This window comes from Streptomyces sp. NPDC103540, assembly GCF_055584445.1.
The window spans coordinates 1-43,968 of the sequence record NZ_JBVJMA010000030.1 but is presented as its reverse complement, the minus strand read 5'-3'; the positions used below and the strand labels follow the sequence as shown (position 1 = coordinate 43,968).

Here is a 43,968-nt window from a genome sequence, read left to right as displayed (position 1 = left end):
GCTAACCACGTCCTGATTGATCCCCGAAGCCGGTCCTCTTCGCCTCCGGCGACGCGGAGGCGGTCGACGTGCCGCAGGACATGCACCTGATCGCCGACCCGGACGCCGAGGGCCACCGCGCCGAACCCCTGGCCGCCGACTTCAACGAGGTGGCTCAGGTTGCCCGGCCGCAGCCGTAGCTCAATTGGGAGCTTATGGATCAGGAAGCTCCCGAGGGCGACCACGAACCGCGTTCTGTCAAGCGCTGTTTTCCTGCAAAAAGCCCGTGGGTAGGGAAAACAGCGTACGCGCAACGTACTTTCCCTCTCCATAGGGCTTTCGCGGCTCGTTCTCGGTGTCCACTGGTTCAGCTGACACGACTTTGGAATGGTCTCGCTCAGCTTTCAGGTCGAACGAGGGGGTGGCTCCCCCGAGGGAAACCTGCTGCTCACGGAGCATGCAAGAGGGCGGCTGCACCCTTCGGGGCGCGGCCGCCCCCTTCTTTTTTACTTCGAGTTGGGACCCATAGCATCAACAGCGGCCATTACCGGCTTGGTTGAAATCTGAACTTTTGGCCATGGGTGCGGCTTGTGGATGAATTCCCTCCGCACGGACGGGATTTGAAGTCAACTCACCCGTGTGGCGCATTCTTACGTGCTACCGGTTCGACCCCCTAGCCCGGGGTCGCGCTTTTCCGGTGTGAGTACCACGCAAGAGGCCACTCCAAAGCCCGCGGTCGAGCTGTGCCCTTCCCGGAGGACGCGCGGCTCGGCCGCCATGCCCACAGAGGTATCCCGTGTCCGAAGGCATCTTCGCGGCTGTCCTGATTGTCGCGATCGTGGTGGGAGCGGCGTGCTACGCCATCCGCCATCTCAACAAGACGGCCGGCCGCATCGCGGTCGTGATCGGGGCGCTTACCGCCCTGGTTGTGGCCCTTCACCCCGTCGTCAAGACCCTTGTCGAACCCGCTCAGGCGCCACCCTACCAGGTAGTGGCTCCGGCCCCCGGCCCGGTCAGCAACCAGGTTCTCCCCCCGGGCGGGACCGCTGGCGGCGGTGGTGTCCGGTAACGGAGATCATCAACCTTCCGGAGGCGGCGGACTCTCCCTACGTCTCATGGGCGTCCGAAGCGACCACCCACTTCATGCGATCGCTGGGACTTCCGGTGTACGCCGTCGACTCGCTCATGCGGGCGGGTCGTCTTGAGGCCCATCGAAACGGTGAAGTCCTCGCGTACGGACCCGAGTGGATCCACATCATCATCCGCAGGGTGATCAAGGAGGATACCCCGCACGGCACGACCCGTCTCTGGCGTCAGGGCACCATGCTCGGCGACATCAGCAGGGTGATGCTCAGGAAGGGGACGACAGACTCCTCCGGGGTCAGGAGTGTCGGACCCCGGATCACCTTTCTGACCACGGGCATCAGCTTGAGCGTCACCACGCGAACCCTCGCTACGATGATCGAGCGGGAGCCCGTCCTGACGCTTCTCCTCGCCCAGCTCACCAACGAGAAGGCTCAGACGATCGAGTCGGTCTACTCCGTCTCGAAGGCGGACCCGGGAGTCCGGGTGGCTCGACTCCTGGACTACCTGGCACCCCTCCCGCGGATTGACTCGCCACGCCGGCCGGGCGACAGATTCCGGTGGACCCGTACCGGCGTCCATGTCGTGCCGAACGAAGCCGTCACGCTCACCGGCCCCAGCCAGAGCGACATCGCTGATGCCCTCGGTCTCGGCCGCACCACCGTGGAGAAGGTCGTCGCGTCTCTCCGGGCCGACGGCATCCTCAACGTACTGACGCCGGGAACCCGCTCCAACCGGTACTACGAGATCGGCGATCGCCACCGCCTGCGGGCCATGGCCACGGCGAGGACGGAGAACTGACACAGTTGTGCCCCCGGCAGCACCGGGGGCACAACTGTGTCCACGGCTGGTTCGACCTCCCCACATCCCCACGCTCGGCTCGTCCGTGAGGACATGGGGAGGGTCATCATCAACGACATGCCGATCTTCGTTGAACCGGTCGGCCAGGCGGCCGTGCGGACGCGGTGGTGCGCTACCTCGGCAAGGTTCGGGCCGGCAGGGTGCGCCCGACCGAACGGGGGCGTGCCGCCCTACGGGCGGGCCGGGGGTTCGGTTTCGGCAGGGCGTTGGCCCTCGGGCGGTGTTGTGCGTCGGGATCCCTGATCTGCCGCGCGGCCCAGCCACCGACGGTGACGGCGAGGGCGGCGCTGAGGCTGCCGAGGAACTCCGGGAGGGTCGCGCGCAGGAGGGCGATGAACTCGGCGTACATGGGCGGTCCGGCGCGCACGGAGCCGGACCCGCGCCGTACTCCTCGTACGCGTGTCCTATCCGGAAATTCGGCACCACCGCCCCCGGCTCGCCGGGCGGTTGCGTCTCCTCTGGCGAAGGGTGGGTGTTTCGTTCGCGGTGCCTGGTGTCCGCAGGTTGCCCTCCACGGATGATGTTCAGTCTTCCGTGCGTGGAGGGTCCGGGTGGGTCGATTCCTGATTCCTCCCGATAGATCCCGGATCTGCCGAAAGGGCCCTCGGCCAGGTCATCACGTCGAATAACCTCTCCTTATCCGACGTCAGAATCCAGGTAGGAGGAGATCGTTCTATGGGCGAGCTGCGCACCGACGTCCTGTACGCCACCGACTTGTTCAGGGAAGGCGAACTGCGCCCTGTGCGCGTCCTCGATTCGCGCCGCTGGACCTCCACCGCATCAACGGATCAGTCGGGTTTCCTCTGGAAGCTCAACAAGGTCAACGACGAAGTTCCGTTGGAGGCCGACTTCGGAATCGCCTGCCTCTACTGGTCTGACACCGACCCCGATCCCGACGGGCAGGCTCTTCTTGACTACCCGTGGGAGCCGCTGCCTGAGGACCCCGAGGAGGCAGCGGCCGAGCTCACCCAGCGAGCAAAAACCTTCGGTCCCGGGCACTCCTCCGTGTGGCTGTGCTTGCGCCCAATCGCCCGGCGACGGGTCTCCGCGCAGTGGGTGAGGCCCGGCCAGCAGGAGGCATGGGCGGAGGTCAGCAGCCGCCTTACCGCCTTGGGGTTGGGCTCAGTCGAGTACACCGGCGCCGGTGACCATGCACTCATCACCCTGGATCAACTCAACGCCCTTCTGGAGCGAGCCGAACGGACGGACGCCCGGTGAGCAGCGCCGTTGCGCAGAAGGCGGCGGAACCGCAGGCCGACCGCATCCCGGTGCACCCGAGCCGCGACTCCCTGGTCGAGCGGTGGGCGGCTCGGCACGGGATCGACGCCGCGCTCCGTCTCGCCGCGGCGGAGGACCTGGCGGACGCCGTCGCCCAAGAGATCATCCCGGCCAACACCGTGGACACCTACGAGAAGTCGTGGCGGGTCTGGACCCGGTTCTGTGCGCACACCCGCCTTCCTGAGCTTGAGGGCAGCCGCGGCGCGCTCGTCGCGTTCGTTGCGTGGATGCTCCGTCAGGGCCAGGTGAACGGGAAGGGCTACGCCCCGTCGTCCGCCGGAACGCACCTTGCGGCCGTCGTGGTCGGCCTGCGCGACCGGGACGTGCCGGTGAGCGGCGACGACCAGGCGGAGGCACGGAAGTCTCTGACCGGGTTGGAGGTGAAGCTCCTCCAGGCCGGGGAGCGTCGCGGCCGGGGAAAGGCGGCGGCCGCCGACATCGACGGGTTGCGCGCCGTCGTCCGGGCCTGCCCCGACACCCTCGCGGGGGACCGGGACAAGGCGCTGATCCTCACCGGGTTCCACTACGCCTCGCGGTCGCAGGACCCGGCCGGCCTCCTCGGCGGAGATGTGGCGCTGAGCCCGCGCGGCCTGGTGGTGTCGGTCCTCACCGGCAAGACGAAGCACTCCGTCCGGGACGCGAAGATCCCGTATCAGGCCGACTCGGAGATCTGCCCGGTGCGCGCCTGGATCGCCTACCGGGCCCGCCTTGCCGCCGAGGCCGCCCCCCACTGGTCGGAACCGACCGCGCCCGCGTTCGTCGGCATCGACCGGCACGGCAACGTCACCGGCGGCATGGTCCCCGACTCCGTCACCCGCGCCGTGAAGCGGATCAGCCGCCGTGCCGGGGTACCGATCGACTGGACCGGCCACAGCCTCCGGATCGGCCTTGCCTCCACCGCCCGCCGTAAGGGCGTGGACGGGGTCGCCATCGCGGATCAGGGCGGTTGGGCCCGCCACTCCCGCTCGATGCTCGACTACATGCAGGTGGAAGACGGCTGGGAGGACAACGCGTCCGCTGGCCTGACCTGACTGTGCGGCTCGTGACCGACCGGGGCCCTCACCACGCAGGATGTGGCGAGGGCCCTCGCCAGGTCCAGGCGTTGCCGTGCCGGACCCGTGTCTCCTCGGACGCGCGCACGCGTAAGGGGGGTGCCAAAACTCCGGCCTTGGAGGATCGTCTGAGGAAGGGGTGTCACAGAGTCACCCGGTGACACTGACGACCGAATGGGGTGACACCCACGACAGAGTGGGGTGTCACGGTGTCACCCAACCCTCCCCTTAGAGGCCCTAACAGAAGCTGTTGATCATGTGACTTTCGGTTCGGATGGTCGTTGGCTTGGCTGTGGGGAAACGTCAGTCTCGGCCGTGGATCGTGTCGGATGAACTGTGGGCGCTGATCGAGCCGTTGTTGCCCGAGCCGGCGCCGAAGCAGGTGGAGGGGCGCCCTCGGGTGCCGGACCGGCAGGCACTCTGCGGGATCCTGTTCGTGTTGCATACCGGGATCCAGTGGGAGTACCTGCCGCAGGAGCTGGGCTTCGGATCAGGCATGACCTGCTGGCGGCGTCTGGCCGCGTGGAACGATGCCGGCGTGTGGGACCAGCTCCACTTGGTGCTGCTGAAGAAGCTGCGGGTCGCGAAGAAGCTGGACTGGTCGCGGGCGGTGATCGACTCCTCCCATGTCAGGGCAGCTCGGCGGGGCCCAAAAGCGGTCCCAGCCCGGTCGATCGCGCACGTCCGGGCAGTAAGTACCACCTGATCGTCGACGGCCAGGGCATCCCACTGGCTGTCTCGCTGACCGGCGGGAACCGCAACGACGTCACCCAGTTGATGCCGTTGTTGCGGAAGATCCCGCCAGTCCCCGGCCTGGTCGGCCGGCCGCGCAGGCGACCCGACAAACTTCTGGGCGACTGCGGCTACGACCACGACAAGTACCGCCGTCTGGTCTGGGCGACCGGGGTGAAGCCCGTGATCGCCCGCCGCGGAGTGCCGCACGGTTCCGGCCTGGGCATCCACCGGTGGGTCGTCGAGCGGACCATCGCCTGGCTCCACGGCTTCCGCCGACTCCGCGTCCGGTGGGAACGACGCGACGACATCCACGAAGCCTTCCTCAGCCTCGCCACCTGTCTCATCACCCACCGCCACGTCCAACGCCTTTGTTAGGACCTCTAAGGCCCATTCAGGCGGCGAGACCCCCGTACTGCCCGTGAGGGCCCGTACGGGGTTCTTCGTGCGTCTCAGCCCGTTCACGGCAGTGCCCTCTTGCTCTTGGACGGCGGTGGAGGGGGCTCTCGTCCGCAGGGTTCGGCCGCCGGGCACACTGGGCGGGTCGTGGCGCGGCAGGACCAGCGATTGACGTATAGGGGAGTTGACGGAGTGACGATGCAGGACAGTCCGCTGCCGAACACGTTGAAGGGGATCCGCGAGGCTCTGGTAGCCGGGGAGGGATACCCGGAGGACCTCGCCACGTTTGAGGGCGACATCGACCGGATCGTCGCCGCATACCGCAAGCGCATCGCGGCGAAGCGGACGGAGAACAAGGTGAAGGACGGGTTCGCCGAGCTGAGCGAGGGCTCGGACCCCAGCGACCCGGAAACGCAGCCGCATCTCACCACCCGCCAACTGTTCGGCGGGGTCGGCAGGGTCGTCGGTGCCGCGTGGAAGAACATGCGTTCCGAGCAGGCGGTACGGGACTTGCGCTCGCAGAAGGAGAAGGCCCACGCGGAGTGGGAGGACCTGTGCGCCCTGGTGGAGAAGCTGCCGGCTCGTTACGAGGATCTGGGTTGGCGTCGAGTGAAGCAGCGGTTGCGGGATACGCGTCCCAAGGTCGGTGAACTGCTCGACTGACCCGTCAGGCGCCAACATCGACGGGCCCGTCGGCGTACCCGGCCCGGACCGCCACAAGCCCGCCTAGTGCTGTGACCGGGAAGGTTCGCCGGGTTGCTCGTTGTGCTGGTTGGTAATGCTTCCCCGGACCAGTGGGGAGGCGGGATGGCGCAACCGGTCCGGGTCCGCGGGCTGACCGAGCATGAAGGCCAGAAACTCCAGCACATCGTTCGGCGGGGCAGCACCAGCTCAGTGAGGTTCCGGCGGGCGATGATGCGGCTGGCCTCGGCCAGCGGCAGCACGGTCCCGGTCATAGCCCGCCTGGTCCAGGCCGACGAAGACACCGTCCGCGACGTGATCCACAAGTTCAACGAGATCGGGCTCGGATGCCTGGACCCTCGGTGGGCGGGAGGCCGTCCCCGCCTTCTCGATCGTGACGACGAGGACTTCGTCGTCCAGACGGCCACCACCCGCCCGACCGTGCTGGGCAAGCCCTTCACCCGCTGGTCCATCCGCAAGCTCGCCGATCACCTCAGCGGGAACATCACCCGGCCCGTCCAGATCGGCAGGGAGACCTTGCGGTGCCTGCTCGCCCGCCGCGGGATCTCCTTCCAGCGCACGAAGACCTGGAAGGAGTCCCCGGATCCGGATTTCGACGCCAAGCTCGCCCGGATCGAGTACGCGATCAACCAGAGGCCCAACCGCACCTTCGCCTTCGACGAGTTCGGCCCGCTCGGTATCCGACCGACCGCCGGCTCCTGCTGGGCCATGGAGAACCGCCCCGACCGACTGCCGGCGACCTACCGTCGCACCCACGGAATCACCTACTTCCACGGCTGCTACTCCGTCGGAGACGACCAGCTCTGGGGCATCAACCGCAAGCGCAAGGGCATCGACCACACCTGGGCCGCCCTGCGGACGATCCGTGCTGCCCGCCCGGACGGCGCCCCGATCTACGTGATCCTCGACAACCTCTCAGCCCACCTGAACTGGAGAATCCGCAGGTGGGCCGCTCGCAACAGGGTCGAGCTGTGTTTCACCCCGACCTACGCCTCCTGGGCCAACCCGATCGAAGCCCACTTCGGACCGCTTCGGCAGTTCACCCTCGCCAACTCGAACCACTCCAATCACACCGCCCAGACGCGGGCCCTGCACGCCTACCTGCGCTGGCGCAACCAGAACGCCCGCCATCCCGACGTCCTGGCCGCCCAACGAAGAGAACGCGCCCGCATCCGCAGCGAGAAAGGCGTCCGCTGGGGCGGACGTCCGATGAAAGTCGCGTGATCCCACCGGCGGCACCGGCAACACTGGCGCCATGACCGTTGATCGTGAAGCTCTTCAGGCCAGCTGGAAGCAGACCCGTGGCCACCTCGACTCCGCCCGGGCCCACCTCACGGGCCTGCCGGACATCGACCTCTCAGCAACGTTGGAGTTCTTGGAGCACAACGAGCTGGGACTCGCCTTCGACTGCCTGGTCGATCTCGGTGACGACCTCGACCTACCCCTCGGCTTCTGGCAGCACCTGGACCGAGCGGCCCGTGAGATGCGGCTCTACAGCAACGCGCTCCACACGCCCCACCTCACAACCGCCGACCTCTGCCGCCGTCACCTCGCCACTGCCACCGAGCAGAAGTGACCCACCAACCCGGCGAACCTTTCCGGTCACAGCACTAGACGAACCTTGAGGGGTCTCCGCGACGACCCGAAGGAGTAGGCCGGCAGCCCAACCCGTCACGGGATACCCGCCCTCGCAGGCTTCTTCACCCCGCCGACGGGACCGCCGAGGGCGACCTTGCCGCGCGCGAGGATCCACCGCCGCCCGGTCGAAGACCGGCGACGTCCGTCCCGGCCCGGTCTGCGGGCCGACGGAAGGGGCGGCACGAGGCCCGGACGCCACGCAGCTGCCCGCGCTCGCCAAACTCGGGGTCGACTGGGCCCGGTCGGCTGTGTGAGATCCCGAGAACGGCTGCGCCGCAGCCGAGGTCGGCCGCCGGCAGTCGGCGGCCAGCCGCGGATGATCCGCAGCAGCCGCCGCCCCTCGTCATCATCAATCTCTCGAACCCGCACTCGTTCCGCCACGCGGACAGGATGATGGTCACGCGCCACCCGGCACAGCTCCCGGACGGCGCGTCACACCGTGACTGAGTGTCCCCGCCAGCCAGCATCTCCGCGTCTCAACGCCGAGATGGCCCGCCGGTAGAGTCAGTTCGAGGAGAGTGCTGACCTGGAGGGACTCATGACTGCAGCGGGTGCACCGCCCATTGTCTTCGTACACGGGACGCGGTTCAGCGCGGGACAGTGGAGCCCACAACTCGCTGCACTCAACGCGGACTTCCGGGTAGCCGCCGTTGACCTCCCAGGCCACGGTGCCCGCTCTGCTCAACCCTGGAGCCTGAACGCGGCGACGGAGATCATCGCTTCCGCGGTGGACTCGCTCGACCGCGGACCGGCGCTGGTGGTTGGGCACTCGCTCGGCGGATACGCATCGCTGGAGTTCGCGCGGCGCTGCCCCGAGCAGCTGCGGGGGCTGATCCTTGCGGGGGCCAGCGCCTCAACTCGTGGCCCGTGGGCAACCCCGTACCGGTGGGCCGCCGGACTCATCCCTCGTATACCAGCGGACCGGTTGGCCCGGTGGAACGACCGGTTGTTGCGCCGGTTCTATCCTCCCGAGGTAGTGGAGGCGACCATCCTCTCTGGCTACGCCTTCCACACCCTGCCAGCCGCCTGGGGCGAGGTGCTGGGCCGCTTTGACGCGGGTGCGATGCGTCATGTGGCGGCTCCTGTGCTCATCTTGAACGGCGAGAAGGACACCGTCTTCCGGTCCGGCGAGATGGACTTCGCCCGCTCGCATCCGCATGCCCGCGTCGAATTGATCCCACGGGCAGGACATCTCGCGAACTTCGACGATCCAGACGCCTTCACCGATGCTGTCCGCCGATTCGCCCGGCAGCTGACTGTTCTCGACTGAGCGCGCCGGAATCGGGCCCATCAGGGCTGCCCGAGCACAGTGAGACCGCGAACGCTCAGCCTGACCAATAGAGGTCGCAGGACCATGCGCCCGGAAGCCGGGAAACCACGCACACCCGCCACCGGACCACCACCCCGCCAGCACACCCACACCACCCCAAACACCACAAAGAAGCGACGACCGCCCCTGGTCGAACCTGCGCCACAACGGCACTCCGCGGTCGCACCCCACGTCACGTCCACCACAACGGCGAGACGATGCGGGAGAGCACGGGAGGGCGGCAGCCCTCTCGCCAGACGGGCCCCGCGTGCTTCCGCAAAGTGGCGGCACGGACCCATTTGCTTGACGCCTCCGATGCCGACATGAGCTGTGCAGTGCCCGCTGTCAGCGGGCGGTGAGACGCTTGAACATCGGCATCAGGGAGGGGTGCACATGGCGATCGAGTGGGACCACGTCACCCAGCCGCGGTTCGACCGGATCGTGGAGGCCCTCGTGCACCGGCTGTACGCCGAGGACGCCGAGGTGGAGGTGATGAATGGGCGCGGCGGTGATGGCGGGATCGACATCAAGGTGACCGCTGGCGGGTGGGTGTGGATCTATCAGCTCAAGTACTGTCCCGAGGGCTTTCCCGGTTCGTACCAGGGGCGCAGGCCGGGAATCAAACGGTCGTTCAAGAGGGCCCTGGAGCATGATCCTGATGACTGGGTGCTGGTCGTACCCTGCGCCCTGACGCCGTCGGAGCGCGCCTTCGTCAAGGGCCTCGGCGAGGGTACTGAGCGGCCCAGGATCCGTGTCCTGGACCGTGCCTGGCTGGACGACAAGCTGGCCTTGCACGCGGACCTGGAGGCCTCTTTCGTTCGGGATGATCTGCGGGAGGCCGCGAGCGACTACAGGGCCGAGCTGGCGTTTCTGGCAGGCGGTACCGACGACGTCACCGAAAGGGTTAGTGCGCTGGGCCGGCGGATCGATCGCCTCGATCTGCACTGGTCCATCGACGTCGCTTACCGCAACGGTGCGGTGGTGCAGACCCTGCGGCCGAAGCACCCCCGCGCGCATGAAGTGAGCCCGATCTACTTCACCGTCCGCAGCAATCTGCGGGGTGCCGAGCCCGGCTTGGCGGCGGCGGTGCGGCGCGTCGTGGGATTCGGCACTACGGAGGAACTCGCCCTGCCCGCATCGGCCGTTGAGGAGCTCAGCCTGCACGGACCGGAGTGGCTTCGGATCAGCGGTGGGAGCGGCGAGGTACGGATGACGCCGCTGTCGCCCGCGCCGGGCGAGGGTCGCAGGGTCGAGCTGGTCTTCCTCGACGGTTCGGGCGATGTCGGATCGGTCTATGAGGGGACCGTGCTGGCCTTGGGGAAGAGGCGGCTGGGCCGGAGCCTGGACCTGCAGTTCACCGGGTGCCGCATGACGATCTGCCACGCCGATGACGCCAGTGTGCAGACAACACGGTCAACTGCGCTATCGACTTGACCGGCCTGTCCTGCGGCGATGCTCTCCAGGCCCTCGACCTCTACGGACACGTGATGGAGGGGAGCGCCTTCCGCCTGCGTCTCAACGGCAAGGAGATGGCGTCAGGCCGATTCCCCGGAGCAGACTATTCCCGCGAGGACTACGAGCGGCACGCCAGGCTCCGGCTGACCGTGGAAGACCTCCACATTGTGCAGCAGCACACACGGCACCGCTTCACCGTACCCAGCGAGCTGCGGCCCGCCGACCGGATGCTGCTGCGCATCGCCCGGCTCCTCATCGACGGGCACTGCGTCGCCAACCCGTTCCTCACCAGCCTGACCATGGAACTCAACGGCGAGGACTCCCCCGTTCTGCGTGCGATCCTGCTCGGCAGCGGCGCCGCCAACAGGGCGCTGCTGACGAACTTCACGCTCCCGTTCGGCGACCGTGAGTTGCCGCTGGGGGCCGTTCACGTCTACCACCCCCACGTCCGGGCTGCAGATGGCGAGCAGGCCCTGGAAGCCCTGACTGCAGGCCGCGCGGCGGGCCACAAGGTGACGCTCCGTCCCGCCGACGGAGAACCGTACCGGCTCTACCTCGACCGGCCCGGCGACACCACCGACCTCAGCACCCTCACCCCACTGGCCCCCTCCAGCCCCGCTCCCCTGGCCTACGGCGCCATGGACGCGGCGTCCGGGACATAGAGGCGGCGTCGATCTCTGGTTATTGGAGGCGGGCCGTGGGCCAGAGTCATGCTCCACGCGCGAAGCGACGGAAGGGAGGTGGTCGGCATGGCGAGAGCCCGATCACGCCCCGCAGCAGGGGCGGCCGACGCGGGATGTCCGGTCCAAGGCCGCGCTGCGGCAATTCGGGTTGCGGCAAAGGTGCCGCAGGTGGCAGTTGGTGACGCCGCCGGTGCGGTAGCGGTTTCTAAAGGTTGTTGCAGAAGGCTCACTTCCGGGCATTTTCCCTGTATGGGTGGGGTGTTGAGGGTTGAGCCGGTGTGGGTGGAGACGTTCACGGGCTTGCGGATGGACCGGTTCGCGAAGCTGGTGAAAGTGGTGAAAGAGCGGGGCGGGAACGGTCCCGGTGGTGGCAGGCCGTGGTGTCTGCCGCTGGCCGACCGGGTCCTGCTGGTGGCCGTCTACTACCGCACGAACCTCACCATGCGGCAGCTCGCCCCACTGTTCGGGATCTCCCCGGCCACCGTCTGCCGGGTCATCCACCGCCTGCGTCCGTTACTGGCCCTGGAGCCCGCCCCGCGGCCGGTCGCCGACGTCGATCGGCTGTGGATCGTGGACGGCACCCTCGTCCCGGTCCGCGACCGGAAGGTCGGAGCCTCGTCGAGGAACTACCGGTTCTCGGCGAACGTGCAGGTCATCATCGACGCCGACAGCCGCCTGGTCGTCGCCTCCGCCCGGCCGGCGCCGGGCAACAAGGCCGACGCCCACGTCTGGCGGGAGTCGGACCTGCCGGCCGCCGCGGCCGGGACGACGGTCATCGCGGACGGCGCCTACCTCGGCACCGGCCTGATCGTCCCGCACCGCAGACGAGCCGGACGCCCCCTCCTGCGCGGCCAGGAGGAAGACAACGCCGAACACCGCCGGGTCCGCGCCCGCGTCGAGCACACCTTCGCCCGCATGAAGAACTGGAAGATCCTCCGCGACTGCCGCCAGAAGAGCGACGGCCTCCACCACGCCGTCCAGGCCGTCGCCACCATGCACAACCTCGCCATGGCCCGGTGAAACAACAGGTCAGACGCCACTTCGACCTGCCGAAGCCCGGCCTTCTGCAACACCCTTTAGAAGTGGTCTCGCTTCAGTGATTTCAGCAGCTTGGTGTGGGTGGGGCCCAGGCCGCGTGCTGTCGCCGACCACCGTCAGCGCGAACAGCTGGCTCTCGCCGACCAGGTGCCGCGGCATCGGCAGGATGGTCGGGTGAGGGCCCCGGCCTCGGCCGGGGCCCTCACCCGCTCGGGGACTCCGGGTTCGCTGCCGCTTCACCGGAAGGTGTTGCCTCCGTCCCTCTGCGCCGGGACGGGTCACCCCTTAGGCGTCCGGGTTTTTCCCTGAGGCGGCGATTACGATGCGTTCTGCTTGTAGCTTCGCAAAGAATTGTAGGTTCTTATCGTGGGGGAGGTCCACGCTGAATATGGACGCGACTACAGTACCGATGCGTAGACGGACGTGACCGTTCCTGCCGTTCGGATCCGACGCCGGAATGCTGGTTTCCAATGCGTCCACCTCGTCGGCGTCGATTTTGAGGTTCAGAGGCTTCGGATTTCGCTCCCTCTGCCACTCCAGCTCCTTTTCCGTCAACAACTTCATGGCTACCTTGGCATTGTCTATCGAGTCGTAGGCGAGCAGGGTAAAATTCACGCTACTGCGGCCTGATTCGCCTGTTTCCATGGATGAAGACGAGACTGCGGTAAGTCCGGTACAGCTCCAATCGCGCAGGCGTCGATCCTGGCACTCGGTCCGGGCGAAGCTGTCACTCAGGTTCGTCGGATCGCCGCTCGACCACCCCTCCGGCGTGGAGAACCGGCTCGGGATGGCTTGAGAAACCTGGGAAGGACTGAATGGCTTATCGGCCGCGCGGATCCCCCCACTCGTCCCGCTCTTACCTGAACAACCCACGACCGCCAGGGCTAACGCAAGTCCTGCGGCTCCCCTCCGCTTGCCATGCTTCACCAAACGCCCCCATCTGTCGATGCGAATCAACTCGGCCTGGATACCACGACTTTGACCTCCAGTGAAGGTCGCGGCCACGAGCGTGGAGTCTCATGCCCACCCCACACCACCGCAATGGGTACGACTCAGCCGAGTCCCTTTCGCCCCGCCCGAAGACTGGCCGCCAACGCTCCGCAGGCGGGTCCTCGGCTTCGGCGGGGGTGGGAAGGCGGAGTCTGCACGTGGGCAACAAACCCCGCCCTCACCGAGATCACCATCGCCGCACATCAACTCCACGATCACCGACCACAGAGCGCGGACGCTCAGTGCGACAGCGAGTCACTTCACGATCCCCGCAGGTAGCCGGCCGCGACAGGACGACTTCCGGTCGCCACCCACGTCTTCTCCTCCCCCGGTACAGGGCCCTCTACCTCAATGTCGCCCGTTGGGCAGCGGAGGAGCCGGCCCGCTGGGGACCCTGGGCGGCCCCATGCCCGGTCAAGGAAGCGGAGACCCTGAACGGCAAGCGCACCAAACGGACGCTCTCCTCACGGAGTTCGGCGGCGATCCGCGGGGCCCCGTAGGTGCCGTCCGATTCCTGGTGCACGGCCCGTATCCGGGTGGCGAGGCGGGCATCGGCCGCGTGCCGGCGGGCCCGGTACGCAGCCGTCCGGCGCCAGCAGTGGAAGCTGGAGCGGGCGATGCCCAAGATGTCGCACAGCCGCTTCACGCCGTGACGGCGCTGATGGTCAGCGACGATTTGGAAGCGGTTCACCAGCACGTCTCCCCGGAGAAATACTTCGCCGCCTTCCGAAGGATCTCGCGCTCTTCTTCCAGCTCCCGGATCTTCTCCGCAGTTCGGCGTTCTCCACCTCCAGCGGCGCGGGTGCCTCGGCTGGCTCCTCGGCACGGCGGCCCCGCGGCCGACTCGCCCCTGCCGCCCGAACCCAGTTCCGCAAGGTCTCGGGATTGACCCCCAGGTCGGCGGCGACCGACTCCGCTTTGAACTCCGGCGGACACTCATGCCCTCGATCTCGCCGAGCCGGCCCTCTCGCTCCGCTTCCGCGATCCGGTCCAGGACGTCGGCGAGCTCGAGGCTCACGAGGAGGACGCGCTCGGAGTCGTTTTGGGAGCGGGCGGGTGGGTGGTCTCCAGCATCTCCTCGACACGGGCGCCGGCGTGGCACAGGAACTCGACAGTTGCCCAGGCCCAGAAGGGGCGAGGCTCGGCGCGCCGGCAGTCGGGGAGGATCTTCCGGTTCTTCATGCGGGCGAAGGTGTACTCGACGCGGGCCCGTACCCGTCGGTGTTCGGCGTTGTCTTCCTCCTGTCCGCGCAGGAGCGGGCGTCCGGCCCACCTGCGGTGGGGGCGATCAGTCCGGTGCCCAGGCAGGCGCCGTCCGCGATCACCATCGTCCCGGCGGCCGCGGCCGGAAGGTCCGATTCGCCCCAGACGTGGGCATCGGCCCCCGGCACCGGCCGAGCCGAAGCGACGACCAGCCGGGTGTCGGCGTCGATGATGACCTGCACGTTCGCCGGGAACCGGTAGGCCCTGTCGAGCAGGCGTGCACGTGGTCCGCCGGCTCGGGAGCGTCATCGGGCGGGAGCGGTGGGGCCGAGTAGGTCGCGGATCAGCGGGGCGATGGCAGCGAGGTGGGTCTCCAGGGCGAAATGGCCCGCACCCTCGAAGACGTGGACCTCGGCGTGGGGCGCGTCGCGGAGGTAGGCCTTGGCGCCCGCCGGGGTGAAGAAGGGGTCGCCGGCGCCCCAGACGACGAGGACCGGTACGGCGGCCTCGCGGAGCCAGGCCTGCCAGGCGGGGTAGTGGGCGAGGTTCGAGGCGTAGTCGAAGGCGAGGTCGGCCTGGGCGTCGGTGCGGCCGGGCAGGCCGAGGTAGTGGACGTCGAGCGTCCAGTTGTCGGGGGAGATCAGGGCGGGGTCCGCGACGCCGGTCTCGTACTGGAAGCGGGTGCCCTCCTCGGTGAACAGGGCGCGGACGCGCTCCTCGTTGCCGGGCACCTCGCGGCGCAGTCCGGTGAACTCGCGGGCGGCGTCGGAGAGGCCCTCGTCGTAGGCGTTCCCGTTCTGGACGATCAGGTGCGTGACGCGGTCGGGGCGGCGGGTGGCGAGCCGCAGGCCGACGGGGGCGCCGAAGTCGAAGACGTAGAGGGCGTAGCGGTCGAGGCGGAGGGCGTCGGTGAAGCCCTCCACGACGTCGGCGAGCCGGTCGAAGGTGTACGTGAACCCGTGCGGGGCGGTGGTGCGGCCGAAGCCGGGGTAGTCGGGGGCGATCAGCCGGTAGGGGGTGTCGGCGAGCGCGTCCATCAGGCGGGTGAACTGGTGCGATGCGGTCGGGAAACCGTGCAGGAGCAGCAGGACCGGGCCGTCGGCCGGACCGCTCTCGCGGTAGGCGACGGTCACGCCGTCGACGTCGATGGTGCGGTGAGCGATCATCACATGCCTCCCGGGGCTTCGTTGGCATTAGTCTGCGGGAGTTGCGGCTAATGGGTCAAGGGGGATTGCTAGCATTAGCGGCGTGAACTTCTTTCCGCTGCTGGGTGAGCCCCTCGCGCTCGATCTGCTGAACACCCGGCCCGCCGGCGCCGGCGACCTCATCGCCGACCGGGCGGGACTCGCCGCCTGGCTGGCCGAGGAGCCCGGGAGGCTGAGCCGTGTCGCCGAGGTCGGGGAGACCGAGGTCGCCGCCGCGCTCGCCGTGCGGGAGGCGGCCGGGCCGCTGCTCGCCGCCGCCCGGCGGGGTGAGCGACCCCCGGCCGACGAGCTGGCCGCGCTCAACAAGATCCTCGCCGCCGCCCCGGCCCGCACCGAGCTTTCCTGGACGGCGTCGACCGGCCTGACGGCCGCCTCCTACCGGGAGGCCGCCCCCGCGCAGCGGCTCGCCGCGGAGCTCGCGGAGGCCGTGGTGGCGCTGCTGACGGACCCCCGGGTGGCGACGGTGCGCGAGTGCGAGGCACCGGACTGCGTACTGCTGTTCCTGCCCGCGCACCCGCGCCGCCGCTGGTGCGTGGCTTCGGCCTGCGGTAACCGGGCCCGGGTTGCCCGCTACTACGCCCGGCACAAGGGGGAGGGCGCGTGAACGCCGAAGGGCAGTCACCGACCGGCAGTCAGCGGGCCTTCATGATCAACGCCTTCGAGATCGACAACCTGCCCGGCGCCTGAGACGACCTGGCCGAGGAAGACAAGGAACCGCCGGCAGCCGCCAGCGCGTTCGCGGACGACGCCAAGGGCCTCGGCTACAGCTTCCAGAAGGACGGCGAGAGCAAGACCGGGCAGGCGAGCGACCTGACCGAGGACACGTGCCATGCGCCGGCCGTGGCCGACGCCCCGATCGACGAAGCGGTCAACGAGACCGACAAGGGGGCCCTGTTCTTCGACAAAAGGAACGGCGAGGGCGAACCGGTCGCGGCCGCGGGCTCGGGTGAGAAGGCGCGCGACTTCGAGGCCTCCGCGGTCGCCTTCGAGTCGACCCCGGAGGGCCAGAAGGCCGAGGAGGGCGGCAAGGACAAGCGCGAGGAGGCTGCCCAGACCCCCCGCCCAGCAGCCGGCCGACAGCGACAGCAGCGACGCCGACGAGGACTCCGACCACTCGACTCCCCGTTCCGTGCCATCGGCTGATCCCCCTGGCGGACGAGGAGCCCGCTACCCGAGGGCGCCGGGCCCCCGTCACGCCCGCAGGGCAGGGGCAGAGGCAGGGGCCTGCGCCGGATCCGGGTTCGGGTCCGCCGGGGCGCCCGCGTAGCGGCACGGATCGCCGCGCAGCCCGCGCGAGACGACCGCCACCGCGAACGGGGCTTCGCCGTCTCCGGCCGCCGGGCCGTCAGGGCGCCGGTCGCCGGATCCGGGGTGGCACCCGCGAGCTCGCCGTCACCGCCCGCCTCCACGCCCTACGTCTTCGCGCCTGCGCCGACTTGAGCCACAGCCAGGGGGACGAACTCGAAGCCGCGCTCCGCGCCGTCCCCGCTGCACAGGGCATGACGGTCTTCGACACCCGCCGCCCGCACAGCCCTGCACACCATCGCCTCCGCGGCAAGCCCGGCCGCGTACCGCATCACGAGCGAGTTGCCCCGGGACGTCGTCGGTACACGTGTCGGCTTCGCCGCCCGCCAGGTGTTGCACGACTCGCTGTTCACCGGGCTCGCCGCCCCGAGGCAGTTCCGGGACTGCAACGGCCTCGTCGCAGCCTGCGCCCTGGGCTCCGGCGCCGTGACCGCGCGACTGCGGAGTGCGTCGGAGCGACCGGGTGATCAGGGACAGCCTGTCGGCCGCGTGAGTCGCCCAGGTGCCCGAGCCTGTCCGGCGGAACGCACGCGGTCGGCAATACTCCGCCCGGGTGACCCGCCCTGTTCGAGCGAGTTTCAACGCCACGGACCCAGACGCGCCAAGCCCACTCACCCAGACGAGAACATTCGTTCCCGTTTTGCCTCCGATCCGGCCGTGACGGACCTGAATCGGAGCCGTTCTTAGAGCACCAGTACCAGTCGTGCGCCCATCCGGAGGACCCCGTGAAGCTCCTGCCGAAGCACCTCGACACCCTCCCATCAATCGAACATCACGCGCCTGCCCCGTTCCGACCCTCTGCGGGTGGGGGTCGTGTTGACACCCTCGTCGTCCTGCTGCCGCGGCTCACAGCCGGTTTTCGGAAGGTCCGCGTGAGCAAGGACTCGGCAAGTGGATCCGGCGCCGCGGGGGTGTCGGAGTCCGAGCGGCTCCTCTTCGGCGGCGAGCCGGCCGACGACATCGGGTGGGACCGGCACGAGGGCGCCTGGCTCCGCCTCGGACTCCGGACGATGGCACGTCAGCTCCCCCGGCTGACGGAGGCCGTCCCGTGGTGACGCTGCCCCGCCCCCGGCCTTCCGTCCGCAAGAGGTCACCAGGACTCGGAACGGGGTTCCGCTCGTACCTCGGCGGGGAGTCCGCCGGCTTGGTCGGGACGTCGGTGCACCTGGTGGCCCTGCCCACCCTGGCCGTCCTCGAACTGGGCGCGACGGCGGGGCAGGCCGCTCTGCTCGCCTCCCTGGCCCACCTGCCCACCTTCCTCCTGGCCCTCCCCGCCGGCGGCATCGTCGACCGGTACGCCAAGCGGGCCCTGCTGGTGGGCACCGACCTCGCCGGTGCTGCCGTCGTCACGGTGGTTCCCGTGGCGGCGTCGGCCGGGGTGCTGTCGATGTCCGTGCTATACGCGGTCGCGCCGGCCCTGGGTGCGGTGACCGTGCTGCACCAGGCGGCGGCCATCGCGATCGTCCCGCAGCTGGTCGAACCGGCCCTGCTGCACCGGGCCAACGCCCGGGTGGGTGCCGCGTTCGGGGCCGCGGACACGGCCGGAACCTACCTCGGCACCGCGGTCGTCGCGGCCGTGGGCGCGGCCAAGGCCTTCTGGCTGGACGCCCTGTCGTACCTGGTGTCCGCCTGCTGCGCGGCCCGGATTCCGGACCCCGGCCGGCTGGCGGCGGGCGAGGGGCGGCCCAGGCGCAGGTTGGCCGGGGAGATCTGGGAGGGTCTGGCCTATACCGCGCGGACTCCGCTGGTCCGGGACCTCGTGCTCGCCCTGACCATGACCGGTGTGGGCGTCGGCGTGACCGGCGCGCTGTTCGCGTACTACCTGCTGACCACGCTGGAGGCGGGACCCACCGGGCTGGGGATCGTCATGGGCGCCTCCGGCGCGGGCGTGCTCGCCGGCGCCCTGGCAGCGCCGCGGATCGTGACCCGGTTCGGCCCCGGCCCCACCCTGCTCGCCGGGTTCGCGACCTGCCCTGTGGCGGGCGTGCCCCTGCTGTTGGCACGGCCAGGGCCCGTCTGGCTTGCCGTCCTCACCGCGGCGGGCGGGCTCCAGCTCGCCGCCGCCGCGGTGGCGGGTACGACCCAGAGGTCGGTGCGCCAGCAGATCTGCCCACCTCACCTACAGGCGCGGGCGCAGCAGACGTCGACCTGGCTAGTCTCCGGGAGCAAGCCGTTCGCGGCGCTGGCCGGCGGCGCCGTAGCCACTGCCTACGGGTCACGTACCGCTCTGACCATCGGGACGCTGGTGCTGGTGCTGCCGGTGATCGTGCTCTGGCGCTCTCCGGTCAGCCGCCTGACCGCAATGCCCGTCCCCGCGCCTCCGCCCGGCGACTCCGCCCTCGCCCGAGGTTCGCGTCCGCCCGCTGATACCGCCGGAGCGGACCCTCACCCGTGAGCGCCGCCGACACCTGCATCCCGCCGTACCACCGACCTGTGAGGCCCTCTTGCCACCCTCCCGGACGCACATCCGCGATCTCGTCACCGCCTACCTGGAACGGCATCCGACCGAAGTACCGCTGCTGGCGACTCTGTTGCGGTTGCTGGACGAAGGCGCCGAGCCCACGAGCCGCTCAACCTTGCCGGGGCACGTCACGTGCAGCGCGGTCGTCGTCGACCACGACCGCCGGGTGCTGCTCGTCCACCACAACACGTTCGGGCTCCTGCTGGCACCCGGCGGGCACGTCGAGGCAGGTGATCGCTCGCTGCTCGAGACGGCGTTGCGCGAGGTCCACGAGGAGGCCGGCATCCCGCCCGGGGCCCTGTGTGCCACCGCCGCCTACGGGGATCTGCCCATCGACATCGATGTCTTCGACATCGACGCCAACCCGTGCAAGGGCGAAGGCGAACACCAACATTGGGACTTCCGCTTCGTCTTCCAGCTGGTGGACAGGGACGTCAAGGTCACGGTGCAGCCGGAGGAGGTCTCGGCCCCGCAGTGGGTCGACTTCGACGAGGTCACGGCACCGCAGCTGCGGGCGAAGCTCATCGCGTCCGGGCTCGACGGCCGCATCGAGCCGGTCAACGCCTCGGCACTGATCCACGACGGGCACGGCCGCTACCTGCTGCACCTGCGCGACGACATCCCGGGCATCTGGGCACCCGGGGCCTGGGCGCTGCTCGGCGGAGGCCGCGAGCCGGGCGACACCTCGCTCGAGGACACCGTCCGCCGTGAACTGGGTGAGGAGGCCGGGCTCGAGCCGGGGATCGTGGAGCCGTTCGCTGTCGAGCTCGCCACCGGCACGGACGGCCGGGCCGTGCCGGTGGAGGTGTTCACCGCGCAGTGGAACGGCGATCCCGCCCGCCTGCCGCTCACCGAGGGTGTGATGCTGGCCTGGTTCCGCCCCGAGGCGATGGACCGCCTGAGACTGAGTCCCTCCACCCTGGAGCTCGTACGCCGGCACGCCCAGAGCGCCGCCCGCGGCACGACGACGCCCCAGGGCGGAGCCGGGGGCCCGGACAGGCCGAAGGCGGGCAGCGCCGGCGTTCCGCACATCGTCGGCGTACACCTCTATCTGGAACGCGACGGACAGGTACTGCTCGGTCTGCGGCACCCCGGCTCGGCGTACGCCGGCGGCACCCACCACTTCCTCGCCGGGCACTGCGAGCAGGAGTCCGCGGTGACCTGCCTGGTCCGCGAGGCTCAGGAGGAGGCCGGGCTGCTCATCGACCCGGCCGACGTCGAGCTCGCGCACGTGGTGCACATGGTCGACAAGCCCGGAGACCAACCCAGAATCGGGTTCGTCTTCCGCGCCCGGCAGTGGACCGGGACACTCCGGGTCAGGGAGCCGGACCGTTGCGTGTCCTGGGGCTGGTGGCCCGCCGACGCCCTCCCCGAGCCGATCGTCCCGTACACCCGCGCGGCGATCGAAGGCATCCGCGCCGGACGCCCGTACACCGAGCTCGGGTGGAGCTGACCGCCCCCGCGCATCCCGCCCCCGTCGCCGTCCCCCCTGCCCAAGGAGTCGAACGTGCTCAATCCTCTCGTACCCCCCGCCCATGCCGGAGTCGCCCTTGAGGAGCGGACAGTCGCCGCGCGGGCGGAGCCCCCATGGGGCGCGGGCACCGCCACCGTGCACGCCCGCGTCGCGATCATGGGGGACGGCAGCCTGTGGACCCACCAGGCCGAGTGGACCGTCGTGCTCCAGGGCCCGATCCAGTCCCGCCTCGGAGCAGATCGCCGCCCCAGGACAGCCCGGTGAGCGGCGGGGCCCGGCACACGGTGCCGGTCGACGTGCACCTCATCCTGCGCCGCGACGGTGAGGGCGGACCGGAGGTGCTGTTGTCCCGCCGGGCCGGACCGGTGTACGCGTCGGGGCTGTGGCATCTGCCGTCCGGGCACCTCGACCCCGACGAGGACATGGTCGAGGCCGTCATCCGGGAAGCCCTGGAGGAAACGGGCGTACGCATCCAGGCGGAGGACGTGACCGCGGCGGTCACCGTCCACCACAGCCCGCCGGTGGGCTCCCGGTCCCGTATGGGCGTCTTCTTCGAGGTCCGCCGCTGGTCGGGCCGGCCTCGGATCATGGAGCCGGACCGGTGCGACGGCATGGACTGGTACCCGCTGGACGCCCTCCCCGCGCCAATGGTGGCGTACTGCCGGGCCGGTCTGGACGCCTACCGCGCGGGGCTGCCCGCCGCCGTGCACTTCCAACAGCCGGGCGACGCCGTCGAGCACCGGCCGGACGGCCCCGACCGCACCCGCCTGCTGACCGGGCCGCCCGTCGGCGGAGTGGAAGTGCCGTACGGGCTGAGGGTGTTCGCCGAGCAGGCCGTCGGCAGGATCGTGGAGGCGACGGAGGTGTCCTGGGTGCGCACCGGCAGCCGGGTATGGCGGCTGACCGGGCCCGGCGGCGGCACCTGGTACCTCAAGCGGCACCACGGGGCGAAGTTCCATGACCGGGAGGTCGCCGCGTACCGGTCCTGGGCGCCGGCCCTCGGGGCGCGCGCTCCCCGTCTCGTCGCCGCCGACACCGGAGCGCGGGCCGTCGTCGTCACCGCGCTGCCCGGGCAGCCGCTGCACGGCATGGCCCTCGGCGCCGGCGACGAGGCGCACGTCCAGCAGGCCCTGGGCCGTCTCGTGGGCGTCCTTCACCGCAGCGCACCCGAGCGGCCCGCCGCAGCCGCCACGGGCGCGGACAAGGTCGAACGTCATCTGGACGGAGCCCGCCCGTACCTGGACGCCGGGGACGAGGAACTGGTCCTCGCCCTCGTCGGCGCTTACAGGGACCTCCCGAAGCCCATGCTCGTACCCACGCACGGGGACCTGCAGTACCGCAACGTCCTGCTGGACGGCGACGGTGAACCGCTGCTGTTCGACTTCGAGCGGTCCGAGTACAACACCGCGACCCGGGACATGGTGCGGCTGAGCGACACCTGGACCGGCCGCCCGGACCTGCGCGCCGCGTTCCTCGACGGCTACGGCAGATCACTCACCCCGACCGAGGAGCTGCGCCTGGACTGCGAGGCCGCCTTCGACGCCGTGTCCGGCATCGCCTACGGCACCAGCCACGACGACCCCGAGGTCACCGAGCGCGGCCACCGCACCCTGCGCCGGCTTCGTGCCCGACTTCCCTAGTCCGTCTGCGACTTCTACTCGTTCGAGGAAGGACCCCCGTGCCCGAACCCCGCCTCGCCACCCCTGCCGATGCCGCCGAGATCGCCCGCCTGCGGTCGGAGAACATCCTGAGCGAACCCCTCGACGCCGCCTGGCTCACCACGTGCGCCGACCAGCTCGCCTTACGCCTCCAGGACGGCGGTGACGCCCGCGCGTACGTGATCGACTCCCCCGACGGCGGGCTCGCCACCTGCGCCCTCGGACTGGTCCACGCCGTCCTGCCCGCCCCCAAGTACCCCAAGGGGCTGGCCGTGCGGATCCACGCGGTCGCCACCGACCCCGGACACCGGCGCCGCGGCTACGCCAAGGCCGCACTCGCGGCCCTCCTCGACCACCTGGAGCACGACGGGGTCACCCTGTACGAGCTGTACGCCGCCGACGGTTCCGCCCCGCTGTACGAGTCGCTCGGCTTCGCGGCCGACCCGGCACTCATGCGGATGACGCGCTTCCCCGCCGCCGGAGGGGACGCGTCGTGAGCGAGAGGCCGTGCCGGCCGCCCGCAAGGCCGGGATACCGGCGTACTTCGACACCTGGGACTGGGAGGTCCAGATGAGCATCGTCCCGATGTACGACCCGCCGGTCGCCGCGATCCCGGTCGCGGAGAACAGCGAGCCCCTGGCCTCCCAGCACCCCTCCGACCTCTCCTGAACCACCCGACGAACAGGGAGCCCACACCACATGAGCACCTCGCACACCGCACAGGACTGGCACCTCCACTACGCGGCCGGCCGCGACTTCCGCCCCCTGAGCGACACCGAGAAGTCCGTCCTCACCGAGCACCTGGTCCTGCCGGAGGACGGGCGGGAGGCCCGGGCCCTGGACGTGGCCTGCGGGACCGGTGAGCTCGCCCGGTTCCTCGCCGCAGCCGGGTACCAGGTCGACGCCGTGGACTGGGCCCAGTCCGCCATCGACAAGACCTGCGCGGCCTCGGCCGGGGTCAGCTGCCACCACCTCGACCTGACCGGCGGGGACCTCTCCTCCCTCGCCCCGGCCGACACCGGCGGCTATCGGCTGATCACCATGCGCCGGGCCTTGGCCCACCTGCCGGACCGCACCCGCACGGTCGCCGAACTCGCCGCCCTCCTCGACGAGGACGGCATCCTGTGCGTGATCACCCCGCACGCCGACCGCCACCCCGAGGAACTGCGCGGGATCTGCCTGGACGACTCCGAGATCGACCTCCTCGCCGACGGCTGGCAGCACACCGAGCGCTTCGAGGCCGGCGACCTCACCGTCCTGCTGCTGCGCGGGCCCAAGACCGACCCCGTCGCCTACGGCGAGAAGCGGACACCGAAACCGTCCGCGACGGTCGGCGTCGCCGTCGTGGTCACCAACGACCGCGGGCAGGTCCTCCTCGGCTGGAACCCCTCCCGCGCCGTGTGGGAACTCCCGGCCGGCAAGGTGGAGCCGGGCGAGGCCTTCGAGGCCACGGCAGTACGCGAACTCGCCGAGGAGGCGGGATTGCGGGCCCGGCCGGAGTCAGTGCTCCTGCTGGGCACGTTGTGTGACTCCCCGCACGGATTCACCCGGGTCACCGAGATCGCCCGCCTCACCGACCACACCGGCGAGCCGACCGTGCGGGAACCGGAGTTGATCACCCGGTGGGAGTGGCACTCCCCCTTCGCCGTGCGGAACCTGCCCCAGCCACTGTTCACGGCGTCCGCCCAGGCCTTGAACGTGGTGTGGCCGGGTCTGCTGCCCGACGTCCCGCCCGCGCACCACACGCCCAGGCCCACCGGAGGCGTGCAGCCGACGTTCGGCGAACCGGTCGCAGCGCTCCGGCTCCGCGAGCAGCTCGTCCGAGACCTCACCGAAGCCGGCTGGACCGACACCCCGGAGCTGCGGCGGGCGTTCGCGACGGTGCCCCGGCACGCGTTCCTCCCCGAGCAGCCGCTCGCGCGGGCGTACGCCAACGAGGCGGTGGCCACCGTGTTCGACGAGGACAGCGGGCGGTCGATGAGCTCGGTGTCCCAGCCCGAGATGCAGGCGGTCATGCTGCGCCGCGCCTCCCTCCGGACGGGAGCGAACGTGCTCGAGATCGGGGGCGGCGGGTACAACGCCTGCCTGATCGCCGAACTGGTGGGCCCTCAGGGGTCGGTGGTGTGCATGGAGATCGACTCGTACGTGCATGAGCGTACGGAACGGTTCCTGGCCGAGACCGGGTACGCGGGCCGGGTCCGGGCCGTCCTGGGCGACGGCACCGGCGGAGCGCCCGGAGACCTGCTTCCGGCGGGCGGCTTCGACGCCGTCATCGTGACGGTCGCCTCGAACGACGTTGCGCGGCACTGGACGAACCAGCTCGCGCAGGGCGGGCACCTGGTCATGCCCCTGCGGATCGGCGGGTTCACCCGGGCCGTCGGCCTGCGCCACGAGGACCCGGCGCTGGTGTCCACGGAGATCAGCCCGTGCGGGTTCGTCCCCATGCGGGGTGCCGGCCGGTGGGACGAGACCCCTGACCCGATCGGGGACACGGGCTACGGCATCCGCTGGGAGGACACCCCGCCCGCCACGCTCGACGGCCTGGACCGCGCCCTGGCCGGGGGCGGCGTGGAGCTGTGGACCGGGGTGACGGTGCGCGGCGGGGAGACGCTGGAGGACCTGCAGCTGTGGCTGGCCACCTCCCTGGCCGGGTTCTGCCGGATGGAGGGGGCTCCGGAGCGGCCGGGGCCGGTGCGGCTGCCGAAGCGGTCGGGGGCCGAAGCGGTCGTCCTCGGTAGCTCGCTGGCCTGTCTGATGACGGAGCGGCGTAAGCACGACGAGGCCGGCGACACCTCCACGTGGGAGTTCGGAGTCCAGGGCTTCGGGCCGGACGGCAAGGCCGCCGCGGACACCCTGGCCGCCGCCGTCCACACCTGGGACCGCGACCTGCGGGGCCGGGCCAGGCCCATGCTGACGGTGCTGCCCGCGGGGACCCCCGACTCCATGCTCCCGGCCGGGGACGTCGTGGAGAAGAACGACTGTCGCATCGTGGTCTCCTGGCCCGGCCGTGACGAGGCTCCCGGCTCCGCCGTTGGACGGAGCACAGCCACAGAGAGGTCCGACGAGCAGTGATCACCTGGATCAACGGGGCCTTCGGCAGTGGCAAGAGCACCCTGGCGGCCGGCCTGCGTCAGGCACTGCCCGGTTCGGTGGTGGCCGACCCGGAGGAGGTCGGCGACCTGCTGCGCCGCACGCTGACCGGGCACCCCGGAAAGCTCCGCGACTACCAGGATTACCCGGCCTGGCGGCGCCTGACCACGGCCTACATCAGCGAGATCGCCGCGCACACCAGCGGTCACGTCCTCGTGCCCATGTCCGTGCTCGATCCCGCCTACGCCGCGGAAGTGTTCACGCCCTTGCGCCGCGCGCCCGGGCTCGTCCATCTCGTCCTTCACGTCGAACCGGACGAGCTGAGAGCCCGGATCGACACGAGCGAGGAATTCCCGGGAGACGAGACCCGAAGCGAGGCCGTACGTGCGTACCGGCGGCGGAGCGCGGTGGACTACGCCGCTGCCGCCACTGCGTGGATGCACGCCGACGGCCACGTCATCGACACCAGCGCCCTGCCGGCGCACGCGGTCCTCCAGGCCGCCCTCAGCCGTATCCCGCCCGCCCACCCCGTAACCGCCGATGGAGGCGGAACCTGATGACGAGCAGCACCACCCGCACCACCGTCCGGCGGGGACCCGGCCCAGCCCCATGGCCCTGGAACAGACCGGCTGCTTTGCCGACGCCTTCCGCGCCCGCTGCGCGGAGGCGGTCTCGACATCGTCGAGATCGTCTCCAAGGGCGACCGGCACCGCGGCCCGCTCTCGGCGATCGGCGCTCGGCGCTCGGCGGGAAAGGGGCCTTCACCATCCTCGACCCCACCGTGTGGCAGCCCGCGGCCGGCGCCGGGACCGTGATCGTCGAGCACCGTGCCGACGCCCCTGCCACCGGGGAGTTACTCACGCCCCTCCGGGCCTTTCGCGCGAGCGGCCGGTCGATCAGCGGGGCAGGATGCGGGCTACTGCCTCGCGTTCGCCGCTGAGCAGGAGACCTTGCTGTTCTGCGGCGCTCAGGTCGAGGTCGCCGAGCAGGGTGGCGGCCAGCAGGTGCGGCGGTCCGGTCAGGGTCGCGGTGGGGTCGTCGACCCGGCCTGCGTGTGTGTGCACCGAGCCGTCCTTGACTTCGATGACCAGGTCCTCGTTGCCGTCGGCGTGCAGTTGCAGGGCGATGGCCGGCTGGTCGGGGCGGTGGTCGGTCAGTGCCCGGGCGGGCATGTCCAGCCAGTGGGTGCGGAAGGTGTCGCCGCCGCCCGGCTCACGCAACAGCGGCAGGCCCCACCGGCTCAGCTCCCGCAGCACCGGCTCCAGCTCGCGGCCACGCTCGGTGAGGGAGAACAGGGTGGTGGCCACCGGTGGCGGGGCGGCCTCGCGGTGGATCAGGCCGGCTTCCTCGAGGTCGCGGAGGCGGTCGACCAGCAGGTTGCTGGCGATCCCGGGCAGCCCGTTGCGCAGGTCGGTGTGCCGGCACGGCCCCAGGGCGAACAGTTCACGGATGATCAGCAGGGTCCATCGGTCGCCGATGGTGTCCAGTGCCTTCGCGATGCCGCAGTACTGCCCGTAGGTGCGCATGCCACCACCTTACACCGGGGTGTTGAGATCCAAAACTTGCTTGTTGACTTTCTCAACAAGGTCGGTCTAGCGTCGCTGCCCATGACCTCCGCCCTTTCCGTGCGTCGGTTGGCCTGGGCCGGCGTCGAGATCCGTCTCGGCGACACCCGCCTGCTGATCGATCCGCTCGAAAACGTTGCTCCGCTGGCGCCGGTGATGGGGCCGCCACACCGGCCGGTCGACCCGGTCGACACCCCGCCCGGCACTCACGCCCTCATCACCCACCTGCACCCCGACCACTACGACCACGACCTGATAGCCCGGATCGCGGCCACCGGCACCATCGGCTGCCACACCCCGAGCGCGGCGGCCCTGCGCGAGGGGGGCATCACCCCCGTTGCCCAGGACCTGGGCCGGTCACGCCGCGTCGGAGAACTGACCGTCACCCCGGTGACCTCGCTGGACTGGCGCGGCAACGACTGTGACCAGGTCGCCTGGGTCGTCGAAGGCGCCGGCCGGCGGATCATCCACTGCGGCGACACCCAGTGGCACGGCAGCTGGTGGCAGATCGCCCGCGACCACGGCCCGTTCGATGTCGCCTTCGTCCCGGTCAACGGCGTCATCGCCCACTTCGAGGGCTACGCGGCCAACGTCCCGGCGACCATGACCCCCGAGCAGGGCGTCGAGGCCGCCGTCGCACTCGGCGCCGGCACCGTCTGCGCCATGCACTACGGCCTGTTCCACAACCCGCCGTTCTACACCGAACAACCCGACATCGAGCAGCGCTTCCAGCACGCCGCCGACGAGCGCGGCATCACCGCGGCCATCGTCGCCGACGGTCAGCCCGTCCTTTGACCATCACAAGCAAGGAGCAACACATGAAGATCGTCCTGTTCGGTGCCGGCGGCAATATCGGCCGGCCCGCCACCGAGGAACTACTGCGTCGCGGCCATACCGTCACCGCGGTCACCCGAGCCGGCCAGGTCGGCGGACTCACGCACAAGGCCCTGACCGTGACCCCCGGTGACGTCACGGACGCCGCGGCGGTCGCCGGCCTCGCCGCCTCCCACGACGCCGTGCTGTCGGCCGTCGGCCCCCGGATCGGCCAGGAGGACGACCGCGCCACGATCGTCGGTGCCGCCCGTGCGCTGATCGACGGACTCCGCCGAGCCGGCGTCACGCGCCTGGTCACCATCGGGGGTGCCGGCAGCCTGCGCACGCCGAACGGCGCCCGGGTCATGGACGACCCGGACTTCCCCGCGCTGTGGAAGGCCAACGCCGAGGCCCAGTCCGAGGCGCTCGACCTCTACCGCGGCGTGCACGACCTCGACTGGACGTACGTGTCGCCCGCAGCGATCATCGCAGCGGGTGAGCGGACCGGGGCCTACCGCAGCGCCGGGGACACCCTGCTCACCGACGACGACGGCAACAGCCGCATCTCGTACGCCGACTACGCAATCGCCCTGGCCGACACAATCGAGAGCGGCACCGCGATCCGCCGCCGCATCACCGTGGCGTACTGAGCCATGAGCAACGACGCCGCCGGCCGGCACCCCCGATTCATCGTCCTGCTCGCAGCGCTCGTGGCCCTGGGACCATTGTCCATCGACGGCTACCTGCCCGGACTGCCCGACCTCGCCGGCGACCTGCGCGCCGGCGCCGCGGCCACCCAGCTCACCATCACCGCCTGCCTGGCCGGGCTGGCCATCGGGCAGCTGATCGCCGGGCCGCTGAGCGACACCTACGGCCGGCGGCGTCCGTTGCTGGCGGGCCTCGCCCTCTACACGATCGCCGGCGCGCTCTGCGCGGTGGCGCCCGACGTCCGGACCCTCGTCGGGCTACGCCTGGTCCAGGGCATCGGCGGGGCGTTCGGCATCGTCATCGCGAACGCCATGGTCCGCGATCGCACCTCCGGAATCCTCACCGCACGCCTCTTCTCCGCGCTGACCTTGATCACCGGCCTGGCGCCGGTGTTCGCGCCGGTCCTCGGCGGCCAGCTACTGCGCGTCACGTCCTGGCGGGGCATCTTCGTCGGCCTGGCCGCACTCGGCGCCGTGATGCTGGCGGCCTGCGCCGCGGGACTGCCGGAGACCCGGTCCTCCGCGTCGTCACGTCGGCCGCTGCCGGCTGTCTTCGGGCAGCTGCTCAGCGACCGGGTCTTCACCGGGTATGTCCTGGCCAACGGCCTGGCATTCGCGGCGATGTTCGCCTACATCTCCGGCTCGCCGTTCGTCCTGCAGGAAATCCACGGCCTGTCACCGCAGCAGTACGGCGCCGTGTTCGCCGTCAACGCCGCCGGACTCATCGCGGCCGCCCGGATCAGCGGCCGGCTGGTGGCCAGGGCCGGCGCCCGCGTCCTGCTGCTCGCCGGTCTGCTGGGCGCGACAGCCGGTGGCGCCACGGTCCTGAGCGCGGTGCTGACACGGGCACCCCTGCCCGTGCTGCTGATCGGCCTGTTCGTCCTGGTCACCAGCGTGGGCTTGGTCATGCCGAACGCCGCGGCCCAGGCCCTGGCCGACCACGGCGCACACGCCGGGTCGGCAGCCGCTCTGCTCGGTTTCAGCCAGTTCGTGTTCGGCGCGGCACTCGCTCCGCTGGCCGGCGCGGGCGGCGCCACCGACGCCCTGCCGATGGGAATCATCGTCGCCGTGCTGCCGGCGCTCGCTCTGCTCGCACTCGGCGTCCTCACCCGGCCGATGCCTGGTGAGCGCACTCGCGGGCAGGCTCGCCGAGGACCTGCCGGGGACCGGCTACCTCCCCGGCACATCGATCGCGCACGAGCCGACATCCGGTGAATCAGGCCGGCGTCAGGCGAACAGGGTGATTCCGCGATCAGCGTGACAGACGTAAGACGACGGTCGGGTGCGGCGACCCGTGGAATGCGTCCCCGCCCGTCTCGTCTGGGGCACCGGCTCGCATCCCCGCAGCCGCCCGCCTGCGTGGAGAGCCGTCAGGAAGCACCTGGACCGGATTCACCGACATCCGGCCCAAGGCCGGCAACGTCAGCGGTATCCGCACCTCGGCAGCGACACCCTCGTCCTGGCCGTGTTCCCGCTTTCTGGCCGGAACACGACCTGCTGGTGTGTCAGCCTGTCGTGCGGCGTACGACAGGAGAGGCCGCGGGAGCGTCCGGGTCGGTGAACACGCCGATGTAACCGTTGACGAGGCGGGGTGCGGATTCCAGGGATTCGGGCCTGTCGGCACCGGTCCGGGCATCAAGGAGCACCGTCTTGTCGTCGACCTTCGCGTAGACGACTCCGTGCCACACGGCCGAGACGTCGATGCTTCGGCGGGTTTGCGTGGGAAGGGACCAGAGTTGCCGACCGCTCTTGGCGTCCAGGCCGACGGTGACCGCGTGGCCGTCGCACACGACGGAGGTGGTGACCGGGTCGTCCAGGCAGCGGTCCGGTACGCGCTGCATGCCGTGCTCGGTCACTCGACTGCCGGTCGCCAGGTTCAACAAGGGAAAGTCCTCCCTACCCGAACCGATTGCCTTGGTCTGGACGGCGACGAAGTGCCGGCCGGCCGGGCCCGCGTACAACATGCCCTCGGTGTGCACTCCGCTCCACGCGGGCTGCCCGTCTGCCGCCCGGACCCCGTAGAGCCTGGAGTCGGGCGTCACTCCCTCGCTGAGGGCGACGTTGCCGTCCCCGACCGCGACGGCTGCGACGCGGGCCTTGGACCACGACAGGGATTTGGTGACGAGGTCGACGGCGGCGACGAAGCTGTTGTCCCCCGGTCCGGGTCCGTAGCTGATCACGGCCGTGGTGCCGGAAACGCCGACGATGGCGAGGGTCGGGGCCACGCCGTCCCTGGTCCCGAACGTCACGGCCTCATGCGTGACCCTGAAGCTCCATGCCGCCTCCAGGGTGTTCGCATCGACGGCCAGGACCTCCAGTTCGTGGTGACCGCGTTCCGTGCCTTTGCCATCGACGGCGACGGGGAACACGGTGAGGACGACGGTGCGGTCGGCGACCTTCGTCACCGTGGGCGGTGACGGGACCGTTTTCACTGCCCACGCACCGCTTGGACCGATGCGAGCCGTACGCCGGTTCGCGGCGTCGAATCCCACGAGCCCCTCGCCGGAGCTCATCCACGTCGTCGTCCCTTCCAGAGTGAAGGGAAGTGGATCCTTTCGGTACCTCGTCCCCGACCACGGCAGGTCATGCCCCTCCGCAGCGAACTTCAGCGGCGGATCGAATCCTTGCGGCACGGAAGACTCAGCAGACACGGAAGGCACAGCAGACGCGGGCCTGCTCGCCTCGCCGCCACCGGGAGGACCGTCCTCCTGAACATTGCACCCTGACGCCGACGCCAAGGCCAACACCAGACCGCAGGCGCTGAGAGTCCATCCGACCTTGCGCGTACTCGAACGCATGACGCCCCCCGGAACCGGCCCGACAGAATGGGCAGCACCACGCAGCCCACCCACCTACCACGACATTGTCATGCCCAGGCAGTCCGTGTGTACCTCGTCGACGCAATCACACGCGATTCCCCCGGCCTCGATGACGATCGTGAAGTCGAACCAGGGAGCGCTACGACCACCACCACATGACCCACAAGGCCGCGCGCGACGATCTCGGCGCGCCGGACGATCGGGTGGCGGGGTGACGGGGTGGCGACCGACCATCAGGCGAAATCCGGCCGACCGGTTCTGAGAGGCCGTTGTCCTCCCGGTCACGGAGGACAACGGTGCGAGAATCGGTTGGCCGGACGGCTGCGCGGATCACCGGGGCCGTCGGAGGGTGTCGCGGCTCAGCCTGGAGGTCGGGGCCGTCGCGTCGGCGGGGCCTACGGCGCGGGGATGCGGAGCGCGAAGAGGACGGTGTCGTCCTGGGCCTCACGCGCGCCGACCGCATCGAGCAGGGAGCGCAGCAACGCGTCCAGCCTGACGCCCGGCGGGGTCGTGGCGAGGAGGCGGGCGAGCCGGTCGATGTCGTCCTCGATGTCCTCGCCGCGTTCCTCGACCAACCCATCGGTGTACAGCAGCAGCATGCTGCCGGGTGCCAGGGAACGGTCGGCGAAGGTACGGGGCACCGGTGGGAGGCCAGGATGCAGCAGAATATCGTGCTGCGTCAGGCTCTCCACGAAGCCGTCCGCCGTGACGAGCAGCGGTGGGGGATGTCCGGCGTTGCTCCACTTCAAATGCCAGTGGCCGTCGCCCGTGGGATGTACATGGGCGTGGACCACGGTCCCGCTGGCCGGAAGCTCGAGTCGGCGGCATGCCCCTTCGAGCGCGGTGAGGGCTTGCTCGGGGCCTTGACCGGGGTGGTCGTGGTCCGCCTGGCGGAGCATGCTGCGGACCTGACCCATGAGGGCGGCGGCCCGCATGTCGTGCCCGGTGATGTCGCCGACGGTCAGGGCCAGACCTTCGGTCGCCTCGCCGTTCCCGGCCACGGGCAGGGGGTAGGCGTCGTACCAGTCACCGCCCACCATGTCGTCCTCAGCGGCGGGCCGATACAACGCGGCCATTTCCAGGCCGGGAATCTCCGGAAGCTCCGTGAGCATGGCCCGTTGGAGCCGGCGGGCCGCGGTGACCCGCTCGTCGAGGTGCAGGGCGCGCTCGACCGCCTGGGCGGTGTAGCCGGCGAGCGTGGTCAGCACCGCCCGCTCCTCCACGCCGACGTCGTATGGGGTGTCCCAGCCCAGCACCAGGGCACCCACGACGTCGTGCGTTCCACGCAGAGGCAGGCAGACGGCGGTCGCGAGATCCAGGGCGGCGAAGGCCGGGGTGGCCAACGGCTCGCGCGAGGCATCAACCGCCGGCGGGGCGTCGACGACGACCATGCGGTTCTCCCGTACCGCCTTCGCGGCCGGCCATCGCGAGCCACGCTCGAACGACTCGGGAACATCGGGCCATTCACCGTCGAGGGGCCCGCGGACGTGGTGGAGGCCGTCCCGCCGCAGGAGGACCAGGTCGATGCAGGCGGGCTTGAGGTCCCCGCTGACCAGGTCCCCGACACGCTGTCGCACGTCGTCCAGACCGCTGGTGTCGGCGAGATCCTCGGCCGCCCGCAGGAGCAGCTCGGAACGGTTCAGCAGCTTCTGCGCACGATGCGCTTCCCCCTCGGCCGCGGACGCGGCCTCCTCGGCGGCTTCGCGGGCCAGACGACCTACGTGTGAGCGCGACCGCATCCGCATCTGCGCGCTGCAGGCCGCGGCCAGATCCGACAGATCCCGCACGTCCTCCTCGCTCCACACCCGCGGCGAGGGGTCCATGACGGCAAGGACCCCCAAGGGCTCCCCCGCACTCCCGATGAGGGGCACGCCGGCGAACGCGAACACCACCGCACCTTCCTCGGCGCCCTCGAGGAACTGCGGGCGCCCGCTCTCGGCAACCCCGCGGCAGCACTCCAGCACCTCCGCGGCCGGTGCCGCTTCAGGCGGCCAGCACTCGGGCAACGCCCCCGCGCTCTCACCCGCAGGCGCCAGCCACACGAGACCGAGCGGGGCCCCCAGAACACGGGTGGCGAGCCGGGCGAACCGATTCAAGCGTGCCCTCCAAAGAGCCTGCAGCGGAGCAGGGCGAAAGAACCGTGCCTCGACCTGCCTCGGGTACCCCGAATTTTATGCGGGAGAACGCCGTACAGCACTGACGACCTCGCAGGTGTCCCGGCGGCAGCAGAACATCAAGGCGGCTGAAGGCGCAGTCTTGCGTGGATCCCTGCACGGGGCCGGTGTCCGACGCGGCCACCCTTCATCTCCGGCCGATGCCCGCACCACCCTCGCGCCCATGAACGGCCTTCTGTACGAGGTGATCGCGAACGGTTGGACCGCCCCGTCCTCCATCGAGGCGCACGTCGCAGGCTTCGACCGGCTCGAACAGCAGGTTGCTCTCTTCCCTGCCGAAGCCGCCGCCGCGGCCACCGGCGTGCCCGCCGAGCAGATCCGTGCCGCGGCATGCTCAGGCGGCCGGGGTACGGCGTCCTGCAGATGAACGGCCGGCCCACCGCGCAGAACACCCGCGAGTGTGGCGCCGACGGCGACCTGCCGGGCTTCCGGAACCGGGCCAACCCCCGCCACGTCGAGGAGCTCGCCAATGTCTGGAACTTCCCCACGGACCGCGTCCCGCGCGACGGTCCGCCCACCCACCTCATGCGGATGATCCACCTTGCCGAAGAAGGCTCCCTGCGCATGCTCTGGGTCTCCGGCACCAACCCCCGCCGTCTTCCTCCCGGAACTGCGGCGCATCCGCGCCGGGCTCGGCCAGGAACGGCTGTTCCTCGTCGTACAGGACCTCTTCCCGACCGAGACGACGGAGTTCGCCGACGTGGTGCTCCCCGCCGCGGGCTGGGCGAGAAATCCGGCACCTTCACCAACGCCGACCGCACCGTGCACCTCCCCGGACATGTGGATCGAGCTGTCCGAACCCGACGCGGCGGCCGCCCGCGTCGGCGAAGGCGATTTGGCCGAGGTGACCACCCGGCGCGGCACGGTCCGGGCCCGGGTGCGCGCCACCGGCATCCGCGAGGGCGTCGTCCTCCTGCCGTTCCACTACGGCCATGGGGACGCCCCCGACGGGATCGGCCGTCACCGGGCCGGCGCCTCCTTGCCCATCGGACTCCTGGGCCCGGCACCGGCCCTGCCGGGCGCGGCGTGGCTCGTGCGGGGATCCTGCTGTCGGGCCGCCCTGTCCCCGAGGCCCGGCATACGCTCGGGCCGGGTCCCTGCCCGGCAGGACGCGGCCGGGGCAGCGGGGAGCCTGGAGTCCGGCATGTCCGGCAGCCGCTTCGACCGCACCGCCGCCGACCGGGCGTGCGCCGCCACACGCGGGGTAGGCGCCCGGCATGGAACAGACCGAGAGATGGAGACCCGGCGAGATCGTGCCGGACAGCGGCATCTACGCCTGCGACTGCGGCCGGCAGCATCTGTGGAGCAAGAGCACGGACGTCCGCGGGCACCGTTTCCCTCCCCTGCCCTACGACTGCCCGGGCGAGGCATGGACCCTGCGCACGCAGGCCCACCCCGACACGGACCGACCGGCGCCGTGAGGCTGCGGACCAGCGATCCCCATGCGCCGGGATGGAGCCGCGTGCGCCACGGCCGCGGCTTCCGCTACCTGGACACCCACGGCCGCACCCTCTCGGCAGCGGACCGGGAGCGAACGCGTGCCCTGGTGATCCCGCCCGCCTGGCAGGACGTATGGGTCTGCCCGTGGCCCAACGGTCACATCCAGGCCGTGGGGACGGACGCCGCCGGGCGGCGCCAGTACCTCTACCACCCTCACTTCCGCGAGCGGCAGGATGCCGCCAAGCACGAGCACGTCCAGCGGGTGGCTCGCTCACTTCCCCGCCTGCGGGCGCGCGTGGAGCGAGATCTCGCCGGCCGCGGGTTGACCCGCGTACGCGTGCTGGCCTGCCTGACCCGCCTCCTCGACCTCGGCTTCCTGCGCGTCGGCGGTGAGCGCTACGCCCGGGACAACGGAAGCTTCGGTCTCACGACGTTGTTGCGGGAGCACGTCTCCTGCGGCGGCGGTGAAATCCGGCTGCACTTCCCCGCGAAGTCCGGCAAGGAGGTCGAGCGCTCGCTCGTCGACGAGCAGGCCCACGCCGTGATCCGGGCACTGCTCAGGCGCCGGGACGACGGAGAGAGGCTGTTCGCCTACTGGGAGCACAGGGCGTGGCACGAGGTCCGCGCCGAGGACCTCAACTCCTACCTGCGGGAGGGGTCGGGACAGGAGGTGACGGCCAAGGACTTCAGGACCTGGTACGCCACCGTGCTGGCAGCAGTCGCCCTCGCCGTGTCCGAGAGCACCGCGGACGCGTCCCAGGCGCGCCGCCGCAGGGTGGTGGCGCGCGCCGTGCACGAGGTCAGCGCATACCTGGGGAACACGCCCGCGGTGTGCCGGGCCTCCTACATCCATCCCCGCGTCATCGAGCTCTACGAGGAAGGCGAGACCATCGCCGCCGCCCTCGGCAAGCTGGGCGAGGACGCAACCTTCGGCGAACCGGCAACCCACGGCCGCGTCGAGCGCGCTGTCCTGCAGCTTCTGCGCTCGGGCACCGCATGACCGCACGGGCCGTCCGTTCAGGTCCGCCGCGGTCGCGCTCGCACTCACCCGGCCGACATCGCCGGCGGCGCTCTCACGTCGATGAGACGCCCGCGAGGGTGATCTCGTAGCTCGCGCGAGACCTCGGCCGACACGTCGCGTTCCATCATGCGCAGATCCGCCTCGGCGAGACCGGCGTCGCAGGCGCCCAAGCCGGCTCCGGCCGTGCCCGCCCCGGCTGCGGAGGAAGGTGCGGGCGAGCAGAGCGGCGACAGTGCCTGCCGCACCGGAAGCCGTGTTGCCAGGGCACTGCCCACCCTTCGCGGAACCGGCCCGGCTCGACGACGGGGTCCCCGACCGAGTACCGGCCCCCCGCTCTGCCACTGGCCTACCACCCCGCGTGGCGGGATCGACCTGCGCTGCCGGCGACCGTTCGGCCCTGGGGACCTCGCAAGGGGCAGACCGGTATGGCCGCCGCCGCTGGGGGAAGGCGCCCGAGGAAGGCGGCTTCGAGGAAGGACGGGTGTCATGAGAGTCGTGGTGACGGGAGCGACCGGAAACGCGGGCACCAGCGTGATCGGTGCTCTGGCGCTCGATCCGGCCATCTCCCGGATAACGGGTGCGGCCCGCCGCCTTCCCGGTCCGGGCGTGGGCTGCGGTGAGGACGTGCAATGGGCAGCGGCTGATGTCGATCCCGGTGGCAGTGATCTCGACGCCCTCCTGCGGGGCGCCGACGCCGTGGTGCACCTGGCGTGGAAGTTCCAGCCCACGCACGATCCGGTGGAGACCTGGCGGACGAACGTCCTGGGCTCGATCCGGGTCTTCGAGGCGTGCGCACGCAACGACGTGCGGGTGCTGGTGCACGCTTCGTCCGTCGGCGCCTACTCCCCCGGTCCCGAAGACGGCCGGCCCGTGGACGAGTCCTGGCCCACCCACGGCTGGCCCGGCGCTGCCTACACCCGCGAGAAGGCGTATCTGGAGCGCTACCTGGACATGTTCGAGCAGGCGAACCCGTCGATGAGGGTGGTGCGGATGCGGCCGGGGTTCCTGTTCAAGCGGGCGGCCGCCTCCGAGCAGCGGCGGATCTTCGCCGGCCAGCTGCTGCCGTGGTGGCTGGTACGGCCCGGGCTGCTGCCGGCGGTGCCCGGCATCCGCGGGCTGCGCTTTCAGGTTCTGCACACCGATGACGCCGCCGACGCCTACCGGGCCGCCGTGGTGCGACCCGTGCGGGGTCCGTTCAATCTGGTCGCCGATCCCATCCTCGACAGTGCGGCCATCGGCCGGCTTCTGCACGCCCGCACGGTGCCGCTGCCCGCCGTGGCGGCCCGGTCCGCGCTGTCCGCCGCCTGGCGGCTGCGGCTCGTACCGGCCGCCCCCGGATTGCTGGACGCGGTGCTGCGACTGCCGATGCTGGACGCCGGCCGGGCTCGCGAGGAACTGGGCTGGATTGCGCAGCGCACCGCCCTGGAGGCCTTCGAGGAGTTCCTGACGGGGCTGCGGCAGGGTGCCGGTGCGAACACCGCGCCGCTCGCCGGTGCGGGCATACGGCCCGCAGGTTCGAGGGACACATCAGGGTAGGGGCCGGCCACGTGGGGGTGGGCTGAGGAGGCGGGATGAAGGGGCCTCCCAGGGTCTGCCCGTCACGAGGCCCGGGGGCCCGGACGACCGGTTCGACGTCCTGCCCAGCATCTGGTAGGCCTTCGCCTACGCCGACGCCCCGCCCGGCGGCAGCGTAGCCGCGCTGTGCGTCGGGCGATCGGCGAGGACTGCCCTGGTGAATTGGATCGCCGACAACGGGTAGCCGCGGAACATGGAAGCCACCGCAAACACTCCGCTGCGTGCCGTCGCCCTCGTCTGCACCCTGTCGCCGTCGCCTGCCGCCTCCAGCTCCGAGCTCCTGGCACGTCAGGCACTGGACGCGCTGGCCGAGCACGGTGTGACCGGCAAGACCATCCGGATCGCCGACCACGACGTCAAGACCGGTGTGGCCGTCGACCTGGGCGACGGCGACGCCTGGCCCGACATCCGCGAGACGATCCTCGGCACCGACATCCTCCTCCTCGCCACCCCGATCTGGCTGGGGCATCCCTCCAGCGTTTGCCAGCGGGTTCTGGAGCGTCTCAACGCGGAGATCGGCGAGAGCGACGAGGAAGGCCGCATGCTCACTTACGGCAAGGTCGCCGCCGTTTGCGTCGTCGGGAACGAAGACGGCGCCCACCACGTCAGCGCCGAACTGTTCCAGGGGCTCAACGACTGCGGCTTCACCCTGCCCGCGAACGCCGTCACCTACTGGGTCGGCGAGGCCATGCAGAGCACCGACTACCAGGACCTCGACAAGACCCCCGAGAAGACCGCCGCCACCACCAAGACCCTCGCCGCCAACACCGCACACCTCGCTCGGCGCCTCAAGCGCAGCGTCTACCCGCCGTCCTGAGTGCGACGAAGCACCGGCCCGTGACGGGCGGACGGGCCCGGCCCCGCTCGCCTCCCAGGTTGCCGGAGCCGGCCCAGACCGGCACAGGGACCATGCGCTCGACCGCTGCCGCACCCTCCGACAATCAGAGCAGGAGCACACCATGGTCAAGAAACACGAGAACGGGACCTCGCGCACCACCCCGTCCCAGGCACCGGGCGAAAGCGGCGACGAAGAAGCACGCGAGCAGGCCGAAGCCGCGATCTTGCCCGGCACAGGGGACGCGGAAGCCGACGACGCGCTCACACCCAGCCCGAAGGCCCAGCCCCTGGCTCACAAGGAAAGCCGGAAGCCGGACGAATCCTGAGTCCGCGCGTGCCGTGGTGGCCGCGGGCCAGGCGACGTCGCCCGCGGTCACCGCGGCGCCCGGCGGGCAGCCGCGTGGCAGCCCGCCGGGCGGTAGCCGCTCGGCAGGGCGACCGGACCGCCCGGCAGCTCTCGCTACGTCAGGGCCGTACTCGTCATCGCGTACCTCGCTCTCCCGGGCGCCGGGCGCCGCTCCTCCCGAGCGCGAACGGGCTGTCGTCCAGGTGCGCCAGGAGATCCGCCGGGTCTCGGTACACGCTGTGGGCGCCGGCAGCCAAGAGATCGGCCCGGGGGATCCCTCCGCACAGGAGGCCTACGCAAGTCACACCGGCGCGGGTACCGGCCTCCATGTCCCAGACGGTATCGCCGACGAACACGGCGCCTTGTGCCGGGGCTACGACGAGGTCGAGAGCGTGGCACACCGGGTCCGGTGCGGGTTTGCCGTCCTCCACGTCGTCGGCGCTGGCGGTCGCGGTGATGGCGTCGTCGGCGTCCACGGCCTTGCGCAGGGCATCGAGTTCGGCTTGTCGTGCGGAGGTGACCAGCACCACGCGCCGGCCCGTCCGATCCACCGCGCGCAGCAGGGCGGCGGCGGAGTCCAGGGCGGGCAGGCGGTCGAAGTAGGTGCCGTAGAGGGTGTCGTGCGCGGCGGTCAGCGCGTCGTCCTCGTCGGCGTCGTGGTCGTCGCCCAGCAGGTGGGCGAGGAGGTCCGCGCCGGGCAGGCCGATGGCCCGGTGGATGGCGTGCATGGGGATGGCGTGGCCCGCCTGCCGCAAAGCCTCCCACCAGCACGTGACGTGGAGGTGGTTGGTGTCGGCGAGGGTGCCGTCCACGTCGAAGAGCGCTGCCCGGTTCATGTGCGCGCCTTTCCGCGGGCCGGATTCAGTGGCCGAGCTTGCGCTTGAGTTCGGCCTTGTCCATGGAGGAGCGGCCGTGCAGGTCACGGCGCTTGGCCTCGGCGTACAGCTGGTCGTAGGTGGGGCCCTGGCTGCCGCTGTGGGAGCGCTGTCCGCCGCGCTTGCCGGAGGACATGTCCTGGGTCGAGCTCTTGCTCGCCGTCTTGGACTCGCCCGCGCGGGCCCGCTCCTTGTTCACGGTCCGCGCCGCGATCTCCTTGGCCCGCTTCGTGCTCTCTCCGCGCTGCTCCGCGCTCTCCTTGATGTGCTCGTACTGGCGTTCTCGCTTGGGGCTGGATCCTCGGGGCATGACGGACTCCTCAACGGGTGGCGGTGTCGCGGGGCCGTTGGTCACAGCGCCGCGAGCGCGGGCAGCAGTTCGGTCTCGGACCAGGCGAGGAAGGGTTCCTGCTGGTCACCGCCGATCTGGATCAGGGCGATCTCGTCGAATCCGGCGTCGGTGTAGGCGCGAACGGCGTCGACGAAGGCATCGACGTCGTCGCCGCAGGGAATGGCGCGGGCGACGTCCTCAGGCCTGGTGTGTCGGGAAGCCTCGGCGAAGCCGGCGGGGCCGGGGAGTTCCGCGTTGACCCTCCAGCCGCCGAGCGCCCAGCGGAACTGGTGGTGGGCCCGGGCCAGCGCGGCGTCGTGGTCGGGGTCGTAGGCGACGGGGAGCTGACCAACGCGGGGTTTGCCGGAGCCGCCGTGGGCGTCGAACGCGGTCAGCAGATCCGCCTTCGGCTCGGTCGCGATCAGCAGGTCGCCGTGGGTGCCGGCGAGTTCGCAGGACCGCTCTCCGGAGGCGGCTATTCCGATCGGGGGCGGGGTGTCGGGGAGGTCCCACAGTCTGGCGTTCTCGACATCGAAGTGGGCTCCGTGGTGGCTGAGGTAGCCTCCCGCGAACAGCGCGCGGATGATCTCCACGGCTTCTTCGAGCAGATCCAGTCGGACGTGGGCGGCGGGCCAGCCCGCGCCGACGACGTGCTCGTTGAGGTTCTCCCCCGAGCCCAGCCCCAGTCGGAATCGTCCCTCGGACAGGAGCTGTACCGTTGCCGCCTTCTGGGCGACCACCGCGGGGTGGTAGCGGAAGGTCGGGCAGGTCACGAACGTCATGAGCGGGATCCGTGAGGTGGCCTGCGCGGCGGCGCCCAGCACGCTCCACGCGTAGGGGGCGTGGCCCTGGGATTCCAGCCAGGGGAAGGAGTGGTCCGAGATGACGGAGAAGTCGAATCCGGCCCGCTCCGCCCCCATCACGTGGGAGACCAGCTCGCGCGGCCCGGCCTGCTCGGTCATCATCGTGTACCCGATCCGTACCATGCGGTGCGCCTTACCGCTCTCGGCGCCTTGAAACGCCTCGGGCGATGCCGGCGTCGAGGTCGGGATCGAGGAGGGCCTACTCCACGCCGTCGGTCAGCGCGGGCGCGGCCACTCGGTGGGCGCCGAGGCGAGCTCGCTCACCGGGTGGGTGAGAACCGGTCCCAGGCCCGGTGCCGGGTGAGTGGTCGTTGAGTCCGACTTCGCTTCGTTCGTGATCGCTCGATCGTGGTACGTCCAGCCGTCCCCCGCCTGCCGGCGCCTCAACTGTCACGGGCCGGCGGCTCCGCAGCGGAACCGATGGCCTGTGGTGCCTGTGGAGGCGGATGCACGACGTGTCTGCCGCCCACGTCTGCGGACCGGTGGCAGGGTCGCACAGCACACGAGCTGGCTGAACCAGACGCAGCACGCCGGGTTGAAAAGCAGATCGGAAAGGGGACGGGGCCGCCCGCGAATTCGAGCCGGCCGGTCAGCTGCTGCCACACCCACCCTTGGCGGCTGTAGCACCCGCCCAAGAGGTGGGCGTGGCAGGGGCGGTGGCCTGCGCCCCCGACATGGCCCTGATGGTGGCGGGCCGGCTGCCGACGATGGCGCTGCAGCCGTCCGGCGGGGTGGAGCGCGACCCTTGCCCGGCGGGGACGGGGCGTGGTGGGCCGCCGTCTCCGCCGATCTCGACAGACGGTCCGATCCGGGTCAGCTGAACACGACCGACCGGAACTTCAGACGGTCCGAGCCGCGCCCCGTCAGCGGCCGCAGCGTGAAGTAGTCGCCCGTGCAGTCCGGTTCGGTGAACACCGTCGCCGACGAGGCGGTCCGGTTGCGCGGGGTGTCCGCCGACTCGCTGGCGCTCGGGTCGGCCGCCTCCGGGATAGTGATGCATTCCCGGCTGTCCGGGTCCAGGAGCTCGCCGAACCGGTGCTGGCCGTCCACGGCGACGTACCGGTAGGTGAATACGCCGATGGCGGCCGATGAGGACGTAGGGGTGGTCAGGACCAGGGTCAGGGCGCCGAGAGCGGCGACGGATGCATGACGCAGACGCATGGGGGGGGTTCCCTTCAGGCAGCAGTGTTCGGGAGCCACCTTCGCGACCGGCTGGGCCAGGGTCACGGTCCGCCGCTCGCTGAATCGTTCCCTCGTCGCCTGGGCGGCCTACATACCTGATCCATACAGGACAAAGGCGGGGCGAAGTGGGTGGTGACGTGTTGGCCTCGTCGCTCGTCCGGTGAGGCGACCTCCGTACACCACATCGGTCCCGGCGCTGGGCCGGCGCGGCATGCCGGCCCCCGTGGACGAACGGCACCTCGCCATCACCGCCGAACCGCACCAACAGCCGACCGCGATCAATCCCCCACCATCCGCGCCATCACCCCGGGCCGGCGCTCCGGACCACGCCGACCACCGCCGCCGACCAATGCCCCTCCGGGCCGTCCGCCGGCGGGACCACGCCCGTCGCCACCACCCACCGCCACGCCGCCACCGACACCCGCAACCGACCCGCCACCGCCACCTCGTCGTAGAGCTCAGGATGCCCTATCCGAAACGCACTCCAAACGCACATAGGCGCGGCCCGATCCTCGGACCGCGCCGGAACCATGACGGAATAAACCAGTGAGAGTTAATCATGGTGGTTCGTATGGGAGTTGAGCGAGCGCCGTATACGTCGCGGGCGCGTGGGCAGGGCCTGGCGTTCACTCGGGTGGGTGTACCGCGGCGATGTCTACCGGGCGGCGCAGAGGCTTGCGGCGGTGTCGGTGTCCGGGGCGGTGGTGAACAGGGGCAGGGTGCCGGTCGCCTCCAACAGGCGGGACAGCCGGCGGGGCAGGGGGCCGGTCAGGACCAGGCGCTCCCGGGCGCCGAGGAGGGAGTTGAGGAAGGAGGAGTCGGCGAAGACAACCCCGGTACAGTCCAGGAGTACCCATGCGTCGGTGACGGCGTCGAGGACCTCGTTGAAGACGTGGACGCTGTCCATGTCGAACTCACCGGACACACGGACCAGGACACTGCCGGCCGGCCCGGGCCGGCACTCGGCCTCCGCCTGCGGACAGGCCAGACGGAACGGGCGCAGCGGGGTGGGGGTACGGGTGTAGTACAGGGTGTGGTGCAGCATGCTCGTCGCCGCCCCATGTTCGAAGAGAGCCCTCCCCTTCCGGCGACAGCGGGAAGGGAGTACGCGGCCCCTACGGCGGTCACGTGATCGAGGAGGTCCGAACCGGGAGCGCCCCACCACGATCAGGGAGGACGCGACAGCGCGGGTCACACCAACGGCTACCTCCAACCTACCCCCGAAACGAAGACCCATCCGGAAAACAAGGCGGCTTTCGCCGGCCCGACAAGCGGCCCGGTCACCGGCACCTCGCCGTGGGGGAACGAAGACGCGACAGCGCGGATCACACCGACAGCCCTCTTCAACCCACCCCTGAAACGAACACCCGCATCCGACACCCCACGGCGCGAGAACACGGATCGACACCGAACCACACTCACCTCCACACGGGTGTGGGAGGGGTCTGGCAGGGCAGAAGCCCGGCAGACCCTCCCGAAGGGCCACACCGGACGTTCCCCTTCTCCTGTCGTCCTCTGTGACCGCGATGGGGCCGCTCTCGGCGGACAGCGGCCCCATCCCCACCCGATCCCGCACCCCCGAGGGCCGTGGCGTGGGGACGCCAGGGGCGCGCCTCGCACCACGCGTCCCCCGCCCCCCGGGGTGGGACCGCCTCCGGGCCAGGCGATCCCACCCCACCCGACGGGGGCGGCCCCCCCGCGGGGGGCGCGCCCCGCGGGGGGCCCCCCCCCCCCCCCGGGGGCGGGGGGGGGGGGGGGCCGGGGGGGGGGGGGGCGGGGGTGGTTGGCGCGGCGGTAGGCGGCGGGGCAGTGGGCGGGGGTTGGC

Annotated in this window: 46 protein-coding genes and 2 pseudogenes; 33 read left to right on the top strand and 15 right to left on the bottom strand. The window is 70.8% G+C overall.

What is annotated here, in order from left to right:
- The first annotated feature begins 775 nt into the window (after positions 1 to 775).
- Complete coding sequence (locus ACZ6ZI_RS39180) at positions 776 to 1,048, top strand: hypothetical protein (RefSeq protein WP_469529644.1); 273 nt, start codon at positions 776 to 778, stop codon at positions 1,046 to 1,048.
- Between the two features lie 95 nt (positions 1,049 to 1,143).
- A complete protein-coding gene (locus tag ACZ6ZI_RS39175; protein WP_469529641.1) occupies positions 1,144 to 1,863 on the top strand; it encodes a helix-turn-helix domain-containing protein in 720 nt (239 codons plus the stop codon).
- A 172-nt stretch (positions 1,864 to 2,035) separates the two neighbouring features.
- Here the strand turns inward: ACZ6ZI_RS39175 and ACZ6ZI_RS39170 are convergent, their stop codons facing one another.
- A complete protein-coding gene (locus tag ACZ6ZI_RS39170; protein WP_469529640.1) occupies positions 2,036 to 2,272 on the bottom strand; it encodes a hypothetical protein in 237 nt (78 codons plus the stop codon).
- A gap of 326 nt (positions 2,273 to 2,598) precedes the next feature.
- On the opposite strand from ACZ6ZI_RS39170, the gene ACZ6ZI_RS39165 reads away from it, so the two are divergent.
- The 10 genes from ACZ6ZI_RS39165 (at position 2,599) to ACZ6ZI_RS39120 (ending at position 12,191) form a co-directional block, all read left to right on the top strand.
- On the top strand, positions 2,599 to 3,141 hold the full coding sequence (locus ACZ6ZI_RS39165) for a hypothetical protein (protein ID WP_469529637.1): 543 nt from the start codon (positions 2,599 to 2,601) through the stop codon (positions 3,139 to 3,141).
- A complete protein-coding gene (locus ACZ6ZI_RS39160; RefSeq protein ID WP_469529635.1) occupies positions 3,138 to 4,232 on the top strand; it encodes a site-specific integrase in 1,095 nt (364 codons plus the stop codon). Before ACZ6ZI_RS39165 ends, ACZ6ZI_RS39160 begins: the two co-directional genes overlap by 4 nt.
- A gap of 295 nt (positions 4,233 to 4,527) precedes the next feature.
- A protein-coding gene (locus ACZ6ZI_RS39155) for an IS5 family transposase (protein ID WP_469529633.1) occupies positions 4,528 to 5,363 on the top strand; the annotation gives its coding sequence in 2 pieces (ribosomal slippage) (positions 4,528 to 4,897 and positions 4,897 to 5,363; 837 coding nt in all).
- A gap of 213 nt (positions 5,364 to 5,576) precedes the next feature.
- On the top strand, positions 5,577 to 6,047 hold the full coding sequence (locus ACZ6ZI_RS39150; protein WP_469529631.1) for a hypothetical protein: 471 nt from the start codon (positions 5,577 to 5,579) through the stop codon (positions 6,045 to 6,047).
- Positions 6,048 to 6,191: 144 nt separating this feature from the next.
- Positions 6,192 to 7,310, top strand: coding sequence for an IS630 family transposase (locus ACZ6ZI_RS39145; RefSeq protein WP_469529629.1), 1,119 nt, complete (start codon positions 6,192 to 6,194; stop codon positions 7,308 to 7,310).
- Positions 7,311 to 7,341: 31 nt separating this feature from the next.
- Positions 7,342 to 7,662: a MafI family immunity protein gene (locus ACZ6ZI_RS39140; RefSeq protein WP_469529626.1), complete on the top strand. Its 321-nt coding sequence runs from the start codon at positions 7,342 to 7,344 to the stop codon at positions 7,660 to 7,662.
- Positions 7,663 to 8,262: 600 nt separating this feature from the next.
- The gene (locus ACZ6ZI_RS39135; protein ID WP_469529625.1) at positions 8,263 to 8,994 is read left to right on the top strand and encodes an alpha/beta fold hydrolase; all 732 of its coding nucleotides are present in this window, start codon (positions 8,263 to 8,265) and stop codon (positions 8,992 to 8,994) included.
- A gap of 432 nt (positions 8,995 to 9,426) precedes the next feature.
- Entirely contained in the window at positions 9,427 to 10,467 is a 1,041-nt protein-coding gene (locus ACZ6ZI_RS39130; protein ID WP_469529622.1) for a hypothetical protein, read from the top strand.
- Positions 10,464 to 11,150 (top strand): hypothetical protein, encoded by a 687-nt coding sequence (locus ACZ6ZI_RS39125; RefSeq protein ID WP_469529621.1) that lies wholly within the window; start codon positions 10,464 to 10,466, stop codon positions 11,148 to 11,150. Before ACZ6ZI_RS39130 ends, ACZ6ZI_RS39125 begins: the two co-directional genes overlap by 4 nt.
- A 270-nt stretch (positions 11,151 to 11,420) precedes the next feature.
- Entirely contained in the window at positions 11,421 to 12,191 is a 771-nt protein-coding gene (locus ACZ6ZI_RS39120) for a transposase (protein ID WP_469529620.1), read from the top strand.
- A 303-nt stretch (positions 12,192 to 12,494) separates the two neighbouring features.
- Here the strand turns inward: ACZ6ZI_RS39120 and ACZ6ZI_RS39115 are convergent, their stop codons facing one another.
- From ACZ6ZI_RS39115 to ACZ6ZI_RS39095, 5 genes and pseudogenes are all read right to left on the bottom strand, one after another.
- Positions 12,495 to 13,214, bottom strand: a complete 720-nt coding sequence (locus tag ACZ6ZI_RS39115; RefSeq protein ID WP_469529619.1) for a hypothetical protein — start codon at positions 13,212 to 13,214, stop codon at positions 12,495 to 12,497.
- A gap of 328 nt (positions 13,215 to 13,542) precedes the next feature.
- The gene (locus ACZ6ZI_RS39110) at positions 13,543 to 13,845 is read right to left on the bottom strand and encodes an IS3 family transposase (protein WP_469529650.1); all 303 of its coding nucleotides are present in this window, start codon (positions 13,843 to 13,845) and stop codon (positions 13,543 to 13,545) included.
- 19 nt (positions 13,846 to 13,864) lie between these two features.
- Positions 13,865 to 14,284, bottom strand: a complete 420-nt coding sequence (locus ACZ6ZI_RS39105; RefSeq protein ID WP_469529617.1) for a transposase — start codon at positions 14,282 to 14,284, stop codon at positions 13,865 to 13,867.
- A 61-nt stretch (positions 14,285 to 14,345) separates the two neighbouring features.
- A pseudogene (locus ACZ6ZI_RS39100) lies at positions 14,346 to 14,668 on the bottom strand (transposase family protein); the annotation flags it as partial.
- A gap of 39 nt (positions 14,669 to 14,707) precedes the next feature.
- Positions 14,708 to 15,568 carry an alpha/beta fold hydrolase gene (locus tag ACZ6ZI_RS39095; RefSeq protein ID WP_469529616.1) on the bottom strand — a complete coding sequence of 287 codons (861 nt, stop codon included), beginning with the start codon at positions 15,566 to 15,568 and terminating at the stop codon, positions 14,708 to 14,710.
- Between the two features lie 82 nt (positions 15,569 to 15,650).
- On the opposite strand from ACZ6ZI_RS39095, the gene ACZ6ZI_RS39090 reads away from it, so the two are divergent.
- Positions 15,651 to 16,211, top strand: a complete 561-nt coding sequence (locus tag ACZ6ZI_RS39090) for a CGNR zinc finger domain-containing protein (RefSeq protein ID WP_469529613.1) — start codon at positions 15,651 to 15,653, stop codon at positions 16,209 to 16,211.
- 14 nt (positions 16,212 to 16,225) lie between these two features.
- Here the strand turns inward: ACZ6ZI_RS39090 and ACZ6ZI_RS39085 are convergent, their stop codons facing one another.
- On the bottom strand, positions 16,226 to 16,438 hold the full coding sequence (locus ACZ6ZI_RS39085) for a hypothetical protein (RefSeq protein WP_469529611.1): 213 nt from the start codon (positions 16,436 to 16,438) through the stop codon (positions 16,226 to 16,228).
- Positions 16,439 to 16,447: 9 nt separating this feature from the next.
- On the opposite strand from ACZ6ZI_RS39085, the gene ACZ6ZI_RS39080 reads away from it, so the two are divergent.
- From ACZ6ZI_RS39080 to ACZ6ZI_RS39035, 10 genes are all read left to right on the top strand, one after another.
- Complete coding sequence (locus ACZ6ZI_RS39080) at positions 16,448 to 16,750, top strand: hypothetical protein (RefSeq protein WP_469529609.1); 303 nt, start codon at positions 16,448 to 16,450, stop codon at positions 16,748 to 16,750.
- Positions 16,751 to 17,784: 1,034 nt separating this feature from the next.
- Positions 17,785 to 17,967, top strand: coding sequence for a hypothetical protein (locus ACZ6ZI_RS39075; RefSeq protein ID WP_469529608.1), 183 nt, complete (start codon positions 17,785 to 17,787; stop codon positions 17,965 to 17,967).
- 89 nt (positions 17,968 to 18,056) lie between these two features.
- Positions 18,057 to 19,307, top strand: coding sequence for an MFS transporter (locus tag ACZ6ZI_RS39070; protein ID WP_469529605.1), 1,251 nt, complete (start codon positions 18,057 to 18,059; stop codon positions 19,305 to 19,307).
- A gap of 49 nt (positions 19,308 to 19,356) precedes the next feature.
- Positions 19,357 to 20,826, top strand: coding sequence for an NUDIX domain-containing protein (locus ACZ6ZI_RS39065; RefSeq protein ID WP_469529603.1), 1,470 nt, complete (start codon positions 19,357 to 19,359; stop codon positions 20,824 to 20,826).
- A gap of 54 nt (positions 20,827 to 20,880) precedes the next feature.
- Positions 20,881 to 21,111 carry a hypothetical protein gene (locus ACZ6ZI_RS39060; protein WP_469529600.1) on the top strand — a complete coding sequence of 77 codons (231 nt, stop codon included), beginning with the start codon at positions 20,881 to 20,883 and terminating at the stop codon, positions 21,109 to 21,111.
- Positions 21,108 to 22,487 (top strand): phosphotransferase, encoded by a 1,380-nt coding sequence (locus ACZ6ZI_RS39055; RefSeq protein ID WP_469529598.1) that lies wholly within the window; start codon positions 21,108 to 21,110, stop codon positions 22,485 to 22,487. The genes ACZ6ZI_RS39060 and ACZ6ZI_RS39055 overlap by 4 nt, the downstream gene beginning before the upstream one ends.
- A gap of 38 nt (positions 22,488 to 22,525) precedes the next feature.
- Positions 22,526 to 23,002: a GNAT family N-acetyltransferase gene (locus ACZ6ZI_RS39050; RefSeq protein ID WP_469529595.1), complete on the top strand. Its 477-nt coding sequence runs from the start codon at positions 22,526 to 22,528 to the stop codon at positions 23,000 to 23,002.
- 10 nt (positions 23,003 to 23,012) lie between these two features.
- Entirely contained in the window at positions 23,013 to 23,174 is a 162-nt protein-coding gene (locus tag ACZ6ZI_RS39045; protein WP_469529593.1) for a hypothetical protein, read from the top strand.
- A gap of 30 nt (positions 23,175 to 23,204) precedes the next feature.
- Positions 23,205 to 25,577, top strand: coding sequence for a methyltransferase, FxLD system (gene fxlM, locus ACZ6ZI_RS39040; RefSeq protein ID WP_469529591.1), 2,373 nt, complete (start codon positions 23,205 to 23,207; stop codon positions 25,575 to 25,577).
- A complete protein-coding gene (locus ACZ6ZI_RS39035; RefSeq protein ID WP_469529589.1) occupies positions 25,574 to 26,152 on the top strand; it encodes an AAA family ATPase in 579 nt (192 codons plus the stop codon). Before fxlM ends, ACZ6ZI_RS39035 begins: the two co-directional genes overlap by 4 nt.
- A gap of 339 nt (positions 26,153 to 26,491) precedes the next feature.
- On the opposite strand, the gene ACZ6ZI_RS39030 is transcribed toward ACZ6ZI_RS39035, so the two are convergent.
- Positions 26,492 to 27,121, bottom strand: coding sequence for a winged helix-turn-helix transcriptional regulator (locus ACZ6ZI_RS39030; protein WP_469529586.1), 630 nt, complete (start codon positions 27,119 to 27,121; stop codon positions 26,492 to 26,494).
- An 81-nt stretch (positions 27,122 to 27,202) separates the two neighbouring features.
- Between ACZ6ZI_RS39030 and ACZ6ZI_RS39025 the strand changes: the two genes are divergently transcribed.
- The 3 genes from ACZ6ZI_RS39025 to ACZ6ZI_RS39015 are packed head-to-tail and all read left to right on the top strand — an operon-like array spanning position 27,203 to position 29,895.
- Positions 27,203 to 27,955: an MBL fold metallo-hydrolase gene (locus ACZ6ZI_RS39025; RefSeq protein ID WP_469529585.1), complete on the top strand. Its 753-nt coding sequence runs from the start codon at positions 27,203 to 27,205 to the stop codon at positions 27,953 to 27,955.
- 23 nt (positions 27,956 to 27,978) lie between these two features.
- A complete protein-coding gene (locus ACZ6ZI_RS39020) occupies positions 27,979 to 28,623 on the top strand; it encodes an NAD(P)-dependent oxidoreductase (RefSeq protein ID WP_469529583.1) in 645 nt (214 codons plus the stop codon).
- Between the two features lie 3 nt (positions 28,624 to 28,626).
- A complete protein-coding gene (locus tag ACZ6ZI_RS39015; protein WP_469529580.1) occupies positions 28,627 to 29,895 on the top strand; it encodes a multidrug effflux MFS transporter in 1,269 nt (422 codons plus the stop codon).
- 290 nt (positions 29,896 to 30,185) lie between these two features.
- On the opposite strand, the gene ACZ6ZI_RS39010 is transcribed toward ACZ6ZI_RS39015, so the two are convergent.
- Both ACZ6ZI_RS39010 and ACZ6ZI_RS39005 read right to left on the bottom strand, forming a co-directional pair.
- Positions 30,186 to 31,085, bottom strand: a complete 900-nt coding sequence (locus ACZ6ZI_RS39010; RefSeq protein ID WP_469529577.1) for a PQQ-binding-like beta-propeller repeat protein — start codon at positions 31,083 to 31,085, stop codon at positions 30,186 to 30,188.
- 809 nt (positions 31,086 to 31,894) lie between these two features.
- Positions 31,895 to 33,595 (bottom strand): PP2C family protein-serine/threonine phosphatase, encoded by a 1,701-nt coding sequence (locus ACZ6ZI_RS39005; protein ID WP_469529574.1) that lies wholly within the window; start codon positions 33,593 to 33,595, stop codon positions 31,895 to 31,897.
- Positions 33,596 to 33,836: 241 nt separating this feature from the next.
- On the opposite strand from ACZ6ZI_RS39005, the gene ACZ6ZI_RS39000 reads away from it, so the two are divergent.
- The 7 genes and pseudogenes from ACZ6ZI_RS39000 (at position 33,837) to ACZ6ZI_RS38970 (ending at position 38,872) form a co-directional block, all read left to right on the top strand.
- Positions 33,837 to 34,040, top strand: a complete 204-nt coding sequence (locus tag ACZ6ZI_RS39000; RefSeq protein ID WP_469529572.1) for a hypothetical protein — start codon at positions 33,837 to 33,839, stop codon at positions 34,038 to 34,040.
- 411 nt (positions 34,041 to 34,451) lie between these two features.
- Positions 34,452 to 34,547: pseudogene (locus tag ACZ6ZI_RS38995) on the top strand (hypothetical protein); the annotation flags it as partial.
- 343 nt (positions 34,548 to 34,890) lie between these two features.
- A complete protein-coding gene (locus ACZ6ZI_RS38990; protein WP_469529649.1) occupies positions 34,891 to 35,094 on the top strand; it encodes a hypothetical protein in 204 nt (67 codons plus the stop codon).
- Positions 35,091 to 36,113 (top strand): DNA topoisomerase IB, encoded by a 1,023-nt coding sequence (locus ACZ6ZI_RS38985; RefSeq protein WP_469529646.1) that lies wholly within the window; start codon positions 35,091 to 35,093, stop codon positions 36,111 to 36,113. The genes ACZ6ZI_RS38990 and ACZ6ZI_RS38985 overlap by 4 nt, the downstream gene beginning before the upstream one ends.
- Positions 36,114 to 36,620: 507 nt before the next feature.
- Positions 36,621 to 37,670 carry an NAD-dependent epimerase/dehydratase family protein gene (locus tag ACZ6ZI_RS38980; protein ID WP_469529570.1) on the top strand — a complete coding sequence of 350 codons (1,050 nt, stop codon included), beginning with the start codon at positions 36,621 to 36,623 and terminating at the stop codon, positions 37,668 to 37,670.
- A gap of 232 nt (positions 37,671 to 37,902) precedes the next feature.
- On the top strand, positions 37,903 to 38,526 hold the full coding sequence (locus ACZ6ZI_RS38975) for a flavodoxin family protein (RefSeq protein WP_469529568.1): 624 nt from the start codon (positions 37,903 to 37,905) through the stop codon (positions 38,524 to 38,526).
- A gap of 142 nt (positions 38,527 to 38,668) precedes the next feature.
- A complete protein-coding gene (locus tag ACZ6ZI_RS38970) occupies positions 38,669 to 38,872 on the top strand; it encodes a hypothetical protein (protein WP_469529567.1) in 204 nt (67 codons plus the stop codon).
- Positions 38,873 to 39,026: 154 nt separating this feature from the next.
- Here ACZ6ZI_RS38970 and ACZ6ZI_RS38965 read toward each other — a convergent pair whose 3' ends face one another.
- The 5 genes from ACZ6ZI_RS38965 to ACZ6ZI_RS38945 form a co-directional block, all read right to left on the bottom strand.
- Positions 39,027 to 39,728, bottom strand: coding sequence for an HAD family hydrolase (locus ACZ6ZI_RS38965; RefSeq protein WP_469529565.1), 702 nt, complete (start codon positions 39,726 to 39,728; stop codon positions 39,027 to 39,029).
- 25 nt (positions 39,729 to 39,753) lie between these two features.
- On the bottom strand, positions 39,754 to 40,077 hold the full coding sequence (locus ACZ6ZI_RS38960; protein ID WP_469529564.1) for a plasmid stabilization protein: 324 nt from the start codon (positions 40,075 to 40,077) through the stop codon (positions 39,754 to 39,756).
- A 41-nt stretch (positions 40,078 to 40,118) separates the two neighbouring features.
- A complete protein-coding gene (locus tag ACZ6ZI_RS38955) occupies positions 40,119 to 41,084 on the bottom strand; it encodes an LLM class F420-dependent oxidoreductase (RefSeq protein WP_469529561.1) in 966 nt (321 codons plus the stop codon).
- Between the two features lie 690 nt (positions 41,085 to 41,774).
- Positions 41,775 to 42,122 (bottom strand): hypothetical protein, encoded by a 348-nt coding sequence (locus ACZ6ZI_RS38950; RefSeq protein WP_469529559.1) that lies wholly within the window; start codon positions 42,120 to 42,122, stop codon positions 41,775 to 41,777.
- A 676-nt stretch (positions 42,123 to 42,798) separates the two neighbouring features.
- A complete protein-coding gene (locus tag ACZ6ZI_RS38945) occupies positions 42,799 to 43,188 on the bottom strand; it encodes an STAS domain-containing protein (RefSeq protein ID WP_469529558.1) in 390 nt (129 codons plus the stop codon).
- Between the last annotated feature and the right edge of the window lie 780 nt (positions 43,189 to 43,968).

What these genes read in the sequence shown, in the direction of transcription:
- ACZ6ZI_RS39000 (WP_469529572.1), top strand. Translation starts at nt 33,837, where the DNA reads ATGAACGGCCTTCTGTACGAGGTGATCGCGAACGGTTGGACCGCCCCG.
- ACZ6ZI_RS39140 (WP_469529626.1), top strand. Translation starts at nt 7,342, where the DNA reads ATGACCGTTGATCGTGAAGCTCTTCAGGCCAGCTGGAAGCAGACCCGT.
- ACZ6ZI_RS38960 (WP_469529564.1), bottom strand. Translation starts at nt 40,077, where the DNA reads ATGCCCCGAGGATCCAGCCCCAAGCGAGAACGCCAGTACGAGCACATC.
- ACZ6ZI_RS38980 (WP_469529570.1), top strand. Translation starts at nt 36,621, where the DNA reads ATGAGAGTCGTGGTGACGGGAGCGACCGGAAACGCGGGCACCAGCGTG.
- ACZ6ZI_RS38945 (WP_469529558.1), bottom strand. Translation starts at nt 43,188, where the DNA reads ATGCTGCACCACACCCTGTACTACACCCGTACCCCCACCCCGCTGCGC.
- ACZ6ZI_RS39130 (WP_469529622.1), top strand. Translation starts at nt 9,427, where the DNA reads ATGGCGATCGAGTGGGACCACGTCACCCAGCCGCGGTTCGACCGGATC.
- ACZ6ZI_RS39020 (WP_469529583.1), top strand. Translation starts at nt 27,979, where the DNA reads ATGAAGATCGTCCTGTTCGGTGCCGGCGGCAATATCGGCCGGCCCGCC.
- fxlM (WP_469529591.1), top strand. Translation starts at nt 23,205, where the DNA reads ATGAGCACCTCGCACACCGCACAGGACTGGCACCTCCACTACGCGGCC.
- ACZ6ZI_RS39025 (WP_469529585.1), top strand. Translation starts at nt 27,203, where the DNA reads ATGACCTCCGCCCTTTCCGTGCGTCGGTTGGCCTGGGCCGGCGTCGAG.
- ACZ6ZI_RS39015 (WP_469529580.1), top strand. Translation starts at nt 28,627, where the DNA reads ATGAGCAACGACGCCGCCGGCCGGCACCCCCGATTCATCGTCCTGCTC.
- ACZ6ZI_RS38990 (WP_469529649.1), top strand. Translation starts at nt 34,891, where the DNA reads ATGGAACAGACCGAGAGATGGAGACCCGGCGAGATCGTGCCGGACAGC.
- ACZ6ZI_RS38965 (WP_469529565.1), bottom strand. Translation starts at nt 39,728, where the DNA reads ATGAACCGGGCAGCGCTCTTCGACGTGGACGGCACCCTCGCCGACACC.
- ACZ6ZI_RS39095 (WP_469529616.1), bottom strand. Translation starts at nt 15,568, where the DNA reads ATGATCGCTCACCGCACCATCGACGTCGACGGCGTGACCGTCGCCTAC.
- ACZ6ZI_RS39145 (WP_469529629.1), top strand. Translation starts at nt 6,192, where the DNA reads ATGGCGCAACCGGTCCGGGTCCGCGGGCTGACCGAGCATGAAGGCCAG.
- ACZ6ZI_RS38975 (WP_469529568.1), top strand. Translation starts at nt 37,903, where the DNA reads ATGGAAGCCACCGCAAACACTCCGCTGCGTGCCGTCGCCCTCGTCTGC.
- ACZ6ZI_RS38970 (WP_469529567.1), top strand. Translation starts at nt 38,669, where the DNA reads ATGGTCAAGAAACACGAGAACGGGACCTCGCGCACCACCCCGTCCCAG.
- ACZ6ZI_RS39085 (WP_469529611.1), bottom strand. Translation starts at nt 16,438, where the DNA reads ATGGCACGTGTCCTCGGTCAGGTCGCTCGCCTGCCCGGTCTTGCTCTC.
- ACZ6ZI_RS39030 (WP_469529586.1), bottom strand. Translation starts at nt 27,121, where the DNA reads ATGCGCACCTACGGGCAGTACTGCGGCATCGCGAAGGCACTGGACACC.
- ACZ6ZI_RS39135 (WP_469529625.1), top strand. Translation starts at nt 8,263, where the DNA reads ATGACTGCAGCGGGTGCACCGCCCATTGTCTTCGTACACGGGACGCGG.
- ACZ6ZI_RS38955 (WP_469529561.1), bottom strand. Translation starts at nt 41,084, where the DNA reads ATGGTACGGATCGGGTACACGATGATGACCGAGCAGGCCGGGCCGCGC.
- ACZ6ZI_RS38950 (WP_469529559.1), bottom strand. Translation starts at nt 42,122, where the DNA reads ATGCGTCTGCGTCATGCATCCGTCGCCGCTCTCGGCGCCCTGACCCTG.
- ACZ6ZI_RS39170 (WP_469529640.1), bottom strand. Translation starts at nt 2,272, where the DNA reads ATGTACGCCGAGTTCATCGCCCTCCTGCGCGCGACCCTCCCGGAGTTC.
- ACZ6ZI_RS39165 (WP_469529637.1), top strand. Translation starts at nt 2,599, where the DNA reads ATGGGCGAGCTGCGCACCGACGTCCTGTACGCCACCGACTTGTTCAGG.
- ACZ6ZI_RS39120 (WP_469529620.1), top strand. Translation starts at nt 11,421, where the DNA reads ATGGGTGGGGTGTTGAGGGTTGAGCCGGTGTGGGTGGAGACGTTCACG.